Genomic DNA, 55,569 nt, shown 5'->3' on the forward strand with positions numbered 1-55,569 from the left:
CAACACGGTCGTAGATCTTTGCCCCTTCTGCACTCATGCAGCCTGCTCCTTAAAGCTCTTCACTGCATGTGCTACACGGCGACAGCCTGCTTCGTCACCCACTGTGATGCGCAGGCAGTTCGGCAGGCCATAACCCGCCACTTTGCGCACGATAATGCCCTGTTTTTTGAGAAACTCATCGCAGGCGCTTGCCTCTTCTTCAGAAGCAAACCGTGCCAGAATGAAATTCGCGCAGGAGGTGTCCGAGGGCACGCCTAATTCAGCCAAGGCTTCCGCCAGCCACGCACGCATCTTTGCGTTGTCCTTGCGGCATCGCTCTACGAACGCTGTGTCACGCACCGCAGCCTCTGCCACGCTGAGCTGCATATTGGACAAGTTAAACGGACCGCGCACACGGTTCAGAACATCGATCAGCTCTTTGGGTGCGTAGCCCCAGCCAACGCGCAGGCCTCCAAGACCGTAAATCTTGGAAAACGTTCGGGTCATAATCACGTTGTCCCGAGCATCAACCAGACCCGCACCGCCGTCATAGCCTTCAACAAATTCGGTATAAGCCCCGTCATGCACAAGCAGGCAACCATCAGGCAGCCCATCGGCAAGACGTGCTACTTCATTGCCTCCAACCATCGTGCCTGTCGGGTTGCCGGGGTTTGCAATGAATACGATCTTTGTTTTGTCTGTGCACGCAGCGAGGATCGCATCCACATCCACCACGCGTTCACGTTCCGGCACCACGACAGGTGTCGCACCACAGCCGTGCACAAGAATAGGGTACATCGAGAAGCCGTGCTCTGTGTAGATGATCTCATCCCCAGGTCCCGCAAAACACTGGGCAATGAAGTGCAAGATCTCATCAGACCCCACACCACAGATAATCTGTTCGGCTGAAAGATTGTGGACCTCGGCAATGGCATTGCGAAGGTCAGCATGATCCGTATTTGGATAGCGATGCAAATTCAAACCAGATTTGCGGTACGCTTCTTTGGCGGCGTCTCCCGCCCCATAGGGGTTTTCATTGGACGAGAGCTTTACGATGTCACTCACGCCTTCCACGGTCGATTGGCCGCCCTGATAAAGCGCAATTTCCATAATGCCCGGCTGAACTTCGATCTTGGTCATAATCGGTCCCTTTAATTCGACATCGTTCTAGAACCATTCGAGAACAGAAGAAATGCCAATTCGTCTCGCCGCGACACTCTGCAGACCCGGATGCGGCAAAGATAATACACTCAGGCTGATTTGATGAACTCGACACCTCACCGAGGAGTTTGTCCGTTCCAAGCGCAATTCTGTCCAACCAGCGCAAGTCAGATCTGAGTGCAGAGCTTAGGCTGCCGTTCATAACTCGGAGAGATCGATGGAACTAGATCGCAGATATAACGCGGCCGCCCCCAACTGGCGGCGCATGCTGGAAGACCACGGTTTTCCTGCCGCCTATCGGAAGTTGGCCACAGAGGCCCCGCATAGCCGCGCCCAAAGACTGATTGATGTCGGATCAGGGAGCGGCGAACTGTCCAAAGCCTATTGCCAGGTCAGACAGCGCCCCATCGAGCACGTCCTTCTGGACCGAGCGCAATCGATGTTGGATCAAGCCCAACAGACCTTCCCGTCTGCAGCAGCGATCCAGCAAGATTTGTTTGGATACATGCCCAATCAGTCATTTGATGTCACGCTCTGTGCCCATGTCATTGAACATTGCCCTAACCCGCAGGCTGCCTTTCATCACCTTGCCCGCATCACCGCCCCCGGCGGCTCTTTGCTTTTAGCGATTTCACGTCCGCATTTCTGTCAGGTCTTCATTTGGCTCAGATGGCGGCATCGCTGGTTCTCAGCAGATGCTGTCAAAGCCATAGGAGAAGCCGCGGGGCTGGAGCTGCGCAGAACAATCCCCTTTGAGAAAGGCGTGCCTGCCCGCGTGTCTCAAGGCTACCACTTTGTAAAACCTCAGATATAGGAGAGCACTATGTTCATCGCCCACGTAGAATTCCGCGTCACAGACAGCGAACGAGACGCAGCTCTGAAAGTCTTGATCAATGAAGCCGCGACTGTGCGCGGTATGCCGGGGAATTTGAAATTCCAAGCCTTCCTTAATCCCGAACAACCCAACACCATCGAGATCATGCACGAATGGCAGTCCGAGGAGGGTTTCACGGCCTATCTGGCCTCTGACAGTTTCGCATCCGTCGGCGCAGCGCTGGGTCCACAGATGCTAGCCCCACCCGTCTCTAAAAGATTTATTGCCAACCCGGTCGATGCCTGACCGATCCCGCGTTATGCTCCAATTATGACTGACCCCCCTGCCTACGCCTTTGTAAAAGATTTCGACCCAGAGCCCACCAAAACACTCGTGATGGACCGCCACTATCTGCTTTATGCGGCCAAGGGTGCGATGCGGCTCGAAGCAGAGGGCAAAGGCTGGACGCTCCCCCCTGCCCGTGCTGCCCTTATTCATGCGGGCCGAGAGATCAAAGTCACCATGCCGCAAAAACTGTCGGCCTGTTCGGTCCTCTTTGACCCGTCTTTTGTGAAACCACCACCTGCGAGCCTTTCGGTCTTTGAGATGACACCGCTGGCCCGTGAATTGGTGTTGGCCTGCCGCGACTATGACCCCCAAAGCACCTTGGACGACTACGGTGAGCAGCTTTTTAAGATGCTTGCAGCAAATACATGGAAACTTGCGGAAACACCGACAAAAGCAGGTCTGCCATCGGGTCAAAGCGAAGCTGTCAAAGCAGCCCTTGTCCTGACAGAAGAACAACTTGCTGGCACCCCGAATTTCGAAGAAATCGCAGCAAATGTCGCTGTCAGCCCCCGCACCCTCGCGCGTCGGTTTTCAGAAGAACTTGGCATGAACTGGCGCCAAGCTTTGCGCAGATTACGCATGAACCGCGCAATCGAAGCGCTCGCTGACCCGCAACGCCAAATCACCGAGATTGCCTTTTCTGTTGGCTACAGCTCCTTATCCGCGTTCAACACCGCATTTCGCGATTTCAGCGGGCGCACACCTACGGAATTCAGGGCGAGTTTTGGCGGGTAGAGTATTTGTAATAAAAGATGTGCAAGGTCTGCTCTGCGGACAAAGGAGGCTTTCGCTGTACGTGCTCCAATGTCTGCTTCACAATTGCCGCATCTCAATTGGTTTTAACTCGGGTGGCAACTTTCAACAGTTTCTGGAAGCGAGAACATTCGAAATGGTCCTCATAAGGGCAGTTCGCTACATGACGCAGCATGTCGGCAAGATTGACCAATCGTTTGGCCTGATCTTCCAGATTGCTGGCCTTATCGATCAGCGCAGCGCGAGGAATGACTGTTGCTCCGGGTCGGTTTAGAACCGATCCTATCTCATCGAGCGTGAACCCTGCCGATTTCGCGAGAATGATCAGGGCCAGCTGCTGGAGAACATCTGGCTCATATTGTCGGCGCAGCCCGTTTCGAGCAACCGAACCAATGAGCTTCTTTTTTTCATAGTAGCGCAGCCCCGAAGCGCTCACGCCAGACTGGTCTGACACCTCAGCGATATCCAGAAGTTTCTCCATACGAAAACCTATTGACCTGAACTTAGCTTCAAGTTGTAGGCTGTGTGTTCAGTTTTTGCAATGGAGCCGTTTGGGTGAGCGATTCATACATATCTACGGATCAAGAAAAGGCACTGGCGATTCTGTCTGGCCCCAGTCTTTCGATTGTTCTTGCGTCACTGGGCACCAGCACTGCTGCTGTCACTTTACCGGAGCTTTCAGAGAGCTTTCAGGATCATGGCGTCAACCCTGCCCTGGTGGTGTCTGCCTACATTTTGGCAACCACTGCATTCATCGTCCCGGTCGGACGCGCTGGCGATCTTTGGGGCAGGCGCTCTGTGCTTGTCGTCAGTCTATGTCTCTACACATTGGGCGCACTCCTTGCCCTTCAAGCGCCTACGCTACCGATCTTGATTGCAAGCCGATTTATCCAAGGCATGGGGGCTGCCGGAATGATGGCAATGCCACTGGCCTTGGTTCGCGACTTTATTCCATCAGGCCGGGTCGGACGATGGATGGGAGCAATGGGAACGATGTCTGCTATTGGCACAGCATCCGGTCCTGCCATTGGAGGCGCTGTTGTGGCTACATTCGGCTGGCGCGCCGTCTATCTGTTGCAGATACCTTTGGCTTTGGCCGCACTAGCACTTTGTTTTCTCTACATTCAAAACCTCAGACATACCAACGAACACAGGGAATTTGACCTTCCTGGCGCAAGCGTTTTGGCTTTTTCTTTGGCGGCTCTAACGTTCCTAATTTCTGATTTGGCCGGTGGCTTTGATCTTGCCATTGCAATACTCGCAGTTGCCGCTGGTGTCGCATTCCTCGCGTTCCTTTGGATTGAGAAACGCTCTGTGTCACCAATCATCCCGCTTAGTTTACTGCGGTCTAAGCATGTGCGCGTCAGTCTTGTCATGAACGCGATCGTGTCTCTCGTCATGATGGGTATTTTAGTGGTCGGACCATTCTTCTTGATGCATGGGCTTGAGTTGACGATTGCCCAGATGGGGCTGGCGATGTCTGTCGGCCCGATTGCATCTGCCTTAAGCGGCATTCCGGCAGGACGATTGACGGAAAGGATTGGAGCTAATCGCGCGGTGCTAGTGGGTGCATCCGCGATGGTTATCACAACCTCTTTGATGGCGGGCCTCCCTTACATATTCGGGCTTGCCGGTTTCTTACTGGCTTTTTTGATGCTTTCGCCCAGCTATCAGATTTTCTTGGCTGCACTGAACACGTCGGTGATGGCGCAGACATCAGAACCGGATCGTGGAGTGACCTCAGGTATTCTCAATCTGAGCCGCAATTTCGGTTTTATCTTGGGAGCAGGAGCTGTCAGCGCCCTTTTCTGGTCTCTGGCAGATGTCGAAGGCAACGCAGGCGATTTAACAGTTCAAATCCGCGCTGCAATGGCAGGAACATTTGCGATTTGCTCTTTTCTAAGCCTCGGTGTGGTGGTCTTCGCAGTCCTCTTGCACAGAAACCAAAACAGCGTTCCGAAAACTGAAAACAGACATTCGTAGAATGGCGCAGCATTTGTCGTTTTGGGCTCACAGCTGACATTCTTCTCCCAAGAAAAACAAAAATACCGCGCTGGTTGCCCAGCGCGGTTTCGGTAATTCTTTGAATGTCAGCGAAAAACTTAGTTCTTCGCGTAGAATTCAACAACCAGGTTTGGTTCCATAACAACCGGGTATGGCACATCGGACAGGCCTGGGGTGCGCACGAAAGTTGCAGTCATTTTGGAGTGGTCTGCGTCGATGTAGTCAGGAACATCACGCTCTGCCAGTTGAGTTGCTTCCAGCAGAACTGCCAGTTGCTTGGAACGATCACGCACTTCGATCACGTCGCCTTCTTTGACGCGGTAGGATGGGATGTTCACTTTCTTGCCGTTCACTTTCACGTGGCCGTGGTTCACGAACTGACGTGCAGCAAAAACAGTCGCAACGAATTTCGCGCGGTAGACAACTGCGTCCAGGCGGCGCTCCAGCAGACCGATCAGGTTTTCACCTGTGTCGCCGTTCACACGAACCGCTTCACCGTAGATGCGACGGAATTGTTTCTCGGTCAGGTCACCGTAGTAACCTTTCAGCTTTTGCTTCGCGCGCAGCTGGATACCGAAGTCAGAAAGTTTGCCCTTACGGCGCTGACCGTGCTGGCCTGGGCCATATTCGCGACGGTTCAGTGGGGACTTAGGACGGCCCCAGATGTTTTCGCCCATGCGGCGATCGATTTTGTACTTGGCAGCAGTTCTCTTAGTCATCTGCTGATCTCCTTCGTATAGGGTTTCGAAGGGCGTTGTCCTCTTCCCGGATTTGGCCGGAATGACAGGAATCCCCTTGCGGGGGCCACCAACACCAATGAAATGGGGCTTATAGCTAGGAATAAATGGGAGTCAACGGCCCAAAACCACAAACTTAAGCTGTTTTAGCCCAAACAGGTTTTTTGCCGATATGCTCGGTCAGGAAATCAATAAAGACCCGGACTTTGGCAGAGACCACATTGCTTTTGGGATAGATCAGCCAAAGTGCTGGCTTCTGCGCGATTTCATATTTCGGCAGCACCTGCACGAGCTGCCCTGATCCAAGCTCATCATGCACGAGCCAAAGTGAGCAGATGGATATGCCCGCGCCGGACAAAGTGGCCTGCTTTTGAGTCTGCCCATCGTTCAAAACCAAAGTGTGAGCACAACGCTTTGGATCGAAATCGGTGACAGTGCCATCTTCGGAAACCAACCCACGCGGATCTCGGTCCCGAAACGCAATCATTCGGTGGCTATCAAGCTCCGCAGGGTCTTCAGGCGTCCCAAACCGCGCCAAATACTCTGGGGATGCACAGAGGATGCGCTTGTCATCTGCAAGTTTGCGTGCGGTCAGGCTGCTGTCCTCCAGAACAGAATTGCGCAGTGCAAGATCATAGCTTCCTTCAATCAAGTCGAACTGCGCATCCGAAAAATGCAGATCAAGCATCAAGTCAGGATATGCGTCCATAAACGCTGGCAACAGCGGCGCTATGTAGATCTGGGCAAATGTGCTTGGCGCCGTGAACCGCAAGCGCCCACTTATGCTCGTCTGCCCTTTTCCAAGAACCGCCAATGCCGCTTCTTCCTGGGCAATCATTTCGCGGGCGTAGGGCAGAAAGTCCTGCCCCTCAAGTGACAGGGAGACTTTGCGCGTAGACCGGTGAAGCAACTCAGCCCCCAAAAACCGTTCCAATTTGGCAATCCGAGTGCTGGCCACCGCCGGAGCCATGCCAAGCGCCCGCCCTGCTGCACTGATGTTCAGCATTTCTGCCGCCAAAACGAATAATCGTAGGGTTTGAGTCTCCATATTTTATACTTTTTCGGAATACTGAAATCATTTCCAGCCCGTTTTTATATTTTTTCACTGCTTTAAGTCTGATGCAACACGGAAGCAGGAGCCTCTTATGACAAGAACAGCGATGGTTAATTACCATGTCCACAAACCGCATAGGCAAGCATTTGAGCTGGATGCCGGTGGTATTGTCGGCAATCTCATATCACCTGAGCTCGCTCCGACAGAAGTGACCGTTTATGATGAACGGGGCGTTGGGGCCGCGACGACATTTGAAGGATCATCTGTCGGCTTCAGCAGCTTCCCAACAGCTGTCACACAATTTGACAACACAGCGAATTGGCGCGCGACATACGATCAAGAGCTGACCAAGCTTTTGACCAGCGAGCTTGACGCGAAAGAAGTGGTGATCTTCGACCATACCGTTCGCCTTGATGACCCGGACGCAGATCGAAAACCCGCACGAAATGTGCATAGCGACTATAGCCTGCACGGCGCGAAACAGCGGATCATTGATATCCTCGGCGAAGGCACCGCCGAAGAGTGGAGCCAAGGGCACTACGCTTTCATCAATGTCTGGCGCCCGATCGACAATCCTATCAACTCTGCACCGCTGGGTTTCATCCTGCCAGAGAGTGTGGCCGATGACGACTGGATATTGCTCGACCTGATCTACCCGGATCGCAAAGGGCAGATCATGGGATTGGCCGCGAACCCGGATCATGAGTGGATTTATATGTCAAAGATGACCCCGGATGATGTCGCGTTTTTCAACATCTACGACAATCGCGGCCGCGCCTCTATCGCGCATAGCGCTTTGGACATGATCGAAGATCCCAACGTGTCCAGCATTCGCAAAAGCATCGAAAGCCGCACGCTGGTGCGCTTCTAAATTTCTCAGACGTATGGCGGACCTCCGCTCCTCAAAACTCCAAAGGACGACCATGACCAAAACTATTCTCATCACAGGCGCTACCGATGGCATCGGTCTAGTGACCGCTAAGAAACTGGCCGCCGAAGGACACACAGTCCTTTTGCATGGCCGTAGCAAGGCGAAGCTCGAAAATGCGGCCAAAGAAGTCGGCGGTGGACCGGAAACCTACATCGCAGATCTTTCTAAGATCGCCGATGTTCACGCTCTTGCTGCTGATATTCGAGAGAGCCACGCCACGATTGATGTCATCATCAACAACGCCGGCGTTTTCAAACTCCCTAACGCAAAAACTGCGGAAGGATTTGATACGCGTTTCATGGTCAATACATTCGCGCCTTACATTCTGACTGAGGCTCTGTTGCCAATCCTGTCCAAGGGCGGCCGGATCGTGAACCTCTCCTCCGCCGCACAAGCCCCTGTCGACCTGCAGGCCATGCTTGGCCAGCGGCAACTTGACGACATGGGTGCCTACGCTCAAAGCAAATTGGCAATCACCATCTGGTCGCATGAACTCGCACAGGAACTCGGTGAAAATGCGGTCGTCGTGGCAGTCAACCCAGGCTCATTGCTGGCTTCCAAGATGGTCAAAGAAGGGTTTGGCGTCGCCGGCAACGATCTGAACATAGGTGCGGACATTCTGATCGCGGCGGCTCTGGGAAATTCTTTTGCAAACGCGTCAGGCAAGTACTTTGACAATGACAGCCGAACCTTTGCCTCCCCGCATTCAGCGGCCCTAGATGCAGACCATCGCGCACAGGTGATGCAGGGCATCAAAGACGCCGTAGCGCGGCTTGGTTAAGCCGCAACCACTTACAATAGCTAGAGAAACGACAATGCAAACAAATGCACTTGAACAGGCACGCTCTGTAGAACGGCCAACCCGCGACGAGCAGCTGATGCGCGCGCCATCGGTTCAACGTTTTTGGGCCGACAACCGGAACCTTCTTCAAGAGGCTTGGTCGGAATGGGAAAACAATGAAGCCGAAGGTTTGGGGCCGGACGACAGCCTATATGACCCTCATTTGCGCGCAGCTGTTGAGCAAGCGTGGCAAAACCCAAGCTCCGAGGCCGCGGTCAAGGATCTGTGGGAGGAAGTCTTCCCTGGTGTCTATAAGGCTCAATTCTTCGACCCAGAACAGCTAAGGTCCTTTCGGGACTACCTTGAGAACGTCGCGGATGCGGGCATCCCTCTTCGTCCTCCCTATGGCATCTCGCTGAACCGGGGCGGTGCGATGTTGGACAGTCGGTCGGAAGGTTTCCTTGCCGCGCCACAGTTCCAATCGTTCTACCAAGGTCTGATGAACAGCTACATGCGCCCAATCTCGCGGCTCTTGTTCCCGGATGTCATGGGGTATGACACGCAGACCTTTGGGTTCTCGATCCAGTGGCAAGCCGACAAAGACACCTCGCTGCGCGCGCACACGGATGCATCAGCAGTTACGCTGAACATCAATTTGAACCTGCCCGGAGAAGACTTCTCAGGCTCTGGTGTCCGCTTTTTCGACCGCGCAACACGCCGGGTAGAAGAGTTGACTTTCGCACCAGGCACCGCCCTGATCCACCACGGCAGTGTACCGCATGAATCCATGCCAATCACTGAGGGCGAACGTTCAAATATCGTGCTTTGGCTCTATGGCGATCACGGAGCCATTCCACCGCTAGGCACCGATGCAAAACCGGTGTCGCCGCAGGAACGCTGGACCACTCCATCGATTAAAAACGATGGTTTTGCACCCTTCTAAAACAAAGATAAGGCGATTGAAGTTCAATCGCCTTGTCCGCTTAGTACTTTCTACGATGTGTGTTTAAGCAGCCTCGTGACGCAGGATTGCTGCCTCTGAAGCAGTCAATTGGCGTCTCGCGTGATCGCCATAAGTATAAGGCCGCGCTTCCAATTCTGGGTTCAGACCCAAAAGCCGTTCTCTGTCTTCGGCATCCAGAGCTGACATAGCGGCATCAGCCGGATGGAAGCTTTCGGTCTCTACCCCGTTCGCGAAAATGATCTCATGCTGCGGCAACATAAGATGCATGTATGTCACCTCTCGAGAGCGATAATCCAAAGTCACCGACTGCCCATTTTCGAGCTGGCGCGCAGAGACCAAAACCTCAGGCGTATTGAACAATGCGCGGGCAACCTCGCCACGTACCAAGACGCGATGTTCAGGAGAAACCACCAGCTCGCGACGCGGCCAATCATGCCCCAAAGCGCCGGGACGAATGCGAATTGGGCGCAGTTTTGGTAACGCAAAGAGGCGCGCGCCTGTCATGCGGCGCGACCCGATCCATTGCACCTCCTGCGCACCGTTGTCCTTGGTGACAACAGCATCGCCTTCGCGCAACTGCTCGATCGGCACTGGTCCGGTTGGCGTTTCAATCAAAGTGCCCGGTGTGAAACAGATCACCCGTGCGGTTTCTGGATCAAGAGGATCATCGATGGCCGCATCCAACGAATGATGCACAACCCACAGATCAACGCCCTTTGGTGGAATTTGGTCAACAAACATCAAGAGCGGCGCGCCCTGCTCAACGTTGATCAGCGTCACGGTGTAACTTTGCTGGCCATCAGACACAACAAAAGAGCTGTCCTGCAGCGTTTCATCAACATCGATGTCCTGAATGCGATTTGTGCCCGTCATGGCCGCGCCAACAAGTTTGCGCACCATGCGAGCCGCCTTGCGCCGCAAGATCATTTCGCTTTCGCCACGCTCTAGTCGCAACAAGTCCGTTGGGCCATCAACCCGAACGGCGTCCCCACGCCAAGACCACACTGCGCCTTTCTGAATTGCGCTTAAGGGTGCAGTCCCAAGACCATCAACTTCTGTTTGCGACCAGGAAATGACGAACGTGCCAAGAAAGCCCGCTCCCATGTTCCGTGTCCTGCCTCAAATTCTTATTGGGCTGACGTTAACAAAAGTGATTCGCTCTGGGAAGCCCCTAAAGAATCTCGAATTGATACCAGTGGTTTAAAAGTCAAACCGTATACGCACCGCACCAACGACCTGGCCCTCGTCCTGGCCGGTAAACTCTGGGCTCAGCCAAGTCGCACCATAGTAGACGCTGGTGCTCTCACCCTGCCAGTTCATGCCGATGCGATACCGTTCACGGGTGTCTTCAATTGTGACGCCGGAAGATGCGGGCAGATAGATCGAGCTTTGAACAACGGCAAAATCAGCGCCTGCCAGAAATGACCAACCGGGGCGGTTCTGATATGTTGTCTGATAGCGCTGGCCGCTGACAGGATCGCGCACCAAAAGTTCGTCATGGCCAAATTGACCCAATGTGAAATCAAATCCCGCACGCAGCAGTGTTTCATCCCCTGCCCGTGCTTCGACAAATGGGCGCAGACGCGCGTTCTCGCTGAGTTCGTAAATATAACCAACTTCAGCAACCCCGGTGAGGGCAAGCTTGTTGCCAACCTGATTATTGAGAACCGTGTCAGACGGTTCAGCAACAGAAAAGGCATTGTGTAGCCAAGTCTGTATATCACCAATCCCCGAGCTCGGACCGACGAGAGTCAGATCAGCACCGAGAGCGATGTCAAAGCCGCTGCGCTCAAAATGAGTATGCGCACCAATGGACAAAGCACCTGCATAAGGACGATCCGTTGGATCTGGGCTCTGCAAATTATCTGGAGCAATCACTTGCCCCATAATCCGCATCTCGATCAGGTCGCCAAAACCCTCAGGACGTTGGCCTCCCCAAGGTTGACCATAGAGATGGCTGCCAACAATCGAGCCAGACCGCCAACGGTCTTGCCCATCCCCCAGAAAGTCGTTCACAATCAGGCGGCCATAGCCAATCTGTTCAGCCTCTGCTTGCACTGCAATGCTGCTTGCGCCGCCAAAAACAAGGCTTGCTGCCAAAATCGTCTTAAGAATTCCCATGGTCGTCCTGCTCGCTATCGTTGTGGGCACACTACCCGCTTTTGGCGCAAAGAAAAGCGAGCGAACAGCGGCTTTAACGCGACGTGGCAATCTGGGAACACTTGCACAGGCCTGGGCGGACCGATAAGCCGCTTAAGGGGGATGTTTGCAACTGACGCGCTGCATACATCAGTACCGAAATTGCCTCTGGAGTAATTGCTGTGAGGCTCAGGACAAGTGATGGGAGTTGCACATGGCCGTGGCCTCAATGGGTTTGATTGGAGTTGGGACAATGGGCAGTGCCCTGGCGTTGAATATCGCCGAAAACGGACACCCGATTGCGCTCTACAATCTTGATCCCAGCACCATCGACGCTCTGATCTCTGAAGCTGGTGAACTTGCCTCTAAACTCACCAAGACCGAAAGCCCTGCTGACCTCGTCTCCAAAATGTCAGCTCCCCGTGCGATCATCTTGCTTGTCCCCGCTGGCGCGCCGGTTGATGCCACGATTGATGCCCTCCTTCCGCATCTCGCGCCTGGCGACACAATCATCGACGGCGGTAATAGCGATTTTCGCGAAACGCAGGCGCGCACCGCAAAAGTGGAAGCCGCAGGTTTCAATTTTCTGGGTGTCGGCGTTAGTGGCGGCGCCGAAGGCGCACGTCGCGGTCCATCCATGATGGTTGGTGGATCGCCCAGCGCCTGGGAGCCAATTCGACCTGTTCTGGAAGCCATCGCCGCGAAACACGAAGGCGACCCATGCGTGGCCCATCTTGGCCCAGATGGCGCAGGGCATTTCGTGAAAACTGTTCACAATGGCATCGAATATGCCGACATGCAGTTGATTGCAGAAACCTATGGCCTGCTTCGTGATGGAGAGGGCCGAGCTCCTGCAGATATTGCACCTCTGTTCGACCGTTGGAACGAAGGCGCGTTGCGCAGCTACTTGACAGAAATCACAGGGAAAATTCTAGCCGCTGTCGACCCAAATACGGGCAAACCCGTTGTTGATGTGATTGTGGACAAAGCAGGCCAAAAAGGCACCGGACGTTGGACGGTTATCGAAGCCATCCGCATGGGGCAATCCGCCTCCATCATCGAAGCCGCTGTCGGCGCGCGCGTATTGTCCTCCGAACGCGATACCCGGCAAGTGGCTGCAAACATCCTGAATGCAGAACCGGAAACTGATGACGTCAGTTTCAATGAAGCTGATCTAGAATCTGCGCTCCTATCCGCACGTATTCTGGCCTATGCGCAAGGGTTCCGTATTCTACATGCCGCGTCAGATGAATTTGGCTGGGATCTTGATTATGCCCGCGTTGCTGAGATCTGGCGTGAGGGCTGCATTATCCGTTCAGCCCTGTTGGATGACATTGCAACCGCCTTCCGAGGTGATCTCCCTGAGGGGCGCCTGATCCTGTCAGACTTCTTTGCGCCTCTCTTGGCCAAACATATCGGCGCCCTGCGTCGTGTGGTAGCTCAGGCTGTTTTGGCAGGGTTGCCCGTACCAGCGCTTTCATCGGCTTTGTCATGGTATGACGAAATCCGTCAGGCGCGCGGCACTGCCGATTTGATCCAAGGACAAAGGGATTTCTTTGGGGCGCATAGCTTCCTGCGTTTGGATCAGGAAGGCTCCCATCACGGACCATGGCGCAGCTAAGTTATAAATAGGAGGCAGGTCAGAACAGCCCTGCTTCCTTTGCGATCATCGCCGCATGAGTCCTGTTTTTGGCCTCAAGCTTTTTGCAAAGCGTCCGGACGTGCAGCTTGATTGTGACCTCTTGCAGGTCCAACTCGCGTGCGATTTCCTTGTTTGCCAATCCACGGCACAATCCGTTCAAAACCTCGGCCTCGCGGCGGCTGAGTTGCTGCGCGAGCGGGTTCTGATCTGCGTTCCCAGCCATATGGGAAACCGGCACGAAAGTCTCACCCGCCAGCATAAACCGTACGGCATGTACTAGGCTCTGGGCGGTCATGGTTTTCGGCAAATACCCAATGGCGCCACGATCAACCGCATCCTGCGCCAAATTAGCAGGTGCATTGCCTGACAGAATGGCCACGCCTTTTGCAACGCCAGCTTCAATGGCCTTGTCCAACCCTTCCAACCCCATCATGCCGGGCATGTTGTAATCGAGCAAAAGCAGATCAAAAGGCCCCTGCTCCGCGCCGACCTTCAAGGTCTCTGGCAACGAACTGGCTAAGGCCACTTCAGCCCCTCCGGCATTTTCCAAATAGGCCGAAAGGGTCTCTCGAACCAAATCATGGTCATCAGCAATTAATATGCGCATGGTAGCAACCATCGTAGAGGCTTTTGACGCGCTATAGCGGGTTCGGACTAATTGGTCACCTGATTATGTTGACCCCACAGAAGCGCGTCGGTTGAAATCTCAGGTTGAGCTTAGCGCGAATCTTCTACCGATGGCTATGACTTTTGGTGACCCTCCTATCCTTTCGGGTATAATTCCCTGCATTTGAACAGGTTCATTGTTGCTCTAGCTGTGGCACAAAATTGGGGTGAAGCGAATTGAAGGCCTTGATAATGATCTTGAAAAGATTTCTCGCGCTGTGTGTTGTTCTTCTTTTGCCCGGTGTATCTGCCGCCGAAGAAATCACGGCCCCATCTGGCCCAGTGATCTTAACGGTCACCGGTGACATCGCACGCACCAATGGAGAGGGTGCTGCACATTTTGACTTGCAAATGCTTGCCGAAATGCCTGTCACAACCTTTGAAACCACAACCATCTGGACTGAAGGTGCACAGCTCTTCACAGGTGTTGAATTGCATACGCTCGCGGAAAAGCTGGGTGTGCAGGGCGATCACTTGGTGGCCAGCGCCATAAATGACTATCACGTGGAAATACCCATGACTGACGCACAAGTCGGGGGACCAATCCTCGCCTATATGCGCAACGGTGAAGTCATGTCTGTGCGCAACAAGGGACCATTGTGGATCGTATATCCCTATGATTCAAATGTGGCCTACCGAACCGAAACCATTTACTCGCGCAGCATATGGCAGCTGGATCGGATCAAGGTCATGAAATAGACTCGCGCCGGGGCAATATGAAATGGCGGTCACCAATGCGCATCTCTGGCGGATTAAAAACGACTTTGTTTGTTTTGGCGCTTGCCCTTGCCCTTTTTCAAATCGGCACGCTTGTCATCAGCGTGGCACAGCAAGTGGATCGTCTCTCAAAAGCGAGCAGCGGCGATGGGCTGTGGCACCTCTCTCAGGTTGAGGTCGATTATCGCCGTCTGACGACAGCGCTGGCAGAAGCCGATGATCCTGCAGGATATGGAGAAGTAAGACATCGGTTTGATGTGCTTTTCAGCCGTGTTCTTACCCTTCAGGAAGGTGACAGCTACGCGATCCATCGCACGCAGCCGACATTTTCCAATCATCTTTCTGAAGTTCTTGCGTATTTGAATGCGGCCCTCCCCTATATCGATGGGGATGACGTGGTCATGGCGAGGGAACTTGAGAAACTTATCAGCAAGACAAAATCTATCGACGATCCCATCAGACACCTTGCCCTCAATGGTGTTTTGAATAACGCGCAGCTTGGGGAGGCACTGCGTAATGACACGCGCGACCTCTTGCTACGTCTATTTGCAGCAACGATGGCTCTGATTGTTGGGTTGATACTGCTGATCATCGTTCTTAGGCGGCTCTACAAGCGCGCGCAGACGATCTCGGATGACAACAGGATGGCACGCGCGCGTATTGCAAGCATGATCCACGCATCTCTGGATGCAATTCTGGTCACGGATCCTGATGGTAAATTGCTGGATATGAACCGCGCCGCGGAACGCCTGTTTGATATCGATCTCAAATCCGCGGACGACATCTATCTCAGTGCCCTGATCAGAGGCCGGAATGAGGATGGAAGCTATAACAACCCGGCCAAATCGGGTTTACTGGCCAAAGGGCGGGTCGAGACGAAAGCCACACGGAAAAACGGCGCAACCTTCCCGGTTGAAATCTCGCTGGTGCAGGCCGAAACCGAAGAACGTTCTGACATCTATGTCGCCTATGTGCGCGATATCTCAGCGCGGCTCGAGGCCGAAGAGAGTTTGAAACAGGCCCGTGATGATGCGCAGGCTGGTGAAAAAGCTAAGGCGCGCTTGCTGGCGGTGATGAGCCACGAAATCCGCACCCCGCTCAATGGTGTACTTGGCGCGGCGGATCTGTTGTCCAAAACAGAATTGGATGCGGGCCAGGAACGCTATGTCACAGCGATGCAAACTTCCGGTGAAATCCTGCAACGCCATATCAACGACGTGCTGGAACTCTCTCGGCTGGATGAGGCGCGCTTGCCGCGCCAGCTTACGCCTATCGACCTTCATCAGTTGATTCCTGAAATTGTCGAAAGTCAGCGTCCATTCGCAGAACAGGCAGAGACGCGGCTGGATATTCGCGTCTTTAAAAACGTGCCCGACAGCGTTTTGGGTGACCAGTTGGCCCTACAACAAGTGCTTCTCAATCTGGTGGGGAACGCAATCAAGTTCACCACGGGAGGAAGTGTTTGTGTCGAAGTCGATCATTTCGGGCAAGGTGATATAATCGAATTTCGCATCATAGATGACGGGATTGGCATTACTGAAGAGGAAGTCAGTAAAGTTTTTGAAGACTTCTATGCCAGCGACACCTCCTTTGCTCGGCGTAAACAAGGGACAGGCCTCGGTCTGGGCATCACCAAACGCATCGTCACATCTATGGGCGGAGATATCGGCGCTGAGAGCATCCCAAACGAAGGCAGCCTCTTTTGGTTCCGACTGCCGATGAGACCGGTCAATGCAGTGGTGCTGCCAAAAGGCATGCACGATCGGAACCTCGTCTCTGCTCATCCGTCTGACATCCTGCTGGTGGAAGACAATGAGATCAATCGGATGATCGCGTCAGATATGCTTCAAAATGCGGGGCATCGTGTCACGCTGGCCACCGGTGGCAAGCATGGCGTTGAGACCGCAAAGGAGAAGGCGTTTGATTTGATCCTGATGGATATCAGCATGCCAGACATGGACGGGTTGACTGCAGCCGAATTGATACGCCGTTCAAACGGGGCCTCAAAGGACACACCAATCATCGCGCTCACGGCGCAGTCCCTTTCGTTCGCCAACGATCAGATCGATCCAGAGGTCATCTCTCAGGTTTTGCAAAAACCTCTGACATCACAGGCGTTGAATCTCGCACTCGAATCCGCTCTTTCGGATTCTGAAGGCGCGGATTGGGGGGGCATCGCTCCGATTGAAGATCACGTTCTGAACGAAGAGATCCTCAATGACGTTGTCGCAAATATTGGCGAGGAAAAAACTCAGGCCCATTTTGAGGAGCTTCAGCAAGACATGCAGATGTTTCTCAAGCAGCTAAAAAATGAAGACGATGAGGACCTGCCCTCAGCGGCGCATCGATTGGCGGGTGCCGCCGCGGTTCTTGGCCTTTGCGCACTTCATCGACATCTCGTTCAGCTTGAATTTGGCTCCTCAGCGGAAAGCGGCACGGGCAAAACAGAGCGAGAGTGGCAAATCGCCCAACAATCCTTTCAGAACCATTTCTTAACAAAATCCACGGGCACCACTTGACCTTCCAGTGACTGGAACCCCTATAAAGAAGGGAGATTCCAAGGACGTTATCAATGGCCCCGAATACTCTGACTCTCGACATTTCCGGCATGACCTGCGCAGGCTGCGCCCGGCGGGTCGAAAAATCTCTGCAATCCCTGGACGGCACTGAAACCGCACGGGTCAATTTCGCAAGTGGCAAGGCCTATCTGATTGGTGCAGAGCTCGATCAAGATGCGGCGCTGAAGGCCGTTCAGTCAGTCGGCTATTCCGCCGAGCCATCCGATGGCACCCATCGTTCTCATTCCGATGAAACCCGAAATTCTGCGCGTAAGCGTTTGATATTGGCAATGATCCTAGCATTGCCGGTGTTTATCTCGGAAATGGGCGGGCATATCGTCCCCAGCTTTCACCATTGGCAGATGATGACCTTCGGTCATGGCAACCTGCTGATATTTCAATTTATCCTGACAACCGCCGTGCTGTTCGGTCCAGGTTTGGCTTTCATCACCAAGGGCATTCCGTTGCTCCTTCGCGGCAGCCCCAATATGGACACTCTTGTGGCCCTAGGTAGCCTTTCCGCCTGGGGGTATTCCTCGGTGGTGCTCTTCGCACCCACTCTGATCCCGCTAAGCGCACGCCATGTCTATTTCGAAGCTGCTGCGGTTATCGTGACACTGATCCTGCTGGGCCGTTGGCTTGAGGACCGCGCCAAGTCACGCGCCGGCACCGCCATCGAAAAGCTGATGGATCATATGCCTGATACAGCAACGGTTCTAATTGACGGCAAGCCAAAAGAAATCCCTGCAGCGGCGCTGCAAGTTGGCGATCTGATCTCCCTGAAGCCAGGCAGCCGGGCACCTGCAGATGGTATTGTGATCAGCGGAAGAAGCGACATGGATGAGGCCATGCTGACGGGCGAACCACTACCGGTCAGCAAGGCAGAAGGGGATCCCGTTACAGGTGGCACGATCAATGGCTCAGGTGCTCTGGTTATTCGCGCATCCCAGGTCGGGAGCGCGACGCTCCTGTCGCAAATCGTGCGCACTGTCGAAGAGGCGCAAGCCGCGGTGCTTCCCGTGCAATCAATGGCTGATAAAGTGGTACAGATATTCGTACCCGCAGTCCTCGCAATTTCGGCACTGACCTTCTTAGGCTGGTACCTACTTGGGCCAGAACCACAGCTTTCTCATGCCCTGATCGCCATGGTCTCAGTACTGATCATCGCCTGCCCCTGCGCCATGGGTCTCGCCGTGCCCATGTCGATCATGGTGGGAACCGGACGTGGGGCCGAATTAGGGGTGCTCTTTGCCAAAGGTGATGCCCTACAACGCCTTCAGGATGTTTCAACTGTGGCCTTTGACAAAACCGGCACGCTGACGCTGGGCAAGCCACACATCGCGGAAACCCATGTAGCGAAGGGCATCTCTGAAACCCAAGCGTTGGCTCTCGCTGCAAGTGCAGAGCATCAGTCTGAACATCCAATCGCTGAAGCCTTCAAGACCGCCACCCGCGATGTCGAGCTGCCTCAAGCGCAGGACGTGAAGGCCACGGTTGGATTGGGCCTATCCGCTACTATTGACGACCAGCGCATATCGATTGGGTCTTTGGGATTTGCGAGGGAACTCGGTCTCCCCTTGCAGAGCTTCGAAACAGAAATCTCAAAGGCGCTTTCGCTGGGGCGCACCGTCGTCTTCATGGCCAATGAAACGACTGTAATCGCGATCTTTGAATTGGAAGACCAACTTAAAGCCGAAGCTGCTCCGATAATCTCACAACTCTCCGCTTTGGGATTGAACACTGTTTTGATCTCTGGCGACCGACCAGAAGCCGCTGACCATGTCGCAACGCAGGTCGGCATTATGCGTGCCTTCGGATCAGTATTGCCGACCGAAAAGGCACAAAAGGTCAAAGAGTTGCAGGCTGAATTTGGCAATGTTGCCTTCGTCGGAGACGGCATCAACGACGCGCCCGCTTTATCTCAGGCAGACGTCGGCATCGCCATGGGCAATGGAACGGATATCGCTCTGGAAAGCGCAGATGTTGTGCTGACCACCGGCGATCTACGCAAACTTCTGACGGCTATGACGATCTCAAAGGCAACCATGCGCAACATCCGTCAAAACCTGTTCTGGGCCTTTGGATACAACACAGTGCTGATCCCGGTCGCCGCTGGGGTGTTCTATGCTTGGCTAGGCTGGCAACTTTCACCCATGCTCGGAGCCGGAGCAATGGCCATGAGCTCACTCTTTGTCGTGATGAACGCGCTGAGACTGCGCCAATTGGCACCCAACCAGGAGGGAATTGCATGAATATCGGAGATATCTCAGACGCCACGGGCCTTCCGAGCAAGACCATTCGCTACTATGAGGACATCGGCCTTGTCATCCCAAAGCGTGCCTCAAATGGCTACCGCCAATTCACCGAAAGCGATCTTCATCATCTCAGGTTCCTCGCCCGCGCCCGACGACTTGGGTTCAGCATCGACAGCTGCAGGCAACTGCTTTCTCTTTATGACAAAGACGACCGTGAAAGCGCCGAAGTTCGCAAGCTCGCTGTATCCCACATGCAAGAAATCGAGCGCAAAATCGCTGAATTGAATGGAATGCATGAAACACTGGCCGCGCTGGTCAATGCCTGCGCAGGAGACCATCGCCCTGACTGCCCAATCCTGAATGATCTGGCCGGAGCGGAAGCTCAGAACTAGGCGGCGGGCGCAGGCGCTCTCAAATTCCACATCATCTGACCTGCCGCCACTGGTCATGGCTAAAATGCGCACTACAGTTGCTTCAAAGACCCCTCATTGGAGCGCATATGTCCGTCAACATTCACTGGTTTCGCAAAGACTTACGTCTCAGCGACAATCCTGCGCTCTGCGCCGCTGCCAAGACTGGGGCGGTGCTTCCGCTCTATATCTTGGACCCTGATCATCTGGAGGGACTTGGTAGCGCAAGCCGGGTTTGGCTGTGCCACAGCCTGCATCAGTTGAAGGGCTCGCTGAATAACAACCTTCTGATCCTTGCCGGGCGCCCTTTGGATATTCTGCCGAAGCTGGTTACAGAAACCAATGCTGCACATGTCACATGGACTCGACGTTACGATCCAGATGGTATCGCGCAGGATCAAACCCTGAAATCGCAACTGGAAACACAGGGCACCCGCGTCCTGAGCCTGAATGGCAGCCTGCTCTGGGAGCCCTGGGAGGTGCAAAAACCCGATCAAACACCCTATCGGGTTTTCACCCCATTCTTCAAACGTGGATGCACAGCTGCTCCGCTGCCACGGCATCCTTTGCCCGCCCCAATTTTGGAGTTCGCGGAGTTTTCCCAACACTCAAAGGCAGATCTTTCCAAGCTCCTACCAAATACCGATTGGCACCAGTCCGTGACATCGCATTGGCAACCGGGCGAATGCGGCGCGGCGCAATCGCTTTGTACGTTCATCGAAAGAGCTTTGAGGGGCTACAAAAAGGGTCGCGATTTCCCGGCCCACCAAGCCACCTCACGCCTGTCACCACATCTGCATTTCGGGGAGATTTCCCCCAATCAAATCTGGCACGCCGTCGCTGCTCTTCCCGCATCCGAAGACACTACGCACTTCAAATCCGAACTGGCCTGGCGCGAGTTTTCTTACCATCTGCTCTTCCGAAATCCGAACCTCCACTCGCGGAACCTAAACCAGAAGTTCGACACCTTTCCCTGGCGAGAGGCCCCGGAAGATCTGCGCAAATGGACACGGGGCCAGACCGGTTTTCCCATTATAGATGCCGGCATGCGAGAGCTTTGGCAGACCGGCTATATGCACAATCGCGTGCGCATGATTGTCGCCTCGTTTCTGACGAAAAACCTGATGATCCACTGGCGTCACGGGCTTGCTTGGTTCCACGACACGCTCTTTGATGCCGATCCCGCCAACAATGCCGCCAGCTGGCAATGGGTGGCTGGGTCTGGCGCAGACGCCGCTCCCTACTTTCGGATATTCAACCCGGTCACACAGGCCCGTAAATTCGATATGGATGGCACCTATATCCGCACCTATGTGCCGGAATTGGCCCATTTGGATGCCAAACACATTCACGCGCCCTGGGAGGCCTCTGAAGAGGTGCAGCTCAGCCTACCTGGCCACTACCCACCACCAATGATCGACCTAAAAGATTCGCGAGAACGCGCGCTTGCGGCCTATTCTGCATTGCCCTGAGAAATCGTTATCGCAAACGGTGCCGCCACCGTTAACGCCAACGGTACCCCCTGCGCCACTGTTAACGTTAACACATTGTCTTAAAAGGTGTTTTTACTTTTTATAGCTAAGCTAGGCCGCTATACGATCAGCAAATCTGTTTTGACCGAACAAGGAAGTTTCTGATGGCTGTCACCGTAGGTATCAATGGCTTTGGCCGGATCGGACGTTGCACACTGATGCACATCGCAGAAGCGGCGCGCGATGACGTTCACGTCGTGAAGGTAAACGCAACTGGCCCAATCGAAACCGCGGCACACCTGATCCGCTATGACTCTGTCCACGGTCGTTTCGCCAATGACGTTGTGGTTCAGAACGGCACCATGGATGTGGGCCAAGGCCCGATGCGCATGTTCTCGACCTACGATATGGATGAGCTCGACTGGACTGGCGTTGACGTTGTGCTCGAATGTACCGGCAACTTCAATGACGGTGAAAAAGCAGCGAAGCACCTGGAGCGTGGCGCCAAAAAGGTGCTGATCTCTGCCCCAGCCAAGAATGTTCAGAAAACCATTGTCTTCGGCGTGAACGACAACCTGCTGACCGCCAACGACAACATGATCTCCAACGGTTCCTGCACCACCAACTGCCTCGCCCCTCTGGCAAAGGTGCTGCACGAAGCGATTGGCATCGAAAACGGTCTGATGACCACGATCCACAGCTACACAGGTGACCAGCCAACGCTGGACCGTCGCCACAAAGACCTCTACCGCGCACGCTCTGCGGCCATGGCGATGATCCCAACCTCCACCGGTGCCGCAAAAGCATTAGGAGAGGTTCTGCCAGAACTCAAAGGCAAGCTTGACGGCACCTCCATGCGCGTTCCAACGCCAAACGTTTCCGCCGTTGACCTGACCTTCGTCGCCTCCAAAGACGTCACCGTTGAGGACGTAAACGAAGTGGTGCGCGAAGCCGCAGCGACACATATGAAAGGTGTGCTGGGCTACGATCCAGAAGCCAAGGTGTCCATCGACTTCAACCACACCACCGAAAGCTCCATCTTCGCTCCTGACCAAACCAAAGTGGTCGGCGGCCGCACCGTGCGCGTTCTGGCATGGTATGACAACGAATGGGGCTTCTCAGCACGTATGGCGGATGTGGCGGCTAAAATGGGCCAAATGGTCTAAGCCATTACCCAAGCCTTTCTAAGACAATTGCGTCCCCGGCATCGCTCAGGCATATCTTGCTAAAGCGAAGGCCGGGGATTTCTTTTTATGACCAACTCAATTGCCATCGGAATTGTGTTTTCTTTGGTTTTGGCTCTGGTCGCTGATCAGGTCTGGCTTGATGGCACAGGAGCGCTATTCGCAGCGCGCAAGTTTGCAGAGCTGATCGAATGGGTGGCTTTTTGGCGGTGAAAGTATTTAAGGAATTTCCCCTAGATTGAGTCTATCGTTCATTCTTCGGATATAGCTGCCACCTAAAATCAGAGATCTAAGGACTGCCATTGGATGGCAGAGGCATGTAGTCTCAATACCATCGGGTATCAAATGTTGCGATCACGCTTCGCGATCCAGAGCACGAACGCAGTGTCAGCCCCACCGACTTCGATAACACGTTTGTCGTGCATCAAAACCCCGAGACCATGTTCTTCGTCCCAACTACAGGCAAATTGGTAGCCCACGTAAGGAACTCCTTGTTTAGAAATCGGGTGTACAAAAATCTCTTCGAGGGCAATTACTTTCGTTAGACCACTTACCGATGTGATCTTTGGCAAGTCTTCCTCGTTTTCATCGATATTATAATCTTCAAAAAACTGGCGTCGAAAGTCAGGATAAGCTTCCAGGACTGCGTTAAGAATTATTGGTTTTTGCCTTTCATGATTTTCTTTAACCCAGGTTGTGAGAGCAACATCGTCTGCGCTCATAGGAGCTTCATCTCTGCCCTCAGGTGCAAAAATTAGCTTGGCCGTTTTGCCTTCGGTGAATTCGGACCATGTAGAAAATTGAACATCTGCCTGCCACCAAAAATCGTCAAATTTGAACTCCATATCACACTCGCTAAATCCAATTATTATTTCTAAGCAAGTAAATGAAAGCAGACATTTGCACAATTCGCAGCATCGTTGACATTGGCCTCATCGCAGACCTTGGCCACGACAGCCAAAGCCCGCATTGATTGAAACCAACCTAAACAGCCGTCATCGACACCCGAACCGTCACTTCACCGCTCAAGGGCTCTTCCCAGTTCAACCGAACCTGATCCCCATCCGTACCCTGCTGCAGGTCCACATATGGCACCGCCCAACGGGTCTGGTTGCCTCCATTCCTTAAACGATCTGTCGTCACAATCGACTCGACCGACCGCGCCTGCCCGCCAAAGGGCAAACCACCGCCGGTATCCACTGTCCAGCTGCTCGCGGCAGAGTTCTGATCATGAGACACCATCAACGGGTTGTAGATCGGAGTTTCAACTTGATGGAACGTATTGCCCTCCACGCGAATATTTTTACCGCGCGCCATGTTGAGTGGCGCAAAGGTTTCGTCCACGCGATCCACGCGATCAATCGATCCATCAATGCTGCGGAATTTATTCCCCGTCACACTCAGACCGCCGATCGATTGCCCCGTCCCATAAGGTTTGATCACCACATAGCTGAACCAGGGCGCGACGTTTCCGGTCAAGAAGACGTTCTCATCGATACTGAGCGCAGAGAAAGAGAAACCCGTTGTGAAATCAGGCTCGGGCTCATGTTCATTGGTCCATTCAATGAAACAATTGTCGATGTAGTTCCCTGAAATTGTTGTGGAACAATAAGAGCTTGCCACAACAATCCCCGCCGTGCGCACCCCTGCAGTCTCTGCGTCCCCTTGGAAGCAATGATTGCCGATGACTTGGTTGTTAGACCCGCCCAGCACCGCGAAATGCTTGAATTGCGTGGCCCGGTTGTTGCGCAGCTTCACATCGTTGGCGTTGGTGTTGACCACAATCGTCGTCCGGTCCTGCGCGCGCTGATCGGCCTCGTTAGTCAGGAATTGGCAACGGTCAATCAACATGCCCTGACAACCTTCCCCATGGCTTGTGATCCCGCGATCCCGCGGGCGCGTAATCCAGCTGTCACGCACATGGAAAATCACCCCGGCGGGCGGCAACAGAATGCCACTGGCGCGGCTGTTACACAGCAGTTCCACATGCGACAGGGAAAAGCGCTGCAGCTTACTAAAACCCGAAAAATCCATGATGTATTTGAAGCGTGTGAATGTATAGGTCTGGGTCCCGGCGGCGTCATAAAGCGGTACGCTCAGTTCCACTTCCTGCGTCGCATCATTCTTGGCTTTGACATAGACCTCGCGGCCCACACCATTGCCTTCAACCAGTGACCCAACCTGAACATTCGCAACATTTGTGACGTTGGTCAGAAAACGCGGGTTCGACGTAGAATAGGTTCCGACTGAGGTCGCTTCGTCAGACAACCACTCGCTGTCCCCTGACACATAGAACTGCGCATTGATGATATTGCGCCGCTGCGCATAGCTTTCTCGATTGGGCACCAACGCCTGCATATCCATCGGAGAGGTGATGGTGATGCGCCGCCCCCCACAATCCAGAGATTCATGATCTGCACTGTTAAAAAGCGACTGAAAGGCCTTCTCGAAAGCCAGCTGCTCATTTCCAAAGGCATCGATATAGGCGGGCAGATCAAAGTTCTTGGTCAGGCTGAATATCGCCTCACGTGGCATCGTGACCGTACCCTCAAAGCGCACACGTTCGGTGAAAACCATGCCGCCATTCAGAAGATAGGTCCCAGCAGAGACCAAAACCGTCCGCCCATTGGCCGCTGCATTCGCCGCCTCAAAGGCATCGGTATCATCCGTCGCGCCGTCTCCGATTGCGCCGTAATCGCGCACATCTACCATGGCCATCATGTCCCGATGAAAGGCAGAGGTCAGATCTTCCACGATAATGTCGTCGATACGCACCACACCGCCGGTGGCACCGGTGAGATCAAGTCCCACATGGGCATAGGTCGGCTCTGTGCCCCAGGCCATATCAACGCCACCGCGTTGACCAGATCCAATGATCGCCGTGATCTCGACAACTTCGCCATAGCTCGTCAGCAATGTGCTTGGCCCAACTTCAGGCAGGCCACTGACATGGCTCCCCCCGCTCCCGCCAGCCCAAGCTGCAATCCGCACACTAGGTAGGCCGCCACTCATGGCCTTCACGCGCGCGCGCACTTGCAAATAACATCCCGGAGAAATCGGCGTTTGTCCAAAGGCGCGCAACTGCTGCGTCACCTCGGTCTTCTGAAGTTCCAGACAGCCTGCGAAATCTGCATCCGCTGGCACGAAGGCCGCGTTCACAGCACCGCTGTAACTATCCGATCCCGGCGTCCCATCACCGCTTGACCAATTGCCCAGACCTTCGCTGAACGCTGGTGGCATCAATACCACGCCCTCGGTGATGACTTTGTTCATCTCTGACCCCTTTTGACCTCGCCGTACTCCGGCGCTTTGGCAAAGGGATAGAGAGAGGGTGTTAAAAGCGCGTCAGACCAGCGCGCGCTGCATCCGCATCATCTTATACCGCCGGATCAAGTGGTAGAAAACGCACCCCATTGATGCGCCACACATCATTCGTCTGAAGCATCTGATACTCCAGCCGATACAGCACCCCATCTTGATCGCGTATCTGTACTTGCTGCAGGTATAGCCCTTCACGATCCTCTAAAGGCAAGTAGGTCAGCTCTGACGGATTAATGACCATCGGATAGCCATTACGAACCATCATTTCAAACCTCTGAGGATTCCCAAAAAGCATTTGAATTGATGGGCTTGCATAGGAAAAGGCGGTTTCAAAATCGTCCTCTCCAAAGGCTTCGATCTGGCTGGTGATGGTGGATTGAATGTCTTCTTCCTGAGCGAAGCTCGCGCTGCCCAGCACAATCAAAAGTACCGCAAGTATCTGTCGCATATCCGTCCCTCCTAGGGCACAGCTAGCGTGATCTTGTGATATGACCAGCCTGCTACATTCAGCAGCAAGCACGCACCGTTGCATTGCCCCCGCAGCAGTCCTCCAGAAGATAGCGCACCAGCCCGCCCATTGCGTCAAAGCGCACCGTGTATTGCACGCTACGAGATTCCTTCTGCGACCTTACCAATCCTGCCTCAGACAGGGTCGCCAAATGGAAGGATGCCCGCGAGGGGGTAGCTCCAAGCTTGGCTGCAATATCCCCGGCACTCAGCCCATCAGGCCCTGCTTCGACCAAAAACTTAACCACCCGCAACCGGCTTTCGTTAGATAGCGCTGCAAAGGCACTCAGGGCATCACTCTCATTCATATTTCAACAACTCTTGAAATGTTTTCGCTCCCATGCAATATATTTCAAGAATCATTGAAATAAAAGCCTCACAGAAAGACCCTTAAATGCGCCTTACCGATCTGCTCGAATTCCTCGAAACCCAGCCCGCCGATCTACCTGTTGTGTATCAAACTTCAGAAGAGATCATTGGCTCCGGCTATCACCTGACGGAGTTGAAAGCCGCCCCTGTGACAAGCATCGACTGCGGCGGCAATGTCGCCAGCTTTTCTGAAGTCACAATTCAGCTCTTGGATGGTCAGGACGGCGACTACATGATGGTTGGTAAACTGAAAGGCATCCTGCGCCATAGCCTAAAGGAAATCCCAGCGCTGAATGACGCGGAACCTCGGGTTGAGTTTTCTCATTTTAACAATGGCTTACAGCTCTTCACGCTCGGTGAACCGCTTGTTTCGGAAGGTGCCATCACACTGCCTTTGCTCACCATTGGTGCGCAATGCAAACCGGCGGTTGCCGCAAGAGGGTTCGCTCCCAAACCGGGTCAAAGCATCGGTTGCGGCCCACGCACAAACTGTTGCTAAAAAAAAAGGCCCGGTGTTCACCGGGCCTTTGATGATTTTCGCTTGGAGGTCGAGATCACTTGGTGAATTCACCCGCCAGAGCACTTTCGATCAAAGCGATGGTCTCTTCCACACCGTAAAGTGCGATGAAGCCACCAAACCGAGGCCCCTGGGACGCACCTAGAAGCACCTCATAGATGGCTGTGAACCAATCCCGCAGAGGTTCAAACTCTTTCAGCTTGCCGATGGCAAAGACAATCGCCTGCAGGAACTCCGGGTCGCTGAAATCCGCTTCTGGCAGCGGGTCATCACGTCCCATTTTTGCGTTCTTCGCCGCAATTGCCGCCAGTGCCGCCTCTTCGGAAGACAGCGCCGTTGCCAGATCAGACAGAGCCTCACGCTCCTGATCTGTCGGCGCACGATAGGTTTTCGCAGGCTTCACGAAGTCATGATAATAGCGCACAGCAAAACCGACGGCATCATCCAGCGTTGGGTTGTTCTCAGGGGACGCCTCAGATGCATAACGACGGATGAAACCCCAAAGCGTTTCTTTGTCTTCAGCAGAAGACACGCTCGCCATGTTCAAGAGCATCGAGAACGGCACAACCATATCTGAGGTCGGCACATTGTGTCCGTGGATATGGAAGACAGGGTTGTTCAAACGCGCCTTCGTATCCTGCGTCTCATAAGCCCGCAACTGCTGATGATACTCATCGACCGCTTTCGGAATCACGTCAAAATGCATCCGCTTTGCTGTCTTCGGCTTCAGATACATGAAGTAGGCTAGGCTCTCGGATGATGCATAGGTCAGCCACTCATCAATAGAGACACCATTTCCGGAAGTCTTTGAAATCTTTTGACCATTTTCATCGAGGAACAATTCAAAAGTGAAATGCTCCGGCGCGCGCCAACCCAGAATGCGGCAGATCTGATCATAGATCGGCGCATTTGTGGAATGGTCCTTGCCAAACATCTCAAAGTCGACGCCCAATGCTGCCCAGCGCGCGCCAAAGTCAGGCTTCCATTGGAATTTCACGTTGCCGCCGGTCACAGGAATGGTCCACTCCTTGCCCTCTTCATCATCAAAAGTGATGGTGTAATTCTCGGCATCCACGTTCTTCATAGGTACGTAGAGCACGCGACCGGTTTCAGGGTGGATCGGCAGGAAGATCGAATATGTGGACGCCCGTTCTTCGCGCAGAGATTTCAGCATCACGGCCATGATCTCATCGTATTTCTCAACAGCGCGTTTCAGAATCTCGTCAAACTGACCGGACTCATAAAACTCTTTGGCTGAGATGAACTCATACTCAAAGCCAAAGGTGTCGAGGAAACTGCGCAGCTTAGCGTTGTTGTGGTGGCCAAAGCTCTCATGTGTGCCGAATGGATCAGGCACAGCCGTCAATGGCTTCTGCAGGTGTTCCTCAAGAGACGCGGCGTTGGGTACATTTCCCGGCACTTTACGCATGCCGTCCAGATCATCGGAAAAGGAAATAAGCTTGGTTGGAATATCAGAGATCACCTCAAAGGCACGCTTCACCATTGTGGTGCGCGCGACCTCACCGAAGGTGCCAATATGCGGCAGACCTGACGGGCCATAACCTGTCTGAAACAGCACATATCCCTTTTCTGGCGGCTGCTTTTGATAGCGTTTGAGTACCCGGCGCGCCTCTTCAAAGGGCCAGGCTTTTGAACTCATCGCAGCATCGCGCAGATCAGACATGATTTTCTCCAATAGATCGCCGCCCTGCCCCATGCAGGTGCGACCGGCGTTTCCTAGTTCGCAAACGCAGCATGGTCAATGATTGTTGGTCAGCTCGTCAGGAATTCCCGCTTGCCCGACCTCATTCCGCACCATATCGTAAGACCAACATATGCGCTCAATAGAAAGCCAAGACGATGACGCAAGAAGCCCCACATCCATGGACCCCACAAGACTGCCTCGTTGCGGTCATGGTGGCGATCTCCGCTTCCGATGAAAACATCCGCACCGCAGAGCTGATCAAGATCCAGTCAGCCGTGAACAATCTGCCGGTCTTTGCGAATTATGATATCGACCGGCTGACGGTGGTTTCGCAAACGGTCTTTGATCTTTTTGAACAAGAAGACGGGCTCGCGGCGCTCTTTGGTCTCGTGCGGGATAACCTACCAGAGGAGCTTTTTGAAACTTCCTATGCGCTGGCCTGCGACGTTGCGGCGGCGGATGGTAAAATCCTTGAGCCGGAACTGCGGCTTTTGGAAGAAATTCGTTATGAACTTGCGATTGATCGTCTGCACGCCGCGGCAATTGAGCGTGGCGCACGGGCAAGACATATAACGCTGTAAGTCGCCAAGAGATTTGGTTGCAACAGACCGAGGGATCGAAACCGGCTGGGCTTTTCCGGAAAGCACAGCCGGTTTCGTTTTGCTTAGGCATCAATCAACTTGCGAAAAATTTACGACCTAGCTGTTCACCCATTCTAAGGCCTGCCCGGCATCGACGTGCGTCTCCAAATTTCCAGCAAACTCCTGAAAAGCAGCTTTATTGAGCCCATTCAAGCCAACCAGAACAGGGATTTCTCGCGAGAGCGCGGTCCCGATCAGTTCACGGAAGCCCCTGCCCTCAGCCTCATGCTTGCCAAATTTGTTGATCAACAAGACATCCGATCCGGTCTCTAATTCTTTCGCAACCAGTTCGACCGCCGTTTCAAGCGCTTCAGGATTAAGCCGGCACCCGGTCGAGCCGGCCCCCAAAGACTGTGAGATACAGATGGTTGGTCCCTCAGGCAGGACTTTCACATCCATATCGCATTTATGATCTTTCTCGCGTTCGGTGTTGATCTGTACGACGCCGGAAACGCGCAGCCCCTTTTCAAGCAAATCCTGCGCCACACAGGCCAAAGTGGTATCAAGCACCCGAGGGTCATCCATCATCACATAGCCAAGTTTCATATTGCTGTTTCCTTCTTTGGCGCTTCAGCGGGCAAAATGATGCCTTCGATCTGTGCCTTATCCATCAGCTCTGATGTGTAAGAGCGGGCAGCCTGAACCCAGGCTGCCCTTTCCAAAGCCTCGCGGACACGATTTTGCGCGGCTTCGAACGGGAGTTGGCGACCGTCTTCTTTGGCGTCCAAACGTATGATGTGAAAGCCAAAGCGTGTTTGAACAGGGGTCTGCGTGATCGCGCCTTCTTCTAGAGCTGACATTGCGATTTCAAACTCTGGAATCGTGTCATTTGGCGAAAGCTGCCCCAAAAAACCACCAGCTTCAGCAGAGCCACATTGGCTGTGCTCTTTTGCCAGATCACCAAAACGCGCACCTTCATTGAGTTCAATGATCAATGCCTTCGCCGCGCCTTCGGTTTCGCAGAGAATGTGAGAGGCTTCCCAAAGAGGCGGGGTCTTGAACCGCGACGGATCTCGTTCCCATTCTGCCTTCACATCTTCATCAGAAACCACTTCGGCTTCTAGCGTTTGGTCGAGCAATGCCGCGATTTGAGCATCCTCTATGGTTTCACGGCGGCCATTTCCAAGAGCTCTCGGCTCTGCAGAAATGCCCAGCGCCTCGGCCTCACGCAGCAAAAGATGCCGGACGATCAATGCACGCGCTGCCTTGCGCCACGCCAATCCCGGTTTGCCTTTGGGGGCGGCGTGATTTTGCGCCTCAGCGGCGATGGAAGAGGCCGATATTTCGACCCCATCCACGATGACTGGCGGGAATAATGCCTGGTTCATGGCTTATTTCGCCGCTCCATGTTTGCGAGAGCGCACAACCTGATAGCCCGGACGCCAGAGGTAGCGCACTGGAGCTGACAGCATGTGAACGAGGCGTGTGAATGGGAAGACCAGAAAGATGGTCAGACCCAACACAAGGTGAGCTTTGAACACCGGTGCCACATCTTTCACGTAATCCGCCGCTGCCGCATCAAAGGTGAAGATACCCTGCGCCCAGGACATGAACTTGACCATCTCATGACCATCCAGGTGACCCAGAGAGGCAAAGATGGTTGCCAGACCCAGCACCAACTGCGCCAGCAACAGAAGCAGGATCGCGATGTCTGCGAAGCTTGAAGTGCGGCGGATGCGTGGATCGGTCCAGCGGCGATGGAACAGCATCAAGCCGCCCACCAGCGCCATGACACCTGCGATACCACCGGCTACAACGGCCAATGTCTGTTTTGCACCGTGGCTGATGCCAATGGCGTCAAAGATCCAGATCGGTGTGAGCAGACCGATGAGGTGACCAAAGAAGATCACCAGAACGCCCACGTGAAAAAGCCCTGATCCGATACGCAGCTGCTTGGTACGCAGCATTTGCGAAGACGACGACTTCCACGTGAAGGGATCGCGCTCATAGCGTGCGATTGAGCCGATGATCATCACCGCGAGGGCAATATACGGATAGGTTCCAAAGAGAAACTGATGCATGTCTACCTCCCTTATTCCGCGGCTGTCGCGGGGGTTACGGGTTGATCCATTTTCGCTAGCATGTCGCGCACCTGTGGACATCCGGCGTTCGGGTCTGGTCCAAAGCGCACTTCGCTTTCCTCCCAGACACGATCCAGCGCCTCGAGGTCTTCAGGATCGGTTTCGGGCTTTTTCATAAGCTCGGCCACCGCCTCCTGATCGACCTTCGCACCAGAGAGCTGCAACAGGGATGCAAAGATCGGCGCGTATGTGCTGTCACGACCCTGGAGGCGCTGTTCGATGGCCTCCAGGATGTGACCTGCGTCCGCCAGAGTATCCTGCGCTTCCGCGAGAGGGCGCGTAGACAGGAACTCCAGCAGAACCGGCAGATGGTCTGGCAGTTCCACCGTGACCGGGTCAAAGCCCGCGTCACGATAGGTTTCCACCAGGCTCACCATGGCGCTACCGCGGTCGCGGCTTTCGCCATGCACATGCTCAAAGAGGTTGAGGCTCAGGGTGCGTGAGCGATCAAAGAGACCAACATAGCGCTCTTGCAGGTCGTAGATGTCGTCCTGCTCAAGCTCAGTCAGCAGCGGTGCAAGCGCCCGGCGGTTGGCTGCGGTCAGACGTGGGTCTGACATCAGCACCGCCGAAATCTCGGAAATGGCGCCCTGCAATTCCTTTGTCGGATAGCTCAGGATGACGGAAAGAGATTTGAATGTCCGGTCCATCACATCACCTCCTCAGGCATTTTCAGGGGTTTCTTTTTGCCACCAAAGAGCGACTTGCCAGATGTGCCACCAGAGCAGCCATTGGTGTCGGTGAAGCCGCAGCCGCCACGTAGGTCGTAGGCTTCTTCGACATGTTCCCAGTGGGTTGTCGGGATGACAAAGCGGTCTTCGTAGTTGGCGATCGCCATGATGTGGTACATGTCGTCGATCTGATCCGGTGTCAGGCCAACGCGGTCTGCGATGCCTTCGTCGATCACACCTTCGATGGTTTTGGTCCGCATATAGCTGCGCATCGCGAGCATACGTTCCAGCGCGCTGGCCACTGGGGCCTCGTCACCAGCTGTCAGCATGTTGGCGAGGTAACGCACTGGAATGCGGAGGTTTTTCACATCCGGCATGCCATCTTCTGCGCTGATCGCACCTGCTTCGGCAGCGTTCTGGATCGGCGAGAGTGGCGGAATGTACCAGACCATTGGCAGAGTGCGATATTCCGGGTGCAGCGGGAAGGCCACTTTCCATTCCATCGCCATCTTCCACACAGGGCTTTCCTGCGCGGCTTTGATCCAGTCCTGAGGTACACCTTCGGCCTCAGCCGCTTTGATGACCTCTGGATCGTTTGGATCAAGGAAGACACCTAGTTGGGCATCATAGAGATCCATTTCTGAATCTGTACCAGCCGCTTCGGCGATCTTATCCGCATCATAGAGCATCACGCCCAGATACCGGATACGACCCACACAGGTTTCCGAACAGACGGTTGGGTTACCGCTTTCGATCCGAGGGTAGCAGAGCGTACATTTCTCAGACTTACCGCTTTCCCAGTTGTAGTAGACCTTTTTGTAAGGGCAGCCAGAGACACACATCCGCCAGCCACGACATTTTTCCTGGTCGATCAGGACAATGCCGTCTTCCTCGCGTTTGTAGATCGCGCCGGATGGGCAGGAGGCTGCACAGGCCGGGTTGAGGCAGTGCTCACAAAGCCGCGGCAGGTACATCATGAAGGTGTTTTCGTACTCGCCGTAGATTTCCTTCTGAATGCCTTCGAAGTTGTAATCCTGCGAGCGTTTCTCGAATTCACCGCCCAGGATTTCCTCCCAGTTTGGCCCTTTCTCGATCTTCTCCATCCGCTCGCCGGTGATCTTTGATCTTGGGCGTGCGGTTGGGAAGGCCTTCATCTCAGGTGCGGACTTCAGGTGGTCGTAGTCGAAATCAAACGGCTCATAGTAGTCGTCGATTTCTGGCAGGTCCGGGTTACCGAAGATATTGGACAGGATCCGCCATTTCGCACCCTGTTTGGGCTGCAGCTTGCCGGATTTGGTCCGCTCCCAGCCACCGTTCCATCGCGCCTGGTTTTCCCAGTCGGTTGGATAGCCGGTGCCCGGTTTGGTTTCCACGTTGTTGAACCAGGCGTATTCCACGCCCTCACGGTTCGTCCAAACGTTCTTACAAGTGACAGAACATGTGTGGCACCCGATACATTTATCGAGGTTCAGCACCATGCCGATTTGTGCGCGGACTTTCATTCTGCTGCCTCCGGAGTTGGGGTTGCTTCTTCGTCGAGCCAGTCGATCTTCTTCATTTTGCGGACCACGACGAATTCATCGCGGTTTGCGCCGACGGTGCCGTAGTAGTTGAAGCCGTAGCTCTGCTGCGCATAGCCACCGATCATATGGGTTGGTTTCAGGGTCGCCCGGGTGACCGAGTTGTGAATACCGCCCCTATTCCCGGTCTTCTCAGAACCCGGCGTGTTCACGATCTTCTCTTGCGCGTGATACATGAAGGTTGTGCCATCTTTCATGCGCTGTGAGACCACCGCCCGCGCTGTCAAAGCCCCGTTGGAGTTATAAAGCTCGATCCAATCGTTATCGACGATACCAACGGATTTGGCGTCATTTTCAGACAGCCAGACCACCGGACCACCACGGTTGAGCGTCAGCATCAACAGGTTGTCGGAATAGGTGGAGTGGATGCCCCATTTCTGGTGCGGTGTGATGAAGTTGAGGAACAGGTTGTCCCCGTCATCCAGCACGTCCTTGTTGATGGTCTTCAGATCAACCGGAGGCCGGTAGGACATAAAGCCCTCGCCAAAGGCCAGCATCCATTCGTGATCCTGATAGGTCTGCTGACGACCTGTCAGCGTCCGCCATGGGATCAGCTCATGTACGTTGGTGTAACCCGCGTTGTAGCAGACATGCTCACTTTCAAGGCCAGACCAAGTCGGGGAGGAGATGATCTTACGAGGCTGCGCAGCAATGTCCCGGAAGCGGATTTTCTCTTCTTCCTTTGGCTTCGCCAGATGGGTGTGGTCGCGACCTGTTGCCTTGGACAGAGTGTCCCAGGCCTTCACTGCGACTTCACCGTTGGTTTCCGGCGCGAGCATCAGTAGCATCTCCGCCGCATCAATCGCGGTTTCGATTTTTGGCTGACCTTTGCTGACGCCTTCTTCACGGACAACGCCGTTCAGATCGCGCAGCAGTTCCACCTCATGGGCGGCATCCACGTTGATGCCTTTACCACCGTTGCCGAGCTTCTCCAGAAGAGGCCCAACAGCGGTGAACTTCTTGTAAAGGTTCGGATAATCCCGCTCGACCGCGATGTAGTTCGGTGCGGTTTTACCCGGGATCAGATCACATTCGCCTTTCTTCCAGTCTTGAACGACAGGCTGGGCCAATTCGCCCGGAGTGTCGTGCAGGATTGGCAGCTGAACGATGTCGGTTTCAACGCCTAGGATTTCCGGCGCCACTTCAGAGAACTTCTTGGCGATGCCTTTGAAGATTTCCCAGTCGGTGCGGCTTTCGTATGCCGGATCGACCGCCGCTTGCAGCGGGTGGATGAAGGGGTGCATGTCCGAGGTGTTGAGGTCGTCTTTCTCATACCAGCTGGCGGTCGGCAGAACGATGTCTGAGTAAACAGCCGTTGTGGACATGCGGAAGTCGATGGTGACCAGCAGGTCGAGTTTGCCCTGAGGCGCCTCGTCATGCCAGACAGCTTCTTTCGGTTTCTGCTTGCCTTCTTCGCCAAGGTCTTTGCCCATCACACCGTGGTCTGTGCCGAGAAGGTGCTTGAGGAAATACTCGTGGCCCTTGCCGGACGAACCCAGCAGGTTTGAGCGCCAGACAAAGAGGTTACGCGGCCAGTTTTCTGGCGCATCCGGGTCTTCGCAGGACATCTCCAGATCGCCCGCCTTCAGGTGCTTGGCGACATACTCGGGCACTTCCAGACCAGCCGCTTTTGCCGCTTTGGAAACCTCAAGCGGGTTGGTCTTCAGCTGCGGTGCAGACGGCAACCAGCCCATGCGTTCCGCACGAATGTTGTAGTCGATCATGCTGATGTCCCAGTCACCTTCCGGTGCGGTTGGGCTCAGGATTTCATCGGCTTCCAGCTGCTCATAACGCCACTGGTCGGTGTGCGCATACCACATGGAAGTTGAGTTCATGTGGCGTGGCGGACGGTTCCAGTCGAGTGCAAACGCGAGAGGCAACCAGCCGGTTTGCGGACGCAGTTTTTCCTGGCCCACATAGTGGCTCCAGCCACCGCCGGACTGACCAACACAACCACACATCACCAGCATGTTGATGACGCCACGGTAGTTCATATCCATGTGGTACCAGTGGTTCATCGCCGCGCCGATGATGACCATGGATTTACCATTGGTATCCGCCGCGTTCTGCGCGAATTCACGCGCCACCTGGATGATCTTGTCCTGTGGGACACCGGTGATTTTCTCTGCCCAGGCAGGTGTGCCCGGCATATCAACGGAGTAGTCACTTGTGACCCAATCGCCACCCAGACCACGGTCGAGACCATAGTTTGCGCAGAAGAGGTCAAAGACGGTTGCGACCAGAACTTCGCCGTCGGCTGTCTTGATCTTCTTGACCGGCACATTGCGGGTCATCACGTCAGGGTGGCCACATTGCACCCAGTTTTCAGTGGCTTGGCCACCGAAGTATGGGAAATCGACGCCACGCACATCGTCGTGGTCTTCTTCCAGCACGAAGGACATCGCGAGGTCGGTCTGCTCACATTGTGCCTTGCTTTCGAGGTTCCACTCACCGTCTTCGCCCCAGCGGTAACCGATGGAGCCGTTTGGCGCGACCAGCCCGCCACTTTCGCGGTCCCAGGCGACGGTTTTCCATTCCGGGTTGTTCTCTTCACCCAGTTTTCCGTCCAGATCGTCAGCGCGCAGGAAGCGGCCAGCAACCAGTTGATCGCCTTTCTGTTCCAGCTTCACCAGCATCGGGAAGTCAGAGTACTTGCGTGTGTAATCCGTGAAATACGGTACCTGCTGATCGAGGTGGAATTCACGCAGAATGACGTGGCCAAAGGCTTGCGCCAAAGCGGCGTCTGTACCCTGTTTGGCGTTGAGCCACACATCGCCGAATTTCGCTGCCTCGGAATAGTCCGGGCAGATCACGGCCGACTTTGTGCCGCGATAGCGTGCTTCGGTGTAGAAGTGCGCATCTGGCGTCCGGGTTTGCGGCACGTTGGAGCCCCAGAGAAGCAGGTAGCCTGCGTTGTACCAGTCGGCACTTTCAGGAACATCGGTCTGCTCACCCCAGGTCATTGGGCTTGCTGGTGGCAAGTCGCAGTACCAGTCGTAGAAGGAGCCGCAGACGCCGCCCAGCAGGCTGAGGTAGCGGGAACCGGCTGCGTAAGACACCATGGACATCGCTGGAATTGGCGAGAAGCCAATCACGCGGTCCGGGCCGTAGGTTTTGGCAGTGTAAGCGTTGGCGGCGGCGATCAGCTCTTGGGCTTCATCCCAAGTCGCGCGCACAAAGCCGCCCTTGCCGCGCAGTTTCACATAGTGATTGCGCAAAATCGGGTCATTCTGGATTTTGGTCCAGGCGGTGGTCGCATCCATGGTCTCGCGCATCTTGCGCCATGCTTTCAGCAGGCGGCCGCGGACCAGAGGGTGTTTCACACGGTTGGCAGAATAGAGGTACCAGCTGTAGCTTGCACCACGGGCACAGCCACGAGGTTCGTGGTTCGGCAGATCAGGCCGGGTGCGTGGGTAATCCGTTTGCTGAGTTTCCCAGGTCACAATCCCGGATTTCACGTAGATTTTCCAGGAACAGGAACCGGTGCAGTTCACCCCGTGGGTCGAGCGCACCACTTTGTCGTGACGCCAGCGATTGCGATAGGTGTCTTCCCAGTCGCGGTTTTCACGGGTTGTCTGACCGTGACCATCGGAAAACGTATCGATTTCCTTGGATTGTAAAAAGTTCAATCGGTCGAGCAGGTGGCTCATAGTATTGGCTCCCAGAGTGTTTCCCGAGGGGGTTTAGGGTGCCTGCCCGAAGTGCAGCTCCGGACAGGCGAAGGGACGCTTAAGGGTTCTTGATGTAGGCGCCTGGGCGCAGGTAGAACCACCAGTTGATGACGATGCAGACGCCGTAGAAGATGGCAAATCCGTAAAGCGCAATCTCAGGGGTTCCGGCTTTCATCTGCTCGCCGAAAACTTTCGGGATGATGAAGGCACCGTAGGCGGCCACCGCGGCTGTCCAACCCAGAACCGGACCAGCCTGTTCTTTGTTGAAGGCCACGGCGATGGTCCGGAAGGTAGACCCGTTGCCGATGCCAGTTGCCGCGAAGAGGATCAGGAACAGACCCAAGAATGGGTAGAAGTATTGTTCCGGAGTGGCGGAGTTGTAGGCCGCTTGGATGAAGTAAGCCACACCCAGAGCCGATGCCACCATCACAATGGAGATCCACTGGGTCACGCGGGCACCGCCGAGTTTGTCAGCGAGCGACCCACCGATTGGGCGGATCAACGCGCCGATGAATGGCCCCATCCAGGCAAACATCAGGGCAGATGGGCCGTTCGGGTTCACTGTGTCGTGGGTCATCACGCCGCCCACTTCGAGGTGACTGAAGCCGAAGACTACTTTGATGGTCAGTGCCAGAGCTGCGGAATACCCGATAAAGCTACCAAAGGTCATTGTGTAGATTACGGTCATCGCCCAAGTGTGCTTGTTGCCGAAAATCTTGTACTGACGTGTCAGGTTCTGACCCACTTGGCCGGGGATCATTTTTAGACCCAGAACAGTCAGCGCGATCACGATGGGTAACACGATCCATTTGGAGACACCAAAGCCAGAGCCCCCCACGTTTTCGGGCAGCATCAGCCACAGGCCAAATCCTGCGCAGACAAAGCCGATCAGCAGCATGAAGGTGATGATGCCAAAGGCACCAACTGGGCTTGGGATGTCAGGGCTCACGTGCTCGTCGCGGATGTTGTTCATGCCAAGCCAGCCAGCGATGGCCAGTGGGATGAGAAGCAGCAACCAGACGAAGCCAGCATTGTGGATGTAAGTTGGTGTACCAGCAGGGATTTTACCGATCAGAGTACCGGAAGTGTTTTCCAGGATCATCGGATCGCCACCGAAGAGGCCAAATGTCATCACCAGAGGAATGACGATCTGCATGGTGGTCACACCGAAGTTGCCCAGACCCGCGTTCATGCCCAGCGCATACCCCTGAATCTTCTTAGGGAAGAAGAACGAGATGTTGGACATGGAAGACGAGAAGTTACCGCCGCCAATACCGCTGAGGAAGGCCAGAAGCTGGAACTGCCACAGAGGTGTATCTGGGTTTTGCAGCGCCAGACCTGCGCCAATCGCCGGGATCATCAGCAGCGCTGTGGTGAAGAAAATGGTGTTTCGCCCACCCGCGATACGGATGAAGAAGGTCGAAGGGATGCGCAGCGTTGCGCCGGTCAGACCGGCAATCGCTGCCAGTGTGAAGAGTTCAGAGTTTTCAAAGGCAAAGCCCAGGTTGATCATCTGAACGGTGATGATCCCCCAATACAGCCAGACAGCAAAGCCACAGAGCAGCGATGGAATGGATATCCAGAGGTTCCTGTTGGCGATGGCGCGCCCGGTCGAGGACCAAAAGGCCTCATCATCCGGCGCATAGTTTCTAAGATCTTGTCCCAATGGGTCTCTCCTCGTCGTTGAGGTGGTTGGGGCGGGCCAGCTCTGGCCCGCCGGATTTCGGATTATTCAGCAGGCTGCGCGCGCTCTCGGGCGTCCAAAGCCGCTAGTCCTTCGTTCAGGGCTTCATTGGCCGCATCTGCCCGGCGACGCAGGGTCTCGATATTGGCTGCTGCGAAGGCTGCTCGTTCTTCGTCTTCCTGACGTGTTGAGAAGCGTACGAAGAAGGCGAGGAAGGAGGCCGCCGCTACGACCATGCCGAGGATCAGGAAGGCTTCGGACCAGTCGATCATGTTCTTGAAGAGGAAGCCTGCGAGAACCGCACCGGCGTTACCGCCTGCACCGACCACGCCAGCCACAGCGCCCAGCGCCTTCTTGTTGATGAAAGGAACAACAGAGTAGGTTGCACCCTCAGCCATCTGAGTGAAGAGCGAGAAGACGATCAAAGCAGGCAGTGCCAGGAAGAGAACCTGCATCTGGCTGAAGACCATCAGTGCACAGCCTTCAAACAAGAGGCAGATGAAAAGCCAGAAGCTACGGCCTTTCAGCCCCCAAAGCGCACCGAAGTTGTCGCCGAAGATGCCGCCAAGAGTACGGGCAAACATGTTCATCAGACCAAAGGAGGCTGCCACGAAACCAGCAGTCACCAGTGTCAGATCGAAGTAGTCGATGAAGTAAAGCGCCGCGACGTTGTTCACAGTCAGCTCAATGCCGAAACAGCAGCCGTAGATCACAAACAGAACCCAAACACGCGGGTCTTTCAGCGCATTCAAGTAGTTGCCGGTGACTTTCTTCTTCTCTGGCATACGGCCTTGCGCACGCAGCTCATCAAAGTTGCCCTCTGGCGCGTCCTGAGTGACGAAGTAGTAGGCGATACCGATCAGGAAGATGATTGCGCCAACCACAACCATGGACAGACGCCAGCCCACGGCTTCAGAGAAGCCAAAGCCGATGACCATAACAGAGAAGAGAAGCGGCATCACAAATTGAGTGACACCCCCACCGAGGTTACCCCAGCCTGCAGATGTCGCATTGGCCTGCCCCACAATGTTGGGAGCGAACATCACGGTGGTGTGGTACTGCGTGATCACAAAGGCCGCACCAATGCAGCCGATCAGCACGCGGAACATCAGGAAGGTTTCAAAGGTCTGTGCCAGACCGATGCCCATTACGGGCAGCGAGCCAAGAAGCAATAACCATGTATAGGATTTCCTTGGACCGATCCGGTCACAAAGCCAGCCGATAAATAGCCGAGCGAAGATGGTCATCGACACAGACCCGATGATGGCCCAGCCGATTTGTTGTTGTGTCAGTTGCAGCTCGTCCCGCACAACGCTCATCAGCGGTGCGATCCCGAACCATGCGAAGAAACACGAGAAGAAAGCGAACCAAGTCATGTGGAAGGTTCGGATTTGAACCATTTTCACATTGAAGAAGTTTCGCCAAAGGCTTGTTGCCTTGCCTTGCAGTTCCATTCAGTTGACCCCCGTTTCTGGGACAGCTTGGTGTCCGACAGACGACACAAAGCCGCTGTTTCCGTTGGTCAAGATTTTCACAAAGCCAGCAACAAACCGTCTTGATCCAAGTCAATGAACCGCAAAAATCACTTAAAATTAATGGGTTAGAGAAATTTTTCTCTCAGTTAATTTATTTTTTTGGGGGCGCTAACAAATGTTTCGCAATTGATACGTTGACATTGCGCCTCGGTTCGCTTGATAAAAATCAAGTTGGAAAAATATAGGTAGCCAAATGCGACCAGAGGACATTCCGGGAATCAGGGCGCTGCCTGTGTTTTCGCAAATGGCGGAAGAAAACTTTGAACGCCTCATGCGAGGGGCTTACTTTCAAAGTTTCCCACCACATGTTGAACTGATCACCGAAGGTCACCCCAGTGACTTTCTGCACATCATTGTCGAAGGCAAGGTCGAGCTTTTCGCCAATTGGGACAATCGCGAAACCACAATGGCAACGGTGCGCCCGATTTCGACCTTCATTCTGGCAGCGACCATCAAAGACGCGGATTATCTCATGTCCGCGCGCACACTGGAACGCTCAAAGGTGATCCTGATCCCATCCATCGACGTGCGCACGATCTTTGAAGAAGACAACGCCTTCGCACGATCCGTGGTGACCGAACTCGCGCAGTGTTACCGCTCAGTCATCAAATCGCAGAAAGACATCAAGCTGCGCACCTCGCTTGAGCGTCTCGCCAATTACCTCCTGCGCCAGGCCCGGCGAGCAGAGGCAGATGAGTTTGAACTGCAGCTGGAAAAGCGCCGTCTCGCATCATTTCTTGGGATGACACCGGAAAACCTAAGCCGCGCCTTTAAGGGGCTTAAAAACCACGGGGTACAGGTGAGTGGAAACCAAATTCACTTGGTTGACCGGTCCGCATTGATTGACTTTGCCAAACCTAGCCGCCTGATCGACGATCCGACGAGTTGAGCAAAGCCAACCATCTTTATCGAAAATGCTGGCAAAGAGAATGGGATGTACGTGGCCTGTTGAGGCCACACCATATTTTTATCCGCGGCCACGATAGGTCGGAACACCCTGATCCGGAATCCAGACATGCTCAAGCTCTGGCCCGGTTTGGTAGAAGACATCAATTGGAATACCGCCCCTTGGGTACCAATAGGCCCCAACGCGGAGCCACTTTGGTTCGAGCAGCTCTTCGATGCGTTTACCAATGGTGACCGAGCAATCTTCATGAAATGCCCCGTGGTTCCGGAAAGAGCCTAGGAAGAGTTTCAGAGACTTGCTTTCCACCAGCCATTCGCCCGGCACGTAATCAATGACGATATGTGCAAAATCCGGTGCTGCGGTCAGCGGGCAAAGCGACGTAAATTCAGGTGCCGTAAATCGCACCGCATAATCTGTGCCCTTTTGCGGGTTGGGCACGCGTTCCATCACCGCTTCCTCAGGGGAGTTCGGCAATTCCGTTTTAGTGCCCAACTGTGTCAGGCCCGCGTAAATGCTTTCTTCAGCCATGTCTGTGTCCTTATCAAACGCCGCGTTTGTTGCCCCAGATCAGGACATGCAGCTGCGGCAGGATTTTGGGAGCGAACCAGCGGTCCGCCAATGTTTTGTCAATCAGCCACTCGTAGCGATCCATAATGCCGGTCATATCGATCTCGGCATCTTCGGCATCGGGTGGCGGTGGGGTGTGGTTGCCCGGTTGAATGTAAAGCGGCAGGTCTGAATAGCGTGCAGCCGTGTCTTTCGCCCAGGCGTAATCCGCATCATCAAAGACAACGATCTTTAAGACAGTTTCAGCTTCCCTGGCTGCCTTCACACAGGCATCGAACTTCTCCCAATCCACGGTCTCACCGGACGACGGAGGCTTTGGAGAGAGGATCAATGGGTCCAGCTCAGAGAACCATGGGCGCGCAACAGACCCCTGGGTTTCCAAGGCGAAGTCATATCCCTTTGACTTGCCCAAGGCGATCAAAGGTCCAAAGTCCTGAATGGCTGGGTTACCGCCAGACAAGGACACAGTCAGAGGCACGCCGCCCGAAAGGCGCTCAACCTCGGCCCAGACCTCTTCGGTGGTCATCTTGGCCCAGGTATGGCGGTATTCGTTGTCAACGGCATGCAGACTATCACACCACACGCAGCGATAATCGCAGCCCCCTGCCCGCACAAAGACAGTTGGCGCGCCAATAACAGCGCCCTCGCCCTGAATGGTCGGCCCAAATATCTCAGCGATGCGCAGCATTACGGACGATATTCCGCCCAGATCTTTGGCGTCTCTTGAATTTTCACTGCACTGGTTTGGTGCCAGCGTTCCTTGCACCAGTCATAGATCACTTTGCAGAGCCACTCTGTGGTGACATTTGGATGATCGAACACATCATTAAGATGTTTGTGATCCAGATTTTCATCGATCCAATCCTTCAGCGCATTCAGCTCTTTGAAATCAACAATGAAGCCGGTTTTATCGAGCGTTTCCGAAGCCAGCTCCAGCGTCACAATATAGTTGTGACCATGCAGCTGTGTGCAGGGATGACCTTCGGGAAGGTCAGTCAGCTGGTGACTTGCAGAGAAATAGAATTCTTTACCAATGCGATACATCAGGAAGCCTCCACCACGGATTTCCAATAATCAGGATCGGCATATTCCGTTGGATCTTCGACGCCTGCGAGATGGAAGGCTTCACGCCGCTCAACACAAGTCCCGCAGCGACCACAGTGTTTTTCGCCGCCTTTGTAGCAAGACCACGTGTCGGCAAAGGGTGTATTCACCTTCGCGCCTTCGACAACGATCTCGGATTTCGGGACATGCACGAAGGGTGTGTAGAGTTTTACATCCGCATAGCCTTCCAAGGCCGCATCCTGCATTTTCTGGAAAGCTTCGATAAAGCCCGGGCGGCAATCGGGATAAATGAAGTGATCGCCACCATGCACCGCCGTGGCGACAGCCTCTGCGTCCTTCGCGGCCGCAACCCCAAAAGCCACCGCGAGCATGATTGCATTGCGGTTCGGAACAACCGTCACTTTCATATTGTCTTCGGCGTAATGCCCATCGGGCACATCCACGTCATCCGTCAAAGCCGAGCCAGACAGAAACGCGCCAATCGCTGTCATATCAATCAAGTCATGCGGCACGCCAAGGCGTTCTGCCGCGCGGGCCGCATAGCCCACTTCTTTTTTGTGACGCTGCCCGTAATCAAACGAGATCAGCCCCACCAATTCATGTTCCGCGGCCACTTTGTAAGCCAGCGACACGGAATCCAATCCGCCTGAGCAGATGACAAGAGTCTTCATATTTTGATCCTTGTTTTAGCAAACCGGGTAGGCTGCGACCGGTATCCGGGACCATCCCGAACGGGCGGCGTTTAGCAGGGCTATTTCAGTTTGGAAAGCGCGAAATGAGGCTGTTAACTCGCGTAAAGCGCACCCCAGCGTTCAATCAGCTTTTGTTGCAAGGTCTTCGCGCGACGGTTCCAGCTCTTTGCACCTTTAGGCCGATCCCGTTGCGCGCGGGTCAGACGCGCGCGGGTTTCGGTATCGGCTGAGAATATTGCAAAGGCCAGCTCCTGCCCCGACGGGGCTTTCATGTAGCCAGCCAATCCGCTGACAAAATTCAACGTACCGGTCTTGGCATTCACCGCAATCGGATGATTTTTGAGCGGACGCCCTTTGGCATCCTTCATTGCAAAGGCACGCAGGATCGGATGAATTTGGGATTTCTGAGCGATGATCGACAAGGCCTTGGCCAGCTCATCAGAGCGTATCCTTGACTGATCCCCAAGGCCCGAATGATCAACGAATTTCGCGGTCTTGATGCCAAGCGTCTCGGAGGCCCAGGCCTCCATCTCTCGTCCAGACGCACGCAATGACGCTGCATAAACGCCGCGCGCATTGGTTGCAGCCAGGCCAACCATCTCAGCGGTGATATTGGTGGAATAGCGCAGCATCCCCTTCAGGATGGTCAACAATGGATCACTCTGCACGGACGCCAGCTCCTGCCCAGCAGGACGACTTGCTGTCTTGACCGGCGCTGGCACCAACATCCCCTTCTCTTTGGCGAGTTCACGCAGCACCTCGCCAGCATAGACCTCTGGCTGGCGCATCGGCAGCCAACGGCCACCCTCATTGTTCAAAGCATGGCGCGAGACGGACCAGTGATCAACGCCATCGACATTCACATAATCAAAGACCGGCGCTTTGCGCTCGCTCAGCGCGATCTTCGCAACCCGCACAGATGGGCGATGCTTTTCGCTACGCGCTTCCATAGCGGTTTTGAATTTCCCGTCGACCTTCTTCCAGTCGAAATAAACGCGATTGAAATTCAGACAAATCCCCGAAACCGAGGTTGCATAACCCACATGTTTCGGCTGCCCCGGATCAATCGCCTCGACATAAGGCAAGGCCCCTCCGTAAACGACAAAGCGCCCTTCAACACGTTTCAATCCGCTCTCAGCAAGCTTGTTCACCAAACGCGCCATACCGTCGGTATTCAGGGTCGGATCACCGCCCCCAACCAGAGCGAGATCGCCTTTCAACACACCATCCACAATCGGCGCGCTCGCCACCACCTTTGTGTGGAACCGATGATCCGCCCCAAGCAGGTCGAGCGCATATAACGCTGTCACAGCCTTTGATACGCTGGCAGGGGGTAGTGCTACCGCAGGCCCAGAGGCCTCCAGAATGCGCCCACTGCCCAGTTCTGCCACCGTAAAGCTGACCGCTCCGCCTAGCTTTGCCTCGGCAATCAGCTCTTCAGGCGTCGCAGCTGCGCGACGAATGACGCTCTGCGGACGCGCCTTAGGGCGTAGGGATGTGACCGGCGCATTGGCCCAGAGGGGCGTCGCAGCAAGACTTGTGAGACCCGCTAAAATGGCGCGTCTGGAGGGCAATTTCGACATGGTGCGACTGTACGTCTTGGGACGGCGAAGGCAAGCATCTGACGCTCATTTTCACTGAAAATTCAACAACCATGACCGACCTTAGGCGCTTTCAGCCACCGTCCACTTACCCGCCGCCCTGATCTGGGTCGAACTCAGGCTGCTCATGGGAACATTGCTAAAGCACCAGGCTGGCGCCGGGGTGGTCGCCAGCATCTGACTGTGCCGCCCCTTGATCTGATAGGCGCGATAGACATCAGCCGTCTTTGCTGTGCGCGCCGCAATCCGGTCCCCCGGACGCGCCAAGACACCCACTGGCACGGAATCCATAATCAGCCGCCAATCCTTCCAGCGATGAAACTGCGCAAGATTGTCAGCGCCCATCAGCCAGACAAAGCGCACACCGGGATAACTCGCCTTCAGGCGCAGAACCGTCTCTGCCGTATAACGCGTGCCAGCGCGGGCTTCAAAATCGCTGATCGTCACCCGTGGATGGTGCATGATCTCTTCAGCCGCCCGCATCCGTCTTGCGATTGCCGCAGGGCCGCGCGCTTTCAACGGATTGCCGGGGCTCACAAGCCACCAAACACGATCCAGATTGAACCGCTTCAACGCCTCCAGCGTGATATGCACATGGCCCTGATGGGGCGGATCAAACGACCCGCCAAGCAGACCCACTGTCATGCCCGGCTCAAGGTGAGTCACACGTTTTCGGATTCCAGAAACCATGGGCGCAATAAAATTCGCCACCCGCTGAATGTCCAGTCCAAAACCGGCTTGACGTCACGCATATAGTTGACATATGTCAACAACATGAAAGATCAGGATATTCAACGCATTAGGCGTTTCAATCGCGCGGTGACTGCAAAACTCGGTGTTTTGGACAGCTCCTTTATGGGCCGAGGCCGCCCTTTAGGTGTTGCCCGCGTCATCCACGCGATTGGCCATTTCGGCAGCGACATTGGTGTGATCCGCACCCAGCTGGGGCTGGATAAGGCCGTGCTCAGCCGCATGTTACGCGGCTTGGAAAGCGATGGTCTGATCACCTTTCGCGTCGACACCAAAGACGCCCGCAAACGCCATGCGGACCTGACGGACAAAGGCCAAGCCGAATATAATGCCTATGATACGCTCTCGAATGATCACGCCGCCGACCTACTTGCGAACCATCCGCAGACCGAACAGGTCTTAAAAGCCATGGACCTTATTGCCACGGCCTTCACCCGCGATCATGTGGCGATCACCCCTATGGACCCGCGCGCGTGTCAAAGCATTTCCTGCCTGGAAAACTACTACACCGAGCTTGAAACGCGGTTTGAGCGCGGCTTTGATGTCTCGCTTTCACGCGACCCGGAAGCCATCAATATGATGACACCATTGGGTGCGTTTTATGTGGCCATGTCGGACGGTGTGCCGCTGGGGTGCTGCGGGTTGAAAGGTGTTGGTACTGAGGTGGCGGAAATCAAACGCCTCTGGGTCAGCCCCGCCGCCCGTGGTATGGGGCTGGCACAGCGCTTGCTGACCGAATGCGAAGTGGCCGCGCGCGAGTTGGGCATTAAGGTGCTGCGCCTGGACACAAACTCCGCCCTGCCCGAGGCCGAAAAACTCTATCGCAAAACCGGCTGGACGCAGATTGATCGGTTCAATGATGACCCATACCCGGATTTGTTTTTCGAGAAGGCCTTGTGACGTACACCGGACTTCAGCCCGGATATTCTTTTCACTGCTTTACACCCCGGTAAATTTCTTCAAAGTAACCGCAATTCAAATCAAGAGAATTTACCATGAAAAAACATATCCTTGCGGTGGCACTCTTTATCAGTGCAACACTTCCCGGTTTTGCAGATCCAAAAGCCGATATCGATTACATCGTCGAACAAACGGTCACGCGCGAGCTTTTTGAAGGTGCGCTACAAGCACAAAAAACCGTGCTGCTACCTGCACTCGAAAGCAGTTTCCGAGAACAAGGTGTTGAAGTCAGTGACTTGGACAAATTTCTAGACATTATGGTCGACGAATGGATCGACGCATTCACAGAAGAAATGCAAGCGTCCATCGGCGAGGTCTACATGGGTGAATTCACCGATGCGGAACTGCAAGCAATCGCAGAATTCTATCGCTCAAGCGGCGGGCAGGCCTTGATCGCAAAAACGCCTGCGATCATGCAGGCGAGCGCTGAGCTAGGGATGAAAGCGGGACCAGCAGCATTTCAGTCCGTTAAACCCAGAATGGAGAACCGTTTGAAAGAAGAAGGTGTAGTACTTTCCAAACCAAACGCTTTGGAGCGCATACTAGATGCGTTTTGAACCCTGACTTGAAGCCGGGCTAAAGCCCGGCCTACGCTTATTGAGATGCCTGACATCCCCACAAAGGGCGGCGCCTGACCCTGGGTGGGTGCGAAGCGCCCTCCCGTGGGGAGGGTCGGGCGCTGCCCGGCGGTGCCGGGTTTCGGCTCAAATTAAACTTGTTAGTTCGAACCGCGAACTTCATTTAGCAATGAAACAATTCGGTCCAAATATTGTGTGAAGTCCGCATGCAAAGCCAAAATCCTCAATTTCTGAGAACTAATATCACCCAAATCGTTTGGCCATTGTTCGATAGTATCAGTCAAATTCACGACGGTTTTTCTTAATCCAAGCAGAGCATCGGTAAGCCCATCGCAGTGTGTAGCTAAAAGTTCCCGAGGAAATTTATCTTGGAGGCCATTTGACTCAGCAATCGTAAGACCGCGCTGCAAAGAGACTAAGCTTTGTTCAATGCTGCCCTGCATTTTGGGTATCATTTCGCGAAGCTTCATTTGGTAGCCATGCAAAATCTTAGACGTAAAACTTGAAGCATCTACTATTTTGGAAGGAGCGCCTGACGCCGCGGCTTGCTCAATTTGCTTGGTCGCTTTGTTCAAATTCCTAGCAAATCTCTTTACGTAGTCAGTCAAGTCCACAGAAATTGAAGTGTAGGATTCCATGAATCGACTTGCAGTGTAGATTTGGTCTTCAACAGCAATGGTTGAGTTCTCATCAACTAACTTCTGGTAGTTTGCTAGACTCCCTAAACTAACGTCTGGAGGCGCTTGGACTGCTGCATCTTTTGAAATAGGACGCTCCATTATTTCTGAAGCCGTCTGAGTTAGGTGCCGATACAGCTCCCACTTAAAACTGGCCGCCTCTGCATAATCAAAGTAGTAGACCCCTAGATCGGAAACTTCTTTTTTAAACTTTTGTCTATTTGCAAGCTGCTCGACATCGATCGCGCCAATACTTGGAGCGACTTCTGAAAAATATAGCATGATTTCTGGCCTGCCGGTTTCTTTCCATTGATCATACGCAATTCTAAACTCTTCTTCGGTTCCAGATTTCCAGTTCTCTGTAGGCGTCCCAAAATGGTGTCCGATGAATGCGACAAAGATGTCCACATCTGGCAGTTGCTTATTAATAACCGACTGAGCGTAACTACCTGCGCCCGGACGGGTGTGTGTCTCCCAACCAACAACCTCCAACGCATACCCTTCTCGCCTACCGGCGTCCAAGTTCACATTTTCCGCTACTTCACGAAAAACAGCCCGGTCTTCCTTCATATTTCCCGGCGACGAAAGTAGCACCCTTATAGGTCGGATTAATTTGGTCATTTTGAAAACTCACTTTGAGAAATTAGTTGAGCAAATGCTGGATCAGTTTATATCAACCCCTTCGCCATTTGCCATCCCCCACCCCATCCGCTATCACACGCTCCAACGCGTGAACCGCGCACAGAATCCCCTAATTTCCGGAGCCCGACATGGCAGCTTATCAGTACGTCTATCACATGCAGGGGGTCTCCAAGACCTACCCCGGCGGCAAGAAATGTTTTGAGAACATCCACCTCTCCTTCCTGCCCGGCGTGAAAATCGGTGTCGTCGGTGTCAACGGCGCGGGTAAATCCACGCTGATGAAAATCATGGCCGGTCTGGACAAGGATTTCACAGGTGAGGCCTGGGCCGCTGAAGGCGCGAAAGTCGGCTACCTGCCGCAGGAGCCAAAGCTCGACGAAAGCCTGACCGTTCGGGAAAACGTCATGCTGGGCGTGGCCGAGAAAAAGGCCATTCTGGATCGCTATAATGAGCTGGCGATGAACTACTCGGACGAGACCGCCGAGGAGATGGCCAAGCTGCAAGACGACATCGACGCGCAGAACCTCTGGGATCTGGACAGTCAGGTGGATGTCTCCATGGAAGCCCTGCGCTGCCCGCCGGATGACGCGAAAATCGCTGACCTCTCTGGTGGTGAGCTGCGCCGCGTCGCGCTCTGCAAACTGCTGCTAGAAGCGCCAGACATGCTGCTCTTGGACGAACCGACCAACCACCTTGACGCGGAAACCATCGCCTGGCTGCAACAGCACCTGATCGACTACAAGGGCACCATCCTTTGTGTGACCCACGACCGCTATTTCCTCGACGATATCACGGGCTGGATTCTGGAACTCGACCGGGGTCGGGGCATTCCTTACGAAGGCAACTACTCCAGCTGGCTGGAACAGAAAGCCAAACGTCTGGAGCAGGAAGCCCGCGAAGACAAATCCAAGCAGAAAACGCTGGAGCGCGAATTGGAATGGATGCGTCAGGGTCAGAAAGCCCGTCAGGCGAAATCCAAGGCGCGTATCGCGGCCTATAACGAGATGGCGTCCCAGTCCGAACGCGAAAAGGTCGGCCGCGCGCAGATCGTTATCCCGAATGGTCCGCGTCTTGGTTCTAAGGTGATCGAGGTCGAAGGGCTTTCTAAGCATTTTGGCGACAAGCAGCTGATCGAAGGGCTGGAGTTCTCCCTGCCGCCGGGCGGCATTGTCGGCGTGATCGGCCCCAACGGCGCCGGTAAATCCACGCTCTTTAAGATGCTGACCGGTCAGGAGCAGCCCGATGGCGGCTCTGTCACCTATGGCGACACGGTGAAGCTTTCTTATGTCGACCAGTCGCGCGACGATCTGAACGACAAAGAGACTGTCTGGGAAGCGATTTCCGGCGGGGCGGAAATCATCGAGCTGGGCGACGCGCAGGTCAACTCTCGTGCCTATTGCTCAAGCTTCAACTTCAAAGGCGGCGATCAACAAAAACCGCTGAACCTGCTGTCCGGCGGTGAACGCAACCGCGTGCACATGGCGCGCCTGTTGAAAGAAGGCGGCAACGTGCTGCTGCTCGACGAACCGACCAACGATTTGGACGTCGAAACCCTCCGCGCTTTGGAAGACGCGCTGGTTGACTTTGCCGGCTGTGCGGTTGTGATCTCCCACGACCGTTTCTTCCTCGACCGGATCTGTACGCATATTCTGGCCTTTGAGGGCGAGGCCCATGTGGAGTGGTTTGAGGGCAACTTCGAAGACTACGAAGAAGATAAGAAGCGTAGGCTTGGAGCGGATGCGTTGGAGCCGAAGCGCTTGAAGCATAAGAAATTTACGCGGTAAGATTTTGAGGCGGCCTTCGGGCCGCCTTTTTGTGACAAGACTCAAAAGAAGCCTTCAGTACCGCTAAAATTGATTACATACTTCAACGACTAACTTAGTAAATTTAAAGAGAACTTTTATATGCGCCAAGACAACCTATCGAGCTACGTATCATTTGGAACCGGTTTCAGATATCTTCTTGATGCTAAAGAAGGCACGCCCTTCCAGCTCGAAAGTGGTCGCGAAGACATGGTCTACGTGCGAGGCTCAATTCAACGATTTCTCGAATTTATTTCAAAAAACAACATGAAAGTCACCTACAACGCGTCGAGGAGGCTTGCAAATTTCCAAACTGGAATAATTCAAGACGTAGGAGACAGCGAGTATTTTCTTTCTGAGGAAGAAGCTCAGAAGCTAAACGAGATAATCTCTGATCTTCAGTTAGTTGTACTTTCAGAGGCTCAGGAGCTCAGTGCATTTTTTCCGACTGAAAAACGATACAACGTAACAAGCCTATTCGACGACATCTCCAAGATATTCGGTGAAGATACCTACAGAAAACTACCAGAAACAGCGCAATTTGATTTCGATGAGGCCGGGAAGTGCATAGTTTTAGAAAGAGGAACTGCTGCTTGCTACCATCTGATGCGCGGGAGTGAGAGCGTTCTAAAGCAGCTCTACTTTAGCGTTGTCAAACGCGGACGCTTAGAAAAGCCAATGTGGGCTGCTATGGTACTCAAACTTGAAGAACGCAGCGCACTAGATGATGCACTCAAGGGAACTCTAGACACATTTAGAAAGGGCTTTAGAAATCCGGTAGCGCATCCAGACAGGTTTTATTCGGTAGACGATGCGCAAGATTTGCTTGGTACGACCACCCAATTGGTCGCTTTGATGTGTAGCCACGAAAAATACGAAAATCCGAACAGCAACCTATAGAGTGGGTTTCCAACCCACCATCCCCGACCGCAACCCTCTCGCAACGGTGGGGTAAAACCCCACCCTACATGCCGCGCTGATGCACCGTGGAATATGGCCATTCTTCGGGGCGATCCACAAATCCATGTTTCACCGGATTGATATGGCAATACTCCACATACGCGCGGAATGCGTCTTCGTTGCGGATGTGGTGTTCCCAAAAGCGGCGTTGCCAGATGCCCCCATCGCCTTTGCGCACTTTGCTTTGTGACCTGCGTAGGGTGGGGTTATACCCCACCTTTCCCGGCCCAATGGTGTGGTGAAACCCCACCCTACCCATCGCTTTGACCTTGCGGGTAAACCGCGCCTTCATCGCTCCGATCCGCGCGCCCAAATCGGAGTCCCCTTCGGGCAGCGTCAAAACGAAATGCATGTGATCTGGCAATACCACCCATGCATCGAATTGAAACGGGCGGTTTGATTTCGTCTCCGCGACCGCTTCTCTCAAAAGATCGATATAATCCACCAACAACGCCGAACCGCGCTGTGCGAGCACCACGGTGCAAAACACCGTTGCACCGGGAACCTTCGGGCGAATGTAGTTAGACATGAGTGCAACATGAGCCGGCGTGGTTAATGAAATGTTGCATATGCCGGGCTGAAGCCCGGCCTACGATATTTCCACACCAATTTGATCCCAGTCAAATCGCCCATCCTCCAACCCCGCTACCCTCCAATTAGACTTCACTGAATGGAGAACTCTCATGGGTCACACCCCACATGAACTGGCGGCGGAATTTCCGGAGCACGTCGCAAAAATCCATGACCTCAAACAAGCCGATCCGCATTTCGCGCGGCTGGCGGATGATTACCACGAGGTGAACCGCGCTGTGCATCGGGCGGAGACCAATGTGGAGCCGGTGGGCGATATGGATGCCATCGAAATGCGCAAGAAACGCGCGGCTCTGAAAGATGAGATCTACCGGATGCTCACCACCTAACCCAACCGCAAGGAGCACCGTAGGGCCGATTCGCATGTCTCCCCAGATGGCGGCCCAGCCTTACGGGATTTTATACGCCTTGCCGAACCCCGCGTTCAGCAACCCGTCTTTCACCGCAAATCGCACAAAGTGGAAATCCGCGAAATCCACGTAGAGCTTCGCCTTTGGCCGTTGCTCTAAATAATGCGCGCGCAGCGCAACATGCGCGGCGCTTCCCTGCTCTACAAAAGCCGCTTCACAATGCAGGGTCAGCCGCGGGTGGGTCAGCGGATCGCCTTTTTCGCCCGGCTCTCCGATCAAAAGCGCGCAGGAGCGTGCGTTGCGTAAAGCCTTTGTATGTAAAGATAAATCAGAGATTAAAGTGACAGGAGACCTGTCCTTATCCATGGCTAAGGCGATGCGTGTTACCGAAGGCGTGCCATCTTCGCGCGTCACAGCCAAAGCCGCATGGGACGCGCGCATCAGCTCATCGATGATAGCGCGGGCCTCATCATCCAGCGGTCTAAATGGATCTTTTTGCGTCATAGCCTCGCTGTAACACATGGGGGCAGTTTTCACACGCCTGCTCACGAGCGCGCCAAATGGGTGTAACATCTCTGGTCCCCGCGCCTCTTTTGCCCCACGTCTTGTAGTGAGAGGAGGCCAAAATGCCTGAGAAAGAGAAACCCGCCCCGAAACATACCGCGCCATCCCCGGATGCCGAGCGCCGACCTGCCCCTTACAGCTTTACAGATTGGGCCTCGATTTAAAGATGAAATATGCCATAGCCGTATTGGTCACATTGGGTCTTGCGATCCTGGCCTGGTTTGCCGACATCCCGAAAGAACTTGGCGCTCATCCCTGGTGGAGCCAACAGGTCTTGCTGACCGGCGCTTTGGTCGGTCTGGTGGTTGGTTTGATCCTTGATCGCTTCTTGAAGGGTGGCCTCACTGCTGTGCTTGGCCTCTTTATTGCCGCCACAATTGGCTTTGGCGTCGCCAAATATGGCCAGACACAATTTGCGGCCTCTTTTGCAGAAGACGCCTTTGCCGGTCAGCTCTGGTTTTTTGGCTGGCATGTGACCAGCATAATGACTTTTGCGACGATAGCATCTGCAAGCCTTTTGCGCCCTAATTCGTTAACGGCATAAATGACCAAATTCACCAAGTGGTCGCGCGAAGGCCACATTCGCGCCCCATTTGATCCGAATAGTAGAGACAACAAGACCGAAATCTTGAGCCTGCAGAAAGCGGCGACAACCTTCCAGAATATGGAGTGGAACATGGCGGTTATTGTCTTTCTCTTTGGCAGCCTGCTCGGCACATCCGCTGCGGTAATGCAGCTGGTTCTTGGCTTTGAGTTCATGGCAGCTTTGCAGACATACGCCTTTTGCGCGATTGCGCTTCCTCTGCTGACACTTCTGGCTCTAGCTGCGCGCCGCGGTCGCGACACGACTTCGATTTCCTAGGTCTTTCCCCAACTCACTTTCCCAAGGCGCTGGGGGCATTTCACGCCTAAGACGCGCCCTGTTGAGGCGTTCGGAGCTGGTACCGTCCCTCCACTGGCTCCGAACGTTTCCCCCACTTAACGAGTACCTGATGTCCCTCAGGAAAGGCACCGCAACGGCGGTGCCTTTTTACTGCGCAAACCTCTGGTGGATGAGGCCCAGGGCAAGACCAAAAGCCGTGAATTGAATGGTTGTAGAGATCGCCTCGGTTCTGATCCAAGCCACAATCGAAGGCACTTCGTATTTTGCAGCCTCCGTCAGCGACATATAGGCCCCAAGGAAAAGCCCAAAGGCCAAAGCGATCCATAGCCCATGGTGCAGATTTGCTGCCCCACCCTGCCAGCCTTGCAGAGCCAGGCTCATGACCAATCCCTGGATCGTCATCGTCAGAAAACCCAAAGGCATGATGATCTCGCTACGCAAGATACCGACGCTGTCATAATGCGCCTTGTTGATCACAAAATGCGAGGTCGCCTGAACGGCAAATGTGACGGCAATAAAAGCCAGAACGGAAAAGAGATGCACCATCATGACTACGCGCCTCTCTTCCAGATCGCCAGCGGCGCACCACCCGGATCGCGCAGGAATGTTGCGGTTCCGGCTGGGCCTTCCAGTGTGGCAGCAATGACGGTTGCGCCGTTTCTTTCCGCGCGGGCGGTCTCCGCGGCGAGGTCATCGACTTCGATATAGGGCACCCAGCCAGTGAGGCCGTCCATCGGATCGCAGACCGCGGCGAAAGGCATCTCCCCTTCCGCGGTTTGGAAGGTCATAGGGCCGATGTTCTGTTGGGACCAGCCGAAATTCCTCTCAAGAAAGGCTTCGGTCTCGGCACGGGATGGGTTGAGGTTGTCAAACCAGACAAAGGGTGAGGACATGAGCTCTCCAATTCACTTTCATTTTGCAAGTAATTTATCGATAGCGCGAGTCGCTTTTAATTTGCAAGTGTTTTTAGAATGCCTACATTGAGCGCATGGCAAAGAAGAGCTCAATCGAATGGAATGGATGCCCGGTGCGCTATGCAGCCGGGGTTTTTGGCGACAAATGGAGCTTTGTGCTGCTGCGCGATGTGCTGTTGCACGGCAAACGCTACTACGGTGAGTTCCTTGGGTCT

58 protein-coding genes (2 of these 58 running past the window's edge) are annotated in these 55,569 nt (G+C 54.4%); 26 read left to right on the forward strand and 32 right to left on the reverse strand.

Annotation, left to right across the window (positions count from 1 at the left end):
• Positions 1-37: the 5' portion of a prephenate/arogenate dehydrogenase family protein gene (locus M0D42_RS10295; protein ID WP_265018523.1), read on the reverse strand. Its footprint begins 893 nt before the window's first position; 37 of the gene's 930 nt are visible here — the first part of the coding sequence; the start codon lies at positions 35-37; its stop codon lies off the left edge, out of view.
• Positions 34-1,119: a histidinol-phosphate transaminase gene (gene hisC, locus M0D42_RS10300; RefSeq protein ID WP_265018524.1), complete on the reverse strand. Its 1,086-nt coding sequence runs from the start codon at positions 1,117-1,119 to the stop codon at positions 34-36. The genes M0D42_RS10295 and hisC overlap by 4 nt, the downstream gene beginning before the upstream one ends.
• A gap of 238 nt (positions 1,120-1,357) precedes the next feature.
• Here hisC and M0D42_RS10305 point away from each other — a divergent pair, with 238 nt between their 5' ends.
• From M0D42_RS10305 to M0D42_RS10315, 3 genes are read left to right on the forward strand one after another with little or no spacing between them, the layout of a single operon-like run.
• Entirely contained in the window at positions 1,358-1,954 is a 597-nt protein-coding gene (locus M0D42_RS10305; RefSeq protein WP_265018525.1) for a class I SAM-dependent methyltransferase, read from the forward strand.
• Between the two features lie 9 nt (positions 1,955-1,963).
• Positions 1,964-2,260 (forward strand): putative quinol monooxygenase, encoded by a 297-nt coding sequence (locus tag M0D42_RS10310; protein ID WP_265018526.1) that lies wholly within the window; start codon positions 1,964-1,966, stop codon positions 2,258-2,260.
• A 24-nt stretch (positions 2,261-2,284) separates the two neighbouring features.
• The gene (locus M0D42_RS10315) at positions 2,285-3,037 is read left to right on the forward strand and encodes an AraC family transcriptional regulator (protein ID WP_265018527.1); all 753 of its coding nucleotides are present in this window, start codon (positions 2,285-2,287) and stop codon (positions 3,035-3,037) included.
• 94 nt (positions 3,038-3,131) lie between these two features.
• Here M0D42_RS10315 and M0D42_RS10320 read toward each other — a convergent pair whose 3' ends face one another.
• A complete protein-coding gene (locus tag M0D42_RS10320) occupies positions 3,132-3,536 on the reverse strand; it encodes a helix-turn-helix domain-containing protein (protein ID WP_265018528.1) in 405 nt (134 codons plus the stop codon).
• Between the two features lie 74 nt (positions 3,537-3,610).
• Between M0D42_RS10320 and M0D42_RS10325 the strand changes: the two genes are divergently transcribed.
• Entirely contained in the window at positions 3,611-5,038 is a 1,428-nt protein-coding gene (locus M0D42_RS10325; protein ID WP_265018529.1) for an MFS transporter, read from the forward strand.
• A gap of 119 nt (positions 5,039-5,157) precedes the next feature.
• Here the strand turns inward: M0D42_RS10325 and rpsD are convergent, their stop codons facing one another.
• Positions 5,158-5,778: a 30S ribosomal protein S4 gene (gene rpsD, locus M0D42_RS10330; RefSeq protein ID WP_265018530.1), complete on the reverse strand. Its 621-nt coding sequence runs from the start codon at positions 5,776-5,778 to the stop codon at positions 5,158-5,160.
• 154 nt (positions 5,779-5,932) lie between these two features.
• Positions 5,933-6,844 carry a LysR family transcriptional regulator gene (locus tag M0D42_RS10335; RefSeq protein ID WP_265018531.1) on the reverse strand — a complete coding sequence of 304 codons (912 nt, stop codon included), beginning with the start codon at positions 6,842-6,844 and terminating at the stop codon, positions 5,933-5,935.
• Positions 6,845-6,941: 97 nt separating this feature from the next.
• Here M0D42_RS10335 and M0D42_RS10340 point away from each other — a divergent pair, with 97 nt between their 5' ends.
• Genes M0D42_RS10340 through M0D42_RS10350 form a run of 3 tightly spaced genes read left to right on the forward strand, consistent with a single transcriptional unit; the run spans position 6,942 to position 9,505 of the window.
• Complete coding sequence (locus tag M0D42_RS10340; protein ID WP_265018532.1) at positions 6,942-7,721, forward strand: CmcJ/NvfI family oxidoreductase; 780 nt, start codon at positions 6,942-6,944, stop codon at positions 7,719-7,721.
• Positions 7,722-7,773: 52 nt separating this feature from the next.
• Entirely contained in the window at positions 7,774-8,562 is a 789-nt protein-coding gene (locus M0D42_RS10345) for an SDR family NAD(P)-dependent oxidoreductase (RefSeq protein ID WP_265018533.1), read from the forward strand.
• 34 nt (positions 8,563-8,596) lie between these two features.
• Positions 8,597-9,505 (forward strand): 2OG-Fe(II) oxygenase, encoded by a 909-nt coding sequence (locus M0D42_RS10350; RefSeq protein WP_265018534.1) that lies wholly within the window; start codon positions 8,597-8,599, stop codon positions 9,503-9,505.
• Between the two features lie 63 nt (positions 9,506-9,568).
• On the opposite strand, the gene M0D42_RS10355 is transcribed toward M0D42_RS10350, so the two are convergent.
• Positions 9,569-10,630 (reverse strand): Hint domain-containing protein, encoded by a 1,062-nt coding sequence (locus tag M0D42_RS10355; RefSeq protein ID WP_265018535.1) that lies wholly within the window; start codon positions 10,628-10,630, stop codon positions 9,569-9,571.
• A 96-nt stretch (positions 10,631-10,726) separates the two neighbouring features.
• Entirely contained in the window at positions 10,727-11,647 is a 921-nt protein-coding gene (locus tag M0D42_RS10360) for a lipid A deacylase LpxR family protein (RefSeq protein ID WP_265018536.1), read from the reverse strand.
• 232 nt (positions 11,648-11,879) lie between these two features.
• Here M0D42_RS10360 and gndA point away from each other — a divergent pair, with 232 nt between their 5' ends.
• Positions 11,880-13,286 (forward strand): NADP-dependent phosphogluconate dehydrogenase, encoded by a 1,407-nt coding sequence (gene gndA, locus M0D42_RS10365; protein WP_265018537.1) that lies wholly within the window; start codon positions 11,880-11,882, stop codon positions 13,284-13,286.
• 19 nt (positions 13,287-13,305) lie between these two features.
• Here the strand turns inward: gndA and M0D42_RS10370 are convergent, their stop codons facing one another.
• Complete coding sequence (locus tag M0D42_RS10370) at positions 13,306-13,914, reverse strand: response regulator (protein WP_265018538.1); 609 nt, start codon at positions 13,912-13,914, stop codon at positions 13,306-13,308.
• Between the two features lie 251 nt (positions 13,915-14,165).
• Here M0D42_RS10370 and M0D42_RS10375 point away from each other — a divergent pair, with 251 nt between their 5' ends.
• From M0D42_RS10375 to M0D42_RS10405, 7 genes are all read left to right on the forward strand, one after another.
• Positions 14,166-14,672 (forward strand): molybdopterin-dependent oxidoreductase, encoded by a 507-nt coding sequence (locus M0D42_RS10375; protein ID WP_265018539.1) that lies wholly within the window; start codon positions 14,166-14,168, stop codon positions 14,670-14,672.
• Positions 14,673-14,707: 35 nt separating this feature from the next.
• Positions 14,708-17,209 carry a hybrid sensor histidine kinase/response regulator gene (locus tag M0D42_RS10380; RefSeq protein WP_265018540.1) on the forward strand — a complete coding sequence of 834 codons (2,502 nt, stop codon included), beginning with the start codon at positions 14,708-14,710 and terminating at the stop codon, positions 17,207-17,209.
• Between the two features lie 53 nt (positions 17,210-17,262).
• A complete protein-coding gene (locus M0D42_RS10385; protein WP_265018541.1) occupies positions 17,263-19,500 on the forward strand; it encodes a heavy metal translocating P-type ATPase in 2,238 nt (745 codons plus the stop codon).
• Positions 19,497-19,895, forward strand: coding sequence for a Cu(I)-responsive transcriptional regulator (gene cueR / locus M0D42_RS10390; protein ID WP_265018542.1), 399 nt, complete (start codon positions 19,497-19,499; stop codon positions 19,893-19,895). Before M0D42_RS10385 ends, cueR begins: the two co-directional genes overlap by 4 nt.
• 107 nt (positions 19,896-20,002) lie before the next feature.
• Complete coding sequence (locus tag M0D42_RS10395) at positions 20,003-21,385, forward strand: cryptochrome/photolyase family protein (RefSeq protein WP_265018543.1); 1,383 nt, start codon at positions 20,003-20,005, stop codon at positions 21,383-21,385.
• 164 nt (positions 21,386-21,549) lie between these two features.
• Positions 21,550-22,551 (forward strand): type I glyceraldehyde-3-phosphate dehydrogenase, encoded by a 1,002-nt coding sequence (gap, locus tag M0D42_RS10400; RefSeq protein WP_265018544.1) that lies wholly within the window; start codon positions 21,550-21,552, stop codon positions 22,549-22,551.
• A gap of 87 nt (positions 22,552-22,638) precedes the next feature.
• Entirely contained in the window at positions 22,639-22,782 is a 144-nt protein-coding gene (locus tag M0D42_RS10405) for a glyceraldehyde-3-phosphate dehydrogenase (RefSeq protein ID WP_265018545.1), read from the forward strand.
• Positions 22,783-22,910: 128 nt separating this feature from the next.
• Here the strand turns inward: M0D42_RS10405 and M0D42_RS10410 are convergent, their stop codons facing one another.
• The 4 genes from M0D42_RS10410 to M0D42_RS10425 all read right to left on the reverse strand — a co-directional run bounded on the left by M0D42_RS10410 (position 22,911) and on the right by M0D42_RS10425 (position 26,705).
• Complete coding sequence (locus M0D42_RS10410) at positions 22,911-23,414, reverse strand: DUF6985 domain-containing protein (RefSeq protein WP_265018546.1); 504 nt, start codon at positions 23,412-23,414, stop codon at positions 22,911-22,913.
• 139 nt (positions 23,415-23,553) lie between these two features.
• Positions 23,554-25,842 carry a glycoside hydrolase family 55 protein gene (locus tag M0D42_RS10415; RefSeq protein WP_265018547.1) on the reverse strand — a complete coding sequence of 763 codons (2,289 nt, stop codon included), beginning with the start codon at positions 25,840-25,842 and terminating at the stop codon, positions 23,554-23,556.
• 103 nt (positions 25,843-25,945) lie between these two features.
• Complete coding sequence (locus tag M0D42_RS10420; RefSeq protein ID WP_265018548.1) at positions 25,946-26,338, reverse strand: DUF4864 domain-containing protein; 393 nt, start codon at positions 26,336-26,338, stop codon at positions 25,946-25,948.
• Between the two features lie 58 nt (positions 26,339-26,396).
• Entirely contained in the window at positions 26,397-26,705 is a 309-nt protein-coding gene (locus M0D42_RS10425) for an ArsR/SmtB family transcription factor (RefSeq protein WP_265018549.1), read from the reverse strand.
• Between the two features lie 86 nt (positions 26,706-26,791).
• Between M0D42_RS10425 and M0D42_RS10430 the strand changes: the two genes are divergently transcribed.
• The gene (locus M0D42_RS10430; RefSeq protein WP_265018550.1) at positions 26,792-27,265 is read left to right on the forward strand and encodes a DUF6428 family protein; all 474 of its coding nucleotides are present in this window, start codon (positions 26,792-26,794) and stop codon (positions 27,263-27,265) included.
• Between the two features lie 55 nt (positions 27,266-27,320).
• Here M0D42_RS10430 and M0D42_RS10435 read toward each other — a convergent pair whose 3' ends face one another.
• Positions 27,321-28,967: a lysine--tRNA ligase gene (locus M0D42_RS10435; protein ID WP_265018551.1), complete on the reverse strand. Its 1,647-nt coding sequence runs from the start codon at positions 28,965-28,967 to the stop codon at positions 27,321-27,323.
• 176 nt (positions 28,968-29,143) lie between these two features.
• Between M0D42_RS10435 and M0D42_RS10440 the strand changes: the two genes are divergently transcribed.
• Entirely contained in the window at positions 29,144-29,569 is a 426-nt protein-coding gene (locus M0D42_RS10440; protein WP_265018552.1) for a tellurite resistance TerB family protein, read from the forward strand.
• A 117-nt stretch (positions 29,570-29,686) separates the two neighbouring features.
• Here M0D42_RS10440 and M0D42_RS10445 read toward each other — a convergent pair whose 3' ends face one another.
• From M0D42_RS10445 to M0D42_RS10480, 8 genes are all read right to left on the reverse strand, one after another.
• Positions 29,687-30,175 (reverse strand): DUF2478 domain-containing protein, encoded by a 489-nt coding sequence (locus tag M0D42_RS10445; protein ID WP_265018553.1) that lies wholly within the window; start codon positions 30,173-30,175, stop codon positions 29,687-29,689.
• Complete coding sequence (locus M0D42_RS10450) at positions 30,172-30,957, reverse strand: peptidylprolyl isomerase (RefSeq protein WP_265018554.1); 786 nt, start codon at positions 30,955-30,957, stop codon at positions 30,172-30,174. Before M0D42_RS10450 ends, M0D42_RS10445 begins: the two co-directional genes overlap by 4 nt.
• 3 nt (positions 30,958-30,960) lie before the next feature.
• Positions 30,961-31,650 (reverse strand): respiratory nitrate reductase subunit gamma, encoded by a 690-nt coding sequence (gene narI / locus M0D42_RS10455; protein ID WP_265018555.1) that lies wholly within the window; start codon positions 31,648-31,650, stop codon positions 30,961-30,963.
• Between the two features lie 11 nt (positions 31,651-31,661).
• Positions 31,662-32,360 carry a nitrate reductase molybdenum cofactor assembly chaperone gene (narJ, locus tag M0D42_RS10460; protein WP_265018556.1) on the reverse strand — a complete coding sequence of 233 codons (699 nt, stop codon included), beginning with the start codon at positions 32,358-32,360 and terminating at the stop codon, positions 31,662-31,664.
• On the reverse strand, positions 32,360-33,883 hold the full coding sequence (gene narH, locus M0D42_RS10465; RefSeq protein ID WP_265018557.1) for a nitrate reductase subunit beta: 1,524 nt from the start codon (positions 33,881-33,883) through the stop codon (positions 32,360-32,362). Before narH ends, narJ begins: the two co-directional genes overlap by 1 nt.
• Positions 33,880-37,611, reverse strand: coding sequence for a nitrate reductase subunit alpha (locus M0D42_RS10470; RefSeq protein ID WP_265018558.1), 3,732 nt, complete (start codon positions 37,609-37,611; stop codon positions 33,880-33,882). Before M0D42_RS10470 ends, narH begins: the two co-directional genes overlap by 4 nt.
• Before the next feature lie 79 nt (positions 37,612-37,690).
• Positions 37,691-39,298, reverse strand: coding sequence for an MFS transporter (locus tag M0D42_RS10475; RefSeq protein WP_265018559.1), 1,608 nt, complete (start codon positions 39,296-39,298; stop codon positions 37,691-37,693).
• Positions 39,299-39,360: 62 nt separating this feature from the next.
• Positions 39,361-40,770 carry an MFS transporter gene (locus tag M0D42_RS10480; protein ID WP_265018560.1) on the reverse strand — a complete coding sequence of 470 codons (1,410 nt, stop codon included), beginning with the start codon at positions 40,768-40,770 and terminating at the stop codon, positions 39,361-39,363.
• Positions 40,771-41,044: 274 nt separating this feature from the next.
• Between M0D42_RS10480 and M0D42_RS10485 the strand changes: the two genes are divergently transcribed.
• The gene (locus M0D42_RS10485; RefSeq protein ID WP_265018561.1) at positions 41,045-41,740 is read left to right on the forward strand and encodes a helix-turn-helix domain-containing protein; all 696 of its coding nucleotides are present in this window, start codon (positions 41,045-41,047) and stop codon (positions 41,738-41,740) included.
• A gap of 78 nt (positions 41,741-41,818) precedes the next feature.
• Here the strand turns inward: M0D42_RS10485 and queF are convergent, their stop codons facing one another.
• The 6 genes from queF to M0D42_RS10515 form a co-directional block, all read right to left on the reverse strand.
• Entirely contained in the window at positions 41,819-42,286 is a 468-nt protein-coding gene (queF, locus tag M0D42_RS10490) for a preQ(1) synthase (RefSeq protein WP_265018562.1), read from the reverse strand.
• A gap of 13 nt (positions 42,287-42,299) precedes the next feature.
• Positions 42,300-43,013: a 7-carboxy-7-deazaguanine synthase QueE gene (queE, locus tag M0D42_RS10495; protein WP_265018563.1), complete on the reverse strand. Its 714-nt coding sequence runs from the start codon at positions 43,011-43,013 to the stop codon at positions 42,300-42,302.
• Positions 43,013-43,369, reverse strand: coding sequence for a 6-carboxytetrahydropterin synthase QueD (queD, locus tag M0D42_RS10500; protein WP_265018564.1), 357 nt, complete (start codon positions 43,367-43,369; stop codon positions 43,013-43,015). The genes queE and queD overlap by 1 nt, the downstream gene beginning before the upstream one ends.
• A complete protein-coding gene (gene queC / locus M0D42_RS10505; protein ID WP_265018565.1) occupies positions 43,369-44,061 on the reverse strand; it encodes a 7-cyano-7-deazaguanine synthase QueC in 693 nt (230 codons plus the stop codon). Before queC ends, queD begins: the two co-directional genes overlap by 1 nt.
• A gap of 113 nt (positions 44,062-44,174) precedes the next feature.
• Positions 44,175-45,665: a D-alanyl-D-alanine carboxypeptidase/D-alanyl-D-alanine-endopeptidase gene (dacB, locus tag M0D42_RS10510; RefSeq protein WP_265018566.1), complete on the reverse strand. Its 1,491-nt coding sequence runs from the start codon at positions 45,663-45,665 to the stop codon at positions 44,175-44,177.
• Positions 45,666-45,746: 81 nt separating this feature from the next.
• Positions 45,747-46,373 carry a nicotinate-nucleotide adenylyltransferase gene (locus M0D42_RS10515; RefSeq protein WP_265021138.1) on the reverse strand — a complete coding sequence of 209 codons (627 nt, stop codon included), beginning with the start codon at positions 46,371-46,373 and terminating at the stop codon, positions 45,747-45,749.
• Between the two features lie 84 nt (positions 46,374-46,457).
• On the opposite strand from M0D42_RS10515, the gene M0D42_RS10520 reads away from it, so the two are divergent.
• On the forward strand, positions 46,458-47,333 hold the full coding sequence (locus M0D42_RS10520; protein ID WP_265018567.1) for a bifunctional helix-turn-helix transcriptional regulator/GNAT family N-acetyltransferase: 876 nt from the start codon (positions 46,458-46,460) through the stop codon (positions 47,331-47,333).
• A 95-nt stretch (positions 47,334-47,428) separates the two neighbouring features.
• Positions 47,429-47,950 (forward strand): DUF2059 domain-containing protein, encoded by a 522-nt coding sequence (locus M0D42_RS10525; protein WP_265018568.1) that lies wholly within the window; start codon positions 47,429-47,431, stop codon positions 47,948-47,950.
• Between the two features lie 161 nt (positions 47,951-48,111).
• On the opposite strand, the gene M0D42_RS10530 is transcribed toward M0D42_RS10525, so the two are convergent.
• Positions 48,112-49,269, reverse strand: a complete 1,158-nt coding sequence (locus tag M0D42_RS10530; protein ID WP_265018569.1) for a DUF4062 domain-containing protein — start codon at positions 49,267-49,269, stop codon at positions 48,112-48,114.
• 149 nt (positions 49,270-49,418) lie between these two features.
• On the opposite strand from M0D42_RS10530, the gene ettA reads away from it, so the two are divergent.
• Positions 49,419-51,074 (forward strand): energy-dependent translational throttle protein EttA, encoded by a 1,656-nt coding sequence (ettA, locus tag M0D42_RS10535; RefSeq protein WP_265018570.1) that lies wholly within the window; start codon positions 49,419-49,421, stop codon positions 51,072-51,074.
• A 120-nt stretch (positions 51,075-51,194) separates the two neighbouring features.
• On the forward strand, positions 51,195-51,992 hold the full coding sequence (locus M0D42_RS10540; RefSeq protein WP_265018571.1) for a hypothetical protein: 798 nt from the start codon (positions 51,195-51,197) through the stop codon (positions 51,990-51,992).
• A 64-nt stretch (positions 51,993-52,056) separates the two neighbouring features.
• Here the strand turns inward: M0D42_RS10540 and M0D42_RS10545 are convergent, their stop codons facing one another.
• Positions 52,057-52,581: an REP-associated tyrosine transposase gene (locus M0D42_RS10545; protein ID WP_265018572.1), complete on the reverse strand. Its 525-nt coding sequence runs from the start codon at positions 52,579-52,581 to the stop codon at positions 52,057-52,059.
• A gap of 154 nt (positions 52,582-52,735) precedes the next feature.
• Between M0D42_RS10545 and M0D42_RS10550 the strand changes: the two genes are divergently transcribed.
• The gene (locus M0D42_RS10550) at positions 52,736-52,972 is read left to right on the forward strand and encodes a YdcH family protein (protein WP_265018573.1); all 237 of its coding nucleotides are present in this window, start codon (positions 52,736-52,738) and stop codon (positions 52,970-52,972) included.
• A gap of 60 nt (positions 52,973-53,032) precedes the next feature.
• Here the strand turns inward: M0D42_RS10550 and M0D42_RS10555 are convergent, their stop codons facing one another.
• Positions 53,033-53,497, reverse strand: coding sequence for a HugZ family protein (locus tag M0D42_RS10555; protein WP_265018574.1), 465 nt, complete (start codon positions 53,495-53,497; stop codon positions 53,033-53,035).
• Positions 53,498-53,723: 226 nt separating this feature from the next.
• Here M0D42_RS10555 and M0D42_RS10560 point away from each other — a divergent pair, with 226 nt between their 5' ends.
• Together M0D42_RS10560 and M0D42_RS10565 are read left to right on the forward strand one after the other, a co-directional pair.
• Positions 53,724-54,101, forward strand: coding sequence for a hypothetical protein (locus M0D42_RS10560; RefSeq protein ID WP_265018575.1), 378 nt, complete (start codon positions 53,724-53,726; stop codon positions 54,099-54,101).
• Positions 54,102-54,419, forward strand: a complete 318-nt coding sequence (locus M0D42_RS10565) for a hypothetical protein (RefSeq protein ID WP_265018576.1) — start codon at positions 54,102-54,104, stop codon at positions 54,417-54,419. It abuts the gene before it with no gap.
• A 168-nt stretch (positions 54,420-54,587) separates the two neighbouring features.
• Here the strand turns inward: M0D42_RS10565 and M0D42_RS10570 are convergent, their stop codons facing one another.
• Entirely contained in the window at positions 54,588-54,989 is a 402-nt protein-coding gene (locus M0D42_RS10570) for a hypothetical protein (protein ID WP_265018577.1), read from the reverse strand.
• Positions 54,990-54,991: 2 nt separating this feature from the next.
• Positions 54,992-55,333 carry a VOC family protein gene (locus tag M0D42_RS10575; protein ID WP_265018578.1) on the reverse strand — a complete coding sequence of 114 codons (342 nt, stop codon included), beginning with the start codon at positions 55,331-55,333 and terminating at the stop codon, positions 54,992-54,994.
• 95 nt (positions 55,334-55,428) lie between these two features.
• Between M0D42_RS10575 and M0D42_RS10580 the strand changes: the two genes are divergently transcribed.
• Positions 55,429-55,569 carry the beginning of a winged helix-turn-helix transcriptional regulator gene (locus M0D42_RS10580; RefSeq protein WP_265018579.1) on the forward strand. Its footprint extends 300 nt past the window's final position, so only the first 141 of its 441 coding nucleotides appear in the window; it begins with the start codon at positions 55,429-55,431; the stop codon falls past the right edge of the window.

The sequence above is a fragment of the Cognatishimia activa genome (assembly GCF_026016445.1).
In the GTDB taxonomy this organism is placed as follows: domain Bacteria; phylum Pseudomonadota; class Alphaproteobacteria; order Rhodobacterales; family Rhodobacteraceae; genus Cognatishimia; species Cognatishimia activa_B.

Bases quoted from the DNA above. Each gene is read 5' to 3' on its own strand.
- hisC (WP_265018524.1), bottom strand. From the start codon at position 1,119: ATGACCAAGATCGAAGTTCAGCCGGGCATTATGGAAATTGCGCTTTAT.
- M0D42_RS10305 (WP_265018525.1), top strand. From the start codon at position 1,358: ATGGAACTAGATCGCAGATATAACGCGGCCGCCCCCAACTGGCGGCGC.
- M0D42_RS10310 (WP_265018526.1), top strand. From the start codon at position 1,964: ATGTTCATCGCCCACGTAGAATTCCGCGTCACAGACAGCGAACGAGAC.
- M0D42_RS10315 (WP_265018527.1), top strand. From the start codon at position 2,285: ATGACTGACCCCCCTGCCTACGCCTTTGTAAAAGATTTCGACCCAGAG.
- M0D42_RS10320 (WP_265018528.1), bottom strand. From the start codon at position 3,536: ATGGAGAAACTTCTGGATATCGCTGAGGTGTCAGACCAGTCTGGCGTG.
- rpsD (WP_265018530.1), bottom strand. From the start codon at position 5,778: ATGACTAAGAGAACTGCTGCCAAGTACAAAATCGATCGCCGCATGGGC.
- M0D42_RS10335 (WP_265018531.1), bottom strand. From the start codon at position 6,844: ATGGAGACTCAAACCCTACGATTATTCGTTTTGGCGGCAGAAATGCTG.
- M0D42_RS10340 (WP_265018532.1), top strand. From the start codon at position 6,942: ATGACAAGAACAGCGATGGTTAATTACCATGTCCACAAACCGCATAGG.
- M0D42_RS10345 (WP_265018533.1), top strand. From the start codon at position 7,774: ATGACCAAAACTATTCTCATCACAGGCGCTACCGATGGCATCGGTCTA.
- M0D42_RS10350 (WP_265018534.1), top strand. From the start codon at position 8,597: ATGCAAACAAATGCACTTGAACAGGCACGCTCTGTAGAACGGCCAACC.
- M0D42_RS10355 (WP_265018535.1), bottom strand. From the start codon at position 10,630: ATGGGAGCGGGCTTTCTTGGCACGTTCGTCATTTCCTGGTCGCAAACA.
- M0D42_RS10360 (WP_265018536.1), bottom strand. From the start codon at position 11,647: ATGGGAATTCTTAAGACGATTTTGGCAGCAAGCCTTGTTTTTGGCGGC.
- gndA (WP_265018537.1), top strand. From the start codon at position 11,880: ATGGCCGTGGCCTCAATGGGTTTGATTGGAGTTGGGACAATGGGCAGT.
- M0D42_RS10370 (WP_265018538.1), bottom strand. From the start codon at position 13,914: ATGCGCATATTAATTGCTGATGACCATGATTTGGTTCGAGAGACCCTT.
- M0D42_RS10375 (WP_265018539.1), top strand. From the start codon at position 14,166: ATGATCTTGAAAAGATTTCTCGCGCTGTGTGTTGTTCTTCTTTTGCCC.
- M0D42_RS10380 (WP_265018540.1), top strand. From the start codon at position 14,708: ATGCGCATCTCTGGCGGATTAAAAACGACTTTGTTTGTTTTGGCGCTT.
- M0D42_RS10385 (WP_265018541.1), top strand. From the start codon at position 17,263: ATGGCCCCGAATACTCTGACTCTCGACATTTCCGGCATGACCTGCGCA.
- cueR (WP_265018542.1), top strand. From the start codon at position 19,497: ATGAATATCGGAGATATCTCAGACGCCACGGGCCTTCCGAGCAAGACC.
- M0D42_RS10395 (WP_265018543.1), top strand. From the start codon at position 20,003: ATGTCCGTCAACATTCACTGGTTTCGCAAAGACTTACGTCTCAGCGAC.
- gap (WP_265018544.1), top strand. From the start codon at position 21,550: ATGGCTGTCACCGTAGGTATCAATGGCTTTGGCCGGATCGGACGTTGC.
- M0D42_RS10405 (WP_265018545.1), top strand. From the start codon at position 22,639: ATGACCAACTCAATTGCCATCGGAATTGTGTTTTCTTTGGTTTTGGCT.
- M0D42_RS10410 (WP_265018546.1), bottom strand. From the start codon at position 23,414: ATGGAGTTCAAATTTGACGATTTTTGGTGGCAGGCAGATGTTCAATTT.
- M0D42_RS10415 (WP_265018547.1), bottom strand. From the start codon at position 25,842: ATGAACAAAGTCATCACCGAGGGCGTGGTATTGATGCCACCAGCGTTC.
- M0D42_RS10420 (WP_265018548.1), bottom strand. From the start codon at position 26,338: ATGCGACAGATACTTGCGGTACTTTTGATTGTGCTGGGCAGCGCGAGC.
- M0D42_RS10425 (WP_265018549.1), bottom strand. From the start codon at position 26,705: ATGAATGAGAGTGATGCCCTGAGTGCCTTTGCAGCGCTATCTAACGAA.
- M0D42_RS10430 (WP_265018550.1), top strand. From the start codon at position 26,792: ATGCGCCTTACCGATCTGCTCGAATTCCTCGAAACCCAGCCCGCCGAT.
- M0D42_RS10435 (WP_265018551.1), bottom strand. From the start codon at position 28,967: ATGTCTGATCTGCGCGATGCTGCGATGAGTTCAAAAGCCTGGCCCTTT.
- M0D42_RS10440 (WP_265018552.1), top strand. From the start codon at position 29,144: ATGACGCAAGAAGCCCCACATCCATGGACCCCACAAGACTGCCTCGTT.
- M0D42_RS10445 (WP_265018553.1), bottom strand. From the start codon at position 30,175: ATGAAACTTGGCTATGTGATGATGGATGACCCTCGGGTGCTTGATACC.
- M0D42_RS10450 (WP_265018554.1), bottom strand. From the start codon at position 30,957: ATGAACCAGGCATTATTCCCGCCAGTCATCGTGGATGGGGTCGAAATA.
- narI (WP_265018555.1), bottom strand. From the start codon at position 31,650: ATGCATCAGTTTCTCTTTGGAACCTATCCGTATATTGCCCTCGCGGTG.
- narJ (WP_265018556.1), bottom strand. From the start codon at position 32,360: ATGGACCGGACATTCAAATCTCTTTCCGTCATCCTGAGCTATCCGACA.
- narH (WP_265018557.1), bottom strand. From the start codon at position 33,883: ATGAAAGTCCGCGCACAAATCGGCATGGTGCTGAACCTCGATAAATGT.
- M0D42_RS10470 (WP_265018558.1), bottom strand. From the start codon at position 37,611: ATGAGCCACCTGCTCGACCGATTGAACTTTTTACAATCCAAGGAAATC.
- M0D42_RS10480 (WP_265018560.1), bottom strand. From the start codon at position 40,770: ATGGAACTGCAAGGCAAGGCAACAAGCCTTTGGCGAAACTTCTTCAAT.
- M0D42_RS10485 (WP_265018561.1), top strand. From the start codon at position 41,045: ATGCGACCAGAGGACATTCCGGGAATCAGGGCGCTGCCTGTGTTTTCG.
- queF (WP_265018562.1), bottom strand. From the start codon at position 42,286: ATGGCTGAAGAAAGCATTTACGCGGGCCTGACACAGTTGGGCACTAAA.
- queE (WP_265018563.1), bottom strand. From the start codon at position 43,013: ATGCTGCGCATCGCTGAGATATTTGGGCCGACCATTCAGGGCGAGGGC.
- queD (WP_265018564.1), bottom strand. From the start codon at position 43,369: ATGTATCGCATTGGTAAAGAATTCTATTTCTCTGCAAGTCACCAGCTG.
- queC (WP_265018565.1), bottom strand. From the start codon at position 44,061: ATGAAGACTCTTGTCATCTGCTCAGGCGGATTGGATTCCGTGTCGCTG.
- dacB (WP_265018566.1), bottom strand. From the start codon at position 45,665: ATGTCGAAATTGCCCTCCAGACGCGCCATTTTAGCGGGTCTCACAAGT.
- M0D42_RS10515 (WP_265021138.1), bottom strand. From the start codon at position 46,373: ATGGTTTCTGGAATCCGAAAACGTGTGACTCACCTTGAGCCGGGCATG.
- M0D42_RS10520 (WP_265018567.1), top strand. From the start codon at position 46,458: ATGAAAGATCAGGATATTCAACGCATTAGGCGTTTCAATCGCGCGGTG.
- M0D42_RS10525 (WP_265018568.1), top strand. From the start codon at position 47,429: ATGAAAAAACATATCCTTGCGGTGGCACTCTTTATCAGTGCAACACTT.
- M0D42_RS10530 (WP_265018569.1), bottom strand. From the start codon at position 49,269: ATGACCAAATTAATCCGACCTATAAGGGTGCTACTTTCGTCGCCGGGA.
- ettA (WP_265018570.1), top strand. From the start codon at position 49,419: ATGGCAGCTTATCAGTACGTCTATCACATGCAGGGGGTCTCCAAGACC.
- M0D42_RS10540 (WP_265018571.1), top strand. From the start codon at position 51,195: ATGCGCCAAGACAACCTATCGAGCTACGTATCATTTGGAACCGGTTTC.
- M0D42_RS10545 (WP_265018572.1), bottom strand. From the start codon at position 52,581: ATGTCTAACTACATTCGCCCGAAGGTTCCCGGTGCAACGGTGTTTTGC.
- M0D42_RS10550 (WP_265018573.1), top strand. From the start codon at position 52,736: ATGGGTCACACCCCACATGAACTGGCGGCGGAATTTCCGGAGCACGTC.
- M0D42_RS10555 (WP_265018574.1), bottom strand. From the start codon at position 53,497: ATGACGCAAAAAGATCCATTTAGACCGCTGGATGATGAGGCCCGCGCT.
- M0D42_RS10560 (WP_265018575.1), top strand. From the start codon at position 53,724: ATGAAATATGCCATAGCCGTATTGGTCACATTGGGTCTTGCGATCCTG.
- M0D42_RS10565 (WP_265018576.1), top strand. From the start codon at position 54,102: ATGACCAAATTCACCAAGTGGTCGCGCGAAGGCCACATTCGCGCCCCA.
- M0D42_RS10570 (WP_265018577.1), bottom strand. From the start codon at position 54,989: ATGATGGTGCATCTCTTTTCCGTTCTGGCTTTTATTGCCGTCACATTT.
- M0D42_RS10575 (WP_265018578.1), bottom strand. From the start codon at position 55,333: ATGTCCTCACCCTTTGTCTGGTTTGACAACCTCAACCCATCCCGTGCC.